We start from the raw sequence: 56,640 nt of genomic DNA, 5'->3' as shown, positions 1-56,640 counted from the left end.
CGATACGCGCACGCCGCTCAAATCGATCCGCGCCGGGTTGTGCATGGTGCCCGAAGACCGCAAGCGCCAAGGCATCATTCCCGACCTGGGCGTCGGCCATAACATCACCCTGGCTGTGCTCGACACCTATGCGCACCTGAGCCGCATCGACGCTGAGGCCGAACTGGGCAGCATCGACCAGCAAATCGCACGTATGCACCTCAAGACCGCCAGCCCGTTGCTGCCGATCACCAGCCTGTCCGGCGGCAATCAGCAAAAGGCCGTGCTCGCGAAAATGCTGATGGCCAAGCCCAAGGTGCTGATCCTCGACGAACCCACACGCGGGGTAGATGTGGGCGCCAAGTATGAGATCTACAAACTGATGGGCGCGCTGGCGGCCGAAGGTGTGTCGATCATCATGGTTTCCTCGGAGCTGGCCGAAGTGCTCGGCGTGTCCAACCGCGTGCTGGTAATCGGCGACGGCCAACTGCGCGGTGACTTCATCAACGAGGGGCTTACCCAGGAACAGGTGCTCGCCGCTGCGCTCAGCCAACACCCTAATAATCGGAAGACCGCGTAGATGAATCAGGTCAAACAGCTTTTCACCCGCTACAAAATGCTCGCCCTGGTGATCGCGGTGGCGTTCATCTGGCTGTTTTTCAGTTGGCAGACCGAGGGCGGCTTCGTCACGCCGCGCAACTTGTCCAACCTGCTGCGGCAGATGTCGATCACCGGCATATTGGCGTGCGGTATGGTGCTGGTGATTATCAGCGGCGAGATTGATTTGTCGGTGGGTTCGTTGCTCGGACTGTTGGGCGGGCTGGCGGCGATTCTGGACGTGGTCTATCACGTACCGCTGCTGGCCAACCTCAGCCTGGTGGCGCTGTGCGGGTTGATGATCGGCCTGGCCAACGGTTACATGACCGCCTATCTGCGCATCCCCTCGTTTATCGTCGGCCTGGGCGGGATGCTGGCGTTTCGCGGGATTTTGCTGGGGATTACCGGCGGCACCACCATTGCACCGGTGTCGCCGTCGCTGGTGTATGTGGGCCAGGGGTATTTGCCCCACACCGTCGGTATCGGGCTCGGGGTGTTGCTGTTTGCCCTGACGGTATTCCTCACCTGGAAACAACGGCGCAACCGCGCGCTGCATGGTTTGGCCGCGCACTCGCCGGTGCGTGATGGATTGCGCGTGGTGCTGATCGGTGCGGTGCTCGCCGGGTTTGTCACCACGCTGAACCGCTACGACGGCATTCCGGTACCGGTGCTGTTGTTACTGGTGCTGCTCGGCGTTTTCAGCTACGTCACTCGCCAGACCGTGTTCGGCCGCCGCGTCTATGCGGTGGGCAGCAATATGGAAGCCACGCGCCTGTCGGGCATCAATGTGCAAGCGGTGAAACTGTGGATCTTCGGCATCATGGGCGTGATGTGCGCCCTCGCCGGTCTGGTCAACACCGCCCGCCTCGCCGCCGGGTCACCGTCGGCGGGCAACATGGGCGAACTCGACGCCATCGCCGCATGTTTTATTGGCGGCACCTCGATGCGCGGTGGCTCGGGCACGGTGTATGGCGCGTTGCTCGGAGCATTGGTGATTACCAGCCTGGATAACGGCATGTCGATGCTCGACGTGGACAGTTACTGGCAGATGATCGTCAAGGGCAGCATTTTGGTAGTGGCGGTGTGGGTGGATGTGAGTACGCGGGCAGGACGGCGCTGATTCGCCAGTCCCTCAAAACGGCGGCGTGGCGCACATAGTCATGCCGCCATCCAGCCGACTGAGGGGCTCAGGCAATCAGTAAATGATCTTCCCATCAAATAGATTGTAAACATGCTTCGGTATTTTGGAGGGCGAAGCGAGGTACACAAACAACTTTTGGCCCTGCTCTTTGAAAGCCAGCACCTGCAAAACCTTTCCAGCACCTATGGCAACATGGTCCTTCAAAAAGTCCGTCGACATATTCATTTTCGGCACTGACTCATCAAATACATACACCACCTGCTGGGTGGCATGGGTTCGCTGCTTCGCCGCGCCTTTGGCCCATCCTTCCCATTCGGCAGAATTACGCACCGTCGCCGAAGCAGATTGTACCCCCGGGTCCTGGAACACTTTCCCAACACCATCTTTAAGCCTTTTCGCGCCTTCATCCGTAACAAAAGCCGAGCGATAAGCTTTGCCTTCATAAGGGTTCAATTGATTGAACTCGCCGAGAAACGCTTCAAGCTCAGGCGTGGTCTTACCCGCTCTCAGTGGTCCGTTGACAAAGTCGGAATCCGCGTGAGTGTAGGTTTCAATCCATTCGAACTCACCCGCATTACTCTCGCCCATAAGTGTAACCAGCGTCTTTGTAAACTGCTCTACCTCGTGTTCCTTGACGGGGAGCGCCATGTCGGCATGTTGTTGAGCAACGGCGTCCAACGTTTCCCGTGCCTGTCTGTATTTACGGGAAAAATATTCTTTCAGCCCCCCACCCGGGACGCCCATTCTTGTCCACACTCCCGCCTCATCCGGCTTGGCGGCAATGCCGCTATATGCCAATTTTGAGGGGTCTTGCGCGTCGGGTACTCGCAACTTGTAATGTTCACCATCTGCCACATCGGGTTTGTCAGCAACAAAATACTTCTTGCCCCTGAACTCCACCTCGCGCATTCCCGCAAAGGTTGGCGCTGGGGTGGACGGCGTAGTGGCCGGAGCATTTGATATTCGCGTCAGTTCAACTTCGTTAGGCTGCGCTGCAGGGTGCCATTGGTAACGATCATTGGCGCTGGCGTTAAACGGTATGAGTGGCGGCTCCTGCGCCTCTGGCCCGACTGGCGACAGCTCGTGCGCCAGCTGCAAAGCTGAAATGGCCGCTGCGGCATTGCCTGCCACGCGATCATTAGCCGTCATGCCATAAATGGAGTCGTGCACTCCGAAAACGATCTGGCCCAGATTGCCAACGACGGGCGCATAACCAAAGGTACTGCCCCATACTTCTTTTATTGCCTTCCATCGTTGCTGCGAGGCGCCAAATACCTGTGTCTGGTCATTCCACACCGCATTATTGGCATTTAACCCTTGGTACGCTGCGGCAATACCGGAGCTGAGGCTACCGTGCTTCAAAAAATAATCACTGCCTCGCGACTTCGTATAATTGAATGTTTCCCACACCGGCACAGCCTTGTCTTTGACTATGTTTTGACGCCCCGGATAGGTAGCAAGATTGCCCGCAATGTAATGATCAAGTACCTCGCCAGCTTTGGGCCAATGCGCGTCTTTACCGCCTTGTCTGTCGCTGGCATTGAATCGAGTGACGATGTGATCGCGATTTTCTTTGGCCCACTCGGAAAACCCTCTATCGCCCGATATTTCACTGGCCTTGCCGCTCTTCAAATCAATCATCAACCCCTTATTGGGTCGATGCTCGACATTCCCATCAAAGGGCAAGTCAGGAATAAAGGCATAGCCTGCCAATGGGTAACCATAGAGATTGGGAATAATGACTTGGCCGTTACAATATAACGTTCGATAGATCGCCTCTTGTGTTTCAACGCTTGACTGTTCGAAGCCAGTCTTATCGTTTAACAGGCTTTGCAAGGTGCCGCGCAGCACATAGACATCCGCTTTGCCCGAGCGCTCGGCCAATGGCCCTGACTCATCGCTCATTGGCTTGGCTACCTCAGCTTCCCAATGGCCCTGGAGTCGCGCTCCCAACGCCTCCAGATCACTGATCCTGCTGCGGTCTTGTGGCTCGATGTGGGTTGTTCGGAAATTGACCAGGCCACCTTCCGATGTCCGGTCGTGCTTTAGCGCGCCAGCTGCTATTTCCCAAGCAAAGTAGGTGCGTGTGTCCGTGTTGGTTTTTACCTCCGGCGTCCATTTCCCTACGTAAGTGTTGAATGTCACGCTGATTTTTTCATGGGGGTCGTACCCAGCGGCCAACAATCCGGCGCTAAAGTAACCTGCAGGTTCCAGGAACTGACGAGTCTGTTGGAACCGGATATTGCGCTCACCTTCGTTCCCCCGTTCTATGCTATCGATCAGCGCGGTAACCCGGAGGGCATACGCATCGATACACTGCAGCTGTTCTTCCAGGGTATTGCGCAAAGAGCCCGTGAAAGGTCCATGGATGATCGTATTGTAAAGCGCCTCTTGGGACAGAGGTCGGGCCAGAATGCTCGATGTTTCGCTGAGAGGGTCAGCTGTATTGTTGCTGGGGAAATCCAGTGCGCCCGTGATCTCTGAATACGAGGGATCACCGGGCAAATAGCAATCGGGGCTCAGTGAAGAAAAATCATCCAAGAACATTGATGAGGTACCTTTTTCAGACAATTGCGATTACCCCACCTGACTGCATCATAGGGGGCAGGCTGCGCTGGTGGAGTTTGCGTACACAGATCGCGCCCCCCTCGTAACTACATCAGCCGTCAGATGAGTCGCACCTCCAAGCGAATAGGTTCCTCCAATAAGCGTGGCACGTGTTACATGCCGTTTTCGCTATTGCTCACTGTCGATATTGCACATTGGTTAGTGGCGCCTTTGGGCGCGCCATGGTTAAAACTGTGGGAGGGGGCTTGCTCCCGATGAGGGAGTGTCAGAAGCACATCTGTGACTGACCCGCCGCCATCGGGGGCAAGTCGAATCGTCGCACCGCCCCTCCCACATTGATCTGATTTTTTCCATGGGTTATTGCGAACGCAAACTAAAAGTCCATAATGGACAAATAAGTTTATTCAGAGGCGTCCATGTCCAATCCCCCCCTCATCATCGACCAGGCCCAGGCCCGTACCTTGCTGGCTCAAATCGACGTGCCCGCTATCCTGCGCAAGCTGTTTCGCGAGCTCGCCGCCGGGCAGGCGGTGCAGCCGGCGCAGCAGTGGGTGGAGTTTCCCCAAGGCGCGGGAGATTTCATCAATTACCTGGGAGTGCTGGCAGAAGATGGCGTGTATGGCGTCAAGACCTCGCCCTACATCGTGCGTGAACAGGGCCCGCTGGTGACGGCGTGGACCCTGCTGATGTCGATGCACAGCGGCCAGCCGCTGCTGTTGTGCGATGCCGCTGAATTGACCACCGCACGCACGGCCGCCACCACCGCATTGGCAGTCGACGCGCTGGCGCCGCTGTCGGCGCAGCGCCTGGCGATTATCGGCAGCGGCAAGGTCGCCCAGGCACACCTGCGCTATGTGCAAAACCTGCGTGACTGGCAGCACATCCGCCTGTATTCCCCAAGCCTTGGCAGTGCCAGCGCCGAAACGCGAGCGCAACTCAACGCGCTGGACCCGCGCCTGAGCCTCGCCGCCAGCTGCGATGCCGCGCTGCAAGATGCCGATGTGATTCTGCTCTGCACCTCATCGGCAGGCCCAGTGATCGACCCGATGCGCCTGAGCAAGCCCGCGTTGATCACCTCCATCAGCACCAACGCACCGCGTGCCCACGAAGTGCCTCCCGTGTGCCTCGAACAGATGCAGGTGTACTGCGATTATCGCCAGACCACCCCGGATGCGGCGGGCGACATGCTGATTGCCAGCGAACAGCACGGCTGGGATAAACGTGCGGTGCTCGGCGACCTGCCCGAACTGCTCAGCGATATGGCGCAGCGCCCGGACCCTCAGCGCCATGTGTTTTTCCGCTCTATCGGCCTGGGCCTGGAAGATATTGCATTGGCCAATGCCCTGTACCAACGCCAGCGCTAATCGGGAGATTCACATGCATCACGCAGACTTCATCATCATCGGCGGCGGCATTGCCGGCGCGTCCACCGGCTTCTGGTTGTCGCAGCACGCCAAGGTGCTGGTGCTGGAGCGCGAAAACCATCCGGCTTATCACTCCACGGGGCGCTCGGCGGCGCTCTACACCGCTGCATACGGCACCCCGCAAGTGCGCGCGCTGACCCTGGCCAGCCGGGCGTTTTTCGACCAGCCGCCAGCAGGTTTCTGCGAACACCCACTGCTCACTCCGCGGGGCGAAATGACCGTCGATTTCACCGGCGACCCGACCGAACTCGACAGTCAATACCTGAGCGCCAAAGCCACCGTGGCACAGGTACAACGCTTGAGCGCCGACGAGGCCTGTAAACGCTTGCCGATCCTGCGCCGGGAAAAAGTCCACGGCGCAATCTATGACCCAACGGCGTGCGACATCGATACCGACGCCCTGCACCAGGGCTACCTGCGCGGCATCCGTCGCAACAATGGCCAAGTGCGCACCGACAGCCATGTGCTGGGCTTGAGCCGCGACATCGACGGCCTGTGGCACGTGCGTACCCAGGATGGGACCTTCACCGCGCCGGTCATCATCAATGCTGCCGGCGCCTGGGCCGACCATATCGGCGGCCTGGCAGGCGCGGCCTCCATCGGTTTGCAACCCAAACGTCGCTCCGCATTTATCTTCGCCGGCCCGGACGGCGTCGATGCCCATGACTGGCCGATGCTGGTGGCCCTTGACGAAGCCTTCTACATGAAGCCCGACGCGGGCATGTTCCTCGGCTCGCCCGCCAATGCCGACCCGGTCCAGGCCCAGGACGTGCAACCCGAAGAGCTGGATATCGCCATGGGCATCTACCAGATCGAGGAAGCCACCACCCTGACCATCCGCCGCCCGACGCGCACCTGGGCCGGCCTGCGCAGTTTTGTGGCCGATGGGGATTTGCTCAGCGGTTTTGACCCACAGGTACCGGGGCTGTTCTGGGTGGCGGCACAGGGCGGTTACGGCATCCAGACCTCACCGGCCATGGGCCAGGCCAGCGCTGCACTGGTGCGCGGCGAGCCGCTGCCCGAGCACCTCGCACAGTTCGGGCTGGACGCTGGTATGCTCTCCCCCGTCCGCCTGGAGCCCCTTTGATGAACACCGCTGAACACGACAACGTCATGCAGAACTTTCGTGCGATTGCCGATGCGATCGCCACGCTGTTCTTTCCCCATGCGGAGGTGGTCCTGCATGACCTGCGCACGCAAACCGTCGACTACATCGCCAACAATCTGTCCAAACGCAGCCTGGGTGACGACTCGTCGCTGGAGGACATGCTCGACGGTGACGTCAGCGAAGTGAATATCGGGCCTTATGAAAAGCTCAACTGGGACGGCCAGAAAATCCGCAGCCTGAGCACCGTGCTGCACGACCACAACGGTCGCCGGCTGGCCGTGCTGTGCATCAACCTGAATATCTCACTGCTGGAAAACGCTAAGGCCGCGCTGGATCTGTTCCTGTCGCCGAGCAAGCTGATCGCCCAGCCGGACGCGCTGTTTCGCGATGATTGGCAGGAGCGCATCAACACCTTTCTGCATGGCTGGCTGCGTGAGCGTCAGTTGAGCCTGAACCTGCTGACCCGCGACCACAAACGTGAACTGGTGTTGGCGTTACACGCCGAAGGCGCGTTCAAGGGCAAGAGCGCGTCCAACTATGTCGCCAACGTACTGGGCATGGGGCGGGCGACGGTCTACAAGCATTTGAAGGAACTCAAGGGTTGAGCCCTTTCTGAAGACAGCGCCGCCCCCCTGTGGGAGCTCGACAGCTCCCACATTGACCGCGCATTTCCCTGTGTCAGTCGCCGTAGATATCAGCCTTGAAGTACTGCTGTGAAATCTTCTGGTATTCACCGCTGGCACGAATGCCGTCGATGGCCGCATTCAATTCGCTGACCAACTCGCCATTGCCCTTGCGCACCGCAATCCCCGCACCCTCGCCCACGTATTTCGGATCCTTGAGTTCCGGCCCCACAAACGCGTAACCCTGGCCGCGTGGCATCGAGAGGAAGTCACTCAAGGGGATGGTGTCGGCAAAAATCGCGTCCAGGCGCCCTGCGGCCAGGTCCATGTAGATTTCTTCGTTATTGCTGTAGCGCTTGACGTTGATGCCCTTGGGTTCGAACACCTCGGTGGCATAACGGTCGGTGGTGGTGGCGCGCTGTACGCCGACGTTCTTGCCCTTGAGGCTGGCGTACTGGTCATCCACCACCGCGCCGTCCTTCATCACCAGGCGTGAGGAGGTGAAGTAGTATTTGTGGGTGAAATCCACCGACTTCTTGCGGTCCTCGTTGATGGTCATGGACGACAGCGCCAGGTCGATTTTCTTGACCTTGAGGGACGGGATCAAACCATCGAACTCACCTTCAACCCACACGCACTTGACCTTCATTTGCGCGCACAGGGCGTTGCCGATGTCGTAGTCGAAGCCGACGATCTTGCCGTCGCCGGTCTTGGACGCAAACGGTGGGTAAGCGGCCTCGATGCCGATGCGAAGGGTTTTCTCGGCGGCCAGCAGGTGGCTGGCAGCGAACAGACTCAGGGCCAGGGCGGGAATAAGGTGGCGTTTCTTCATGAGCGGGTTCTCGCGGGTTGTTGTTAGTTTGGCAAGAGTGAAGAAAAACGGACAGCAGCTGTTTTGTACTTATAATTCCATACTGGACTTTTATGCTCATCGCGTCAATTCAGAACAAACGCGTACGAAATGTGGGAGGGGGCTTGCTCCCGATAGTGGTGTTTCAGTCACATAGAGACTGACTGACACTCTGCTATCGGGAGCAAGCCCCCTCCCACACTTGGACTTACAGTGCTCGTGAGACCTTACTTCGACACCGGCATCGCAAACTCCGCACCCTGTTCAATACTCTCCGACCAACGCTGCATGATCGACTTCTGCTTGGTGTAGAAACGCACCCCCTCGGTGCCGTAGGCATGCATGTCGCCAAACAGGCTCTTCTTCCAGCCGCCAAAACCATGCCAGGCCATCGGCACCGGGATCGGCACGTTGATGCCGACCATGCCCACTTCAATGCGCCGGGCGAATTCGCGGGCGATGTTGCCGTCGCGGGTGAAGCAGCTGACGCCGTTGCCAAACTCGTGGTCGTTGACCAGCTTCACCGCTTCGGCGAAATCGTTGACGCGCACGCAGGCCAGCACCGGGCCGAAGATTTCTTCGCGGTAGATGCTCATGTCTCGGGTCACGTGGTCGAACAGCGTAGCGCCAAGCCAGAAGCCGTTTTCCAGGCCGGGTTCGGTTGGCACGTAGTCACGACCGTCGAGTAGCAATTGCGCGCCGGCCTGTACGCCCTGCTCGATATAGCCGCTGATGCGCTCCAGGGCGGCCCGCGAAACGATCGGGCCCATCTCGGCTTTCAAGTCGCGGCCGTCGGTAATGCGCAGCGTCTTGGCGCGCTCGCTCAAGGCAGCGATGACCTTATCCCCCACATCCCCCACCAGCACCGCCACCGAAATGGCCATGCAGCGCTCGCCGGCGCTACCGTAGGCAGCGCCCATCAGTGCATCGACCGTGCGCTCGATATCGGCGTCGGGCATCACCACCATGTGGTTTTTCGCCCCACCCAGGCCTTGTACGCGCTTGCCGTTGCGGGCGCCGCTCTCGTAGATGTACTGGGCAATCGGCGTAGAACCGACAAAGCTCACGGCCTTGACGTCCGGGTGTTCGATCAGCGCATCCACCGATTCCTTGTCGCCCTGCACCACGTTGAACACGCCTTTGGGCAAGCCCGCTTCACGCAGCAGCTCGGCCATGAACAACGAAGCGCTCGGGTCGGTGGGGCTTGGCTTGAGGATGAAGGTGTTGCCCGCCGCGATGGCGATCGGGTACATCCACATCGGCACCATCACCGGGAAGTTGAATGGCGTCACGCCGGCCACCACGCCCAGCGGCTGGCGCATGGTCCAGTTGTCCATGCCACGGGAGACCTGGTCGGAATGCTCGCCCTTGAGCAGGTTGGGAATGCCGCAGGCAAATTCGAGAATGTCGATGCCACGGTCGACTTCGCCCTGGGCGTCGGTGAAGACCTTGCCGTGCTCGGCGACAATGATGCGCGCCAAGTCATCCTTGCGCTCACGCAGCAGGTGCAGGTATTCAAACAACACGCGGGCGCGGCGGATCGGCGGGGTGTCGGCCCAGCCGGCGAATGCAGCCTGGGCGGCAGCGACGGCTTCGCCTACGGTCTGGCGGCTGGCCAGGGCCACGCGCGCGGTGACGTCACCGGTGGCCGGGTTGTAGACGTCCTGATAGCGATCATCGCGGCTCACGCGCTGGTCGTTGATGTAGTGCTCAATGGTCGTGGTCATGGCAATGGATCCCAGGTGGGTAGCGTTGGGACACACGATAGGCTTTTGATTTGTTCCAAACCAGAGCAGAATCCAGAACTTATTGTCCTTTTATGCGAACAATATAATCATGGAAAAGGCTGAGATCGAAGGGCTGTGGACCCATATCCACTGGCTGTCGGTGCTGGAAGAACAAGGCACCTACACCGCCGCCGCGGCACGGTTGGGGGTGAGCAAATCGGCGGTCAGCCAGCGCATCTCCGATCTGGAGAAAGCCACCGGTACGCGCCTGGTGACCCGCACCACCCGCAGCGTGCGATTGACCGAAGCCGGGCTGTCTTTGACCCGCGAAGTGCGCAGCGCCTATGCGCAGATTGCCCGCAGCTTCTCGTCGGTGCGCGACTCCGTCGGCGAAATTCGCGGCCTGGTGCGCCTGACCGCCCCCGTGGCGTTTGCCCGGCAACAACTGGTGCCGCACCTTTCCGGTTTTTTGCAGCAGTACCCGCAAGTGCGCATCCAGCTAGACGTGTCCGACGCCTTGAGCTCACTGGCGGCCGAAGGCTACGACCTGGCGGTGCGCCACGGTTTCCAGGTGCCGGAGACGCATGTGGCGTGGAAGCTGTGCGATACCACCTCAGTGCTGGTGGCGACCCAGGACTACCTGCAACGCCACGGTGAACCGCGAACCCCGGCAGACCTGGGCGCCCACAACTGCCTTTACTACCCACGGGGCAGCGACCAACCGGCCTGGACCTTCGAGCGCGGCAGCAAAAATATCGAGCGCACCACCGTGCCCATCGCCGGCAGCTTTTCAACCAACAACAGCGAGGCCTTGCGCGACGCGGCGCTCAATCACTTGGGCGTTGCCTTGCTGCCGGACTTCAGCGCCCATGCCGCCCTGGCCAGCGGCAAGCTGGTGCAGGTGTTGAAGGGCTGGACGCTCAAGGGCGCGTTTGCCGATGAAATTTATCTGATTCGGCCCTACTCGCCCCATGTGCCCAGGTCCGTGACGGTGCTGGTGGGGTATTTGAAGGAAAAACTGTCAGGCGGGTTTCAATTCACTGGCAGCTGATGAAGGCTCGCTCCTACAGAGGACAGTGACCCAATCCTGTTGAATTCTTGCCTGATCCTCTGAACTTGAAGTCGATTGCATAGATAGCTGTTGCGCTGTGGTCTAGAGTTCGACGATGGGCGACGTACAGTCGCACCGTTCCTATAAGAATTTTGCAGCACCAACCGATGATCAGCAGGTGAGCCAGCCATGGAATTACGTATTAACCAAAAGGCCTATCAAGTCGAGGCCGAGGCAGACACGCCGTTGTTGTGGGTGATCCGCGACAACCTGGGCCTGACCGGCACCAAGTACGGCTGCGGCCTGGCCCAGTGCGGCGCCTGTTCGGTGCTGGTGGACGGCAATGTGGTGCGCTCGTGCGTGACGCCGGTAGCCGGGGTGGTCGGTCGCGAGATCACCACCATCGAAGCCATCGAGGCCGACGAGGTGGGTAAACGCGTGGTCTCTGCCTGGGTCGAGCACCAGGTGGCGCAGTGCGGCTACTGCCAGTCCGGGCAAGTGATGGCGGCCACCGCGCTGCTCAAGCACACCCCCGCTCCGTCGAAAGCGCAGATCGATGCGGCAATGGTCAACCTGTGCCGCTGCGGCACTTACAACGCCATCCATGCTGCCATGGATGGCTTGGCCGCCGGGAAGGAGACCGCCTGATGAATATGTCCGAGATCCTGCCCGGCGTTAAATTGGACGAGCCGATCAACCTGTCGCGTCGGCGCTTTCTCGCCAGTACCGCCGTAGGTGCGCTGGTCATCGGCTTTGGCTTGCCCCTGGGCTCGTCGCGGGTGCAGGCCGCCACCGGCGCTGCTGAACGCGGCACCCAAGTGCCGGCGTTCCTGGAAATTCGCCCGGACGGTAGCGTGCGCCTGCTCAGCCCCTTCATGGAAGGCGGCCAGGGCACCCACACCGCCATGGCACAGATCATCGGCGAAGAGTTGGATGCCGACCCCGCCACTTTTATCGTCGAAGCGGCCCCGCCGGGTGAAGCCTACGTGGTAATGGAAAACGGCCTGCGCATCACCGGCGGCAGCATGTCGGTGCGCATGAGCTACCCGACCATGCGCCGCCTCGGCGCCCTCGCCCGCGCCATGCTGATGCAGGCCGGCGCCGAGCAACTGCGCGTGCCGCTCAGCGAGCTGACCACCCAGCCTGGCCGCGTGGTACACGCCGCTTCCGGCCGCTCCGTGGGCTACGGTGAACTGGCCGGTCGTGCCCTCGATATGCCGGTGCCCGACCCCGCTACCATCACCCTGCGCGACCCTAGCCAGTTCCGTTGGATCGGCAAGCCGGTCAAACGCCTGGATGCCTATGACAAATCCACCGGCAAGGCGCTTTACACCATCGACCTTAAACTCGACAACATGCTCCACGCCGCCGTCCAGCACGCGCCGCGCCTGGGCATGAGCGTGGGCAGCCTGCGCAACCAGGCCCAGGTCGAGGTCATGCCGGGGGTGCATTCGGTTCATACCTTGCCAGGCGCCGTGGCGGTGGTGGCCGAACGCTGGTGGCACGCCAAGCGTGCGGTGGAGGCCATCCAGGTTGAATGGCAGGAAGCCTCTGCCGACTCGACCGTACGGGCGATGCCGGCGGATTTTTCCAGCGACAAATACCTCGACTTCCTCGCCGCCCAGCAGGGCCCGGCCCGCGATGACGAAAACCAGGGCGATGTCGCCGGCGCCCTGGCTGGCGCCAAGACTCGGGTCGAAGCCACCTACCATAACCAATACCTCAACCATGCCCAGCTGGAGCCGCCTTCAGCCTTGGCGCGCTTCAACCCCGACGGCACGCTTGAGGTGTGGCTGCCCAACCAGGCGCCGGATATGTTCCGCGCCGACATTGCCAAACGCACCGGCCTCGCCACCGAGCAAATCACCCTGCACTCCCCGCTGCTGGGGGGCTTTTTTGGTCGGCATTTCCTGTATGACTCGGCTAATCCGTACCCGCAGGCCATCGCGCTGGCCAAGGCGGTCGGCCGCCCGATCAAGCTGATCTGGAGCCGTGAAGAAGAGTTCCTGCGCGATGTGTTGCGCCCGCTCGCCGTGGTGAAGTTTCGTGCCGCGCTGGACGACAAGGGCCTGCCGGTAGCCATCGAAGCGGTGAGTGCCACCGAAGGCCCTACCGAAGCCCTCAGTGGCAAACAGGGCGAGCAGATCGACCCTACCGCCCTGGAAGGCCTGTCGGGCAAGAGTTATGCGATCCCCAACAAGCGCATCGCGCAGATCTACGTCAAGGGCGCGCCCATGCTCGGCTACTGGCGTTCAGTGGGTAATTCCCTTAACGATTTTTTCTACGAATCATTCCTGGATGAGCTGGCGGACAAGGGCGGTCACGACCCTTATGAGTTGCGCCTGCACCTGCTGCGCGACAACCCGCGGCTGACCACCTTGCTGCAAGCGGTGGGCGAGCTGTCCGGTGGCTGGAAGCGTGGCCCCTACACCGCCGAAGACGGCACGCGCCGTGCACGCGGGGTGGCCATGGCTTCGCCCTTTGGCTCTCACGCGGCGGTAGTCGCCGAAGTGTCGATCGAGAACGGCCAGGTCAAGGTTCACCATATCTGGGAGGCCATCGACCCGGGCAGCATCGTCAACCCGGCGATCATTCAAGCCCAGGTCAGCGGCGCGGTAGCCTTGGGGCTGTCGCAAACGTTGCTGGAGGAAGCGGTGTACGTAGACGGTATGCCACGGGCGCGTAACTACGACCTGTATCCGATCCTGCCGCCCTCACGTATGGCGCAGGTCCACGTGAAGATCGTCGAGAGCGGCGAAAAGATGGGTGGCATCGGTGAACCGCCATTGCCCGCCGTGGCACCGGCGGTGATCAATGCGGTGGCACAGTTGACCGGCCAGCGCATCCGCAGCTTGCCGTTGAGCCGCCACACCTTCAGTTAACCCACAGGGAACGCCCATGAACAACCGCCGATTCGCAAGAACCGCAGGCTGGCTGGCGCTGCCCTGCCTGGTCGCCGCAGGCCTGCTGGCCTGGTACGTCACCCGCGAGCCCGCCTCGCCGTTTGAACAGCAACAGGCCACCAGTTTCGACCCTGCATTGGTCAGTCGCGGCGAATACGTCGCGCGGGTGAGTGACTGTGTGGCTTGCCACAGCCTGGCCGGCAAGCAGCCCTTCGCCGGTGGCCTGGAAATGGCCACGCCCCTGGGGGCGATCCACGCCACCAACATCACCCCCGACCGCGAGCATGGCATCGGCACCTACAGCCTGGCCGACTTTGATCGCGCCGTACGCCAGGGCGTGGCACCGGGCGGCCGTCGGCTGTACCCGGCCATGCCCTACCCGTCTTATGTAAAGCTCAGCGACGACGATGTGAACGCGCTGTATGCGTTTTTCATGAAGGGCGTACAACCGGCCAACCAGCCGAACATCCCCAGCGATATTCCCTGGCCACTCAATATGCGTTGGCCCATCGCCCTGTGGAACGGTGTGTTCGCGCCTACCGCCACCTATGCAGCCAAGCCCGGCCAGGACGCGCTGTGGAACCGTGGCGCCTACATCGTCCAAGGCCCCGGCCACTGCGGCAGTTGCCATACGCCGCGTGGCCTGGCCTTCAACGAGAAAGCCTTGGATGAGTCCGGCGCGCCGTTCCTCGCTGGAGCGCTGCTTGACGGCTGGTACGCACCCAGCCTGCGCCAGGACCCCAACACCGGCCTGGGCCGCTGGAGCGAAGCGCAGATCGTGCAGTTCCTCAAGACTGGGCGCAATGCCCATGCCGTGGTCTACGGCTCGATGACCGAAGCCTTCAACAACTCCACGCAGTTCATGCAGGACGAGGACCTGGCCGCTATCGCCCGCTATCTCAAATCACTGCCCGGTGACCCGCAGCGTGATGGCAGCCCCTGGCAGTATCAGGCGGTGACAGCGGGCCAGGATGTGCCCGGCGCCCACACTTATGCGACCCGCTGCGCCTCCTGCCACGGCCGCGACGGCAAAGGCCAGCCCGAATGGATGCCGCCCCTGGCCGGCGCCACGTCGGCACTGGCCAAGGAAAGCGCCTCGGCGATCAACATCACCCTCAACGGCTCGCAGCGCGTGGTGGCAGCCGGGATGCCGGACGCCTACCGCATGCCGGCGTTTCGTGAGCAGCTGTCCGATCAGGAAATCGCTGATGTGCTGAGCTACGTGCGCGGAACCTGGGGCAACAACGGTGGCGCGGTCGAGGCGAAGGCGGTGAGCAAGTTGCGCGGGCATACTGACCCTGCGAGCAGCAGCCCGATCATCCTGCATATGCGCTGAGGGAAAGCGTGCAACGCCTCGGGCCATTGACGGACCGAGGCGCTGCATTACCGAAGAGAACAGTTACCGCGACGGCTATTTCCGATATTGGGCTTATAGCTAAATAGTTTTCTACTCAGCCTGGCAGGTCATCCGCACCGCGACTAACCTCACCTCAGTATCAGAAAGGACTCAACCCTGCAGACAAGGAGGCTATCCCCGCCCAATATCATCATGATGCCCACCAACCTCGTGTTGGCACTCATAAACAACACTTTTAGTCTTATAAATGATGTAGGTCTGTGGGCGTTAAGCCGCTCACTCACTTGACAGTAATCAGTAAACAGGGCGCGAGGCGACCTGTTTGATTTCTGCGTTCACCATCGCCTCCGAGCAGTGCAATCAAGTTATGCAGTAAAAAACACTCTGTCGCCAAGAGACAGAGGTCAAACGTGCTCATCTCACATCATTGCTATAGCCGGAGATAACTATGAGACAAGTTCAAAAAATCACCGTCAATAACAAAGGCGGCTACGTATTTAACTTTAAAGTCCAATGGCTCCAGAGCGACGGCAAGTGGTATACGTCGCAATGGGGCAGCGGTGACTACCCGGTGGCGCAATCTCGGACTACACCGAATCTGGAAACGATCGGCGTACCCTCCGACGCGCTGGCTGTCACGGTATATGGGCATGCACTGGCTGGGTCATCAGGTCAAGGCACGCCGTTTGTGGGGTTTGCCGCCAACGGCCAGATAGCAACTTATGATGCAGTAGGAACAACCCTCATTGGTTTTGCAATTAACTTGATCGAATAAAACAAGCTCTTTACGACGGAATACCCGGAACCAACTTTTCGTGACTTGCCGTTAGAAGTTGGCGCCGGCTTCCCCGATTGCACATTCAACCCGTCTGACGTTAAAAATCACGTAACAGGAAACCAAAATGAAACAAGTCGAGCGCATTGGTTGCCTTAATAACGGCCTTTTTGTCATGAACTTCTCAATCCAGTGGCTGGATTCGACAGGCCAATGGCATACCTCCGAATGGAACAGTGGCAACTTCGAAAATGGTTTGTACAAGGTCAGCCCTTCACTTGCATTGCTCGGTATTCCCGCGGATGCAATTGGCGTCGCACCTTATGTGTCCGCCGTCGCTGGCATCCAGAATCAAGGAGAACCTTTAGTCCAGCCGGCCAACAACGGCAGGCTGGCCGCCTATGAAGTAACGGGCACGACCCTGAGTTTCAGGGTTCAGCCGCTACCGTGGAAAAACTGGGCTCAGAACATCGTCGACACCCTGGAAATCGATGGTCAATACTACTTCTCCCCAACCCACCTCGCAGAGCTTCAAGACATCGTTCGCCAGGCCGGCGTGGCAGGCGCGACAGTACGCGTATCGGGCCAACGACATGCACAGCCGGCCTTGGTTGCCGAAGACAATCGCATCGCCCCAAACCCCCTCCGCTGGCTCATCGACCTGTCCTGTTATGCAGACTTGGGTGCCCACGGGGATCAGTCGATTGTGCTCAACGCCAGGGAAAATACGATCACCGTGAACACTGGCGTTCGCGAGGATGAGCTGGATGCCTTCCTCACCGCCCATGACATGATGCTACAGACCGCGACCGCCGGCGGCTTCTTCAGCCTTGGCGGGATGACCGCCGTCGATGTCCATGGCGCCACCATCAGTGCACCGATTTTTGCGGAAACCGCCTCGGCGTTCACCCTCATGGGGCCGGACGGTCAAGTGCGTACCATTGATGCTCAGACGCCTGCAGTCGATGGATGGTCGCCTCTACAGTTCACACGCGTCTCTCTGGGTGCACTGGGAATCGTCACAGCCGTCACCCTTGAAGTGTTGCCACGTCCGTGGGCCACGACACTGAACTCAGGCAAAGAAAAGAACATTGTCTGTGACAACGAGCAAGCATTCATCGCCAGGTTCAAAGCGCTGCTCACAGATCATGACCGCGTCGAGTCCTTTCTTAACCCCTACACCGACAACTTCCTGGCCTTGTGGTGGGACGTGGTTGCAGCTCCTGCGACACAGATCCCGAACCTGAAAAAAAACGTGCCCAATGCGTGCGCCCTCGCGGGAGAAAACGTGTTCGGCTCGCCCTATCTGATACCGTTTGAACCTATCGTCGAGCCTCCCCTTATCGCCGCTCAGTATGGCGGTAACACAACAATCGCAAGTGCGATCATTGATGCAGGGTTCCTCACGATCGAAACGCTCTTCGATGAAGCCGCGTCGGTCTACTCTGACTTGTGGCTGACCAAGGCATCGCGCGTCATTTTCATGTCTTACTTTATCGAGCTACCGGCGCTGGATGACAGTGGCCTGAGTAAAGCCTGGCAAGGGCTCGATGCGGTTAAAACACGTATCAAGGGCTCCTCCGACTTCCTGGTCGTTGCCCCGCTGGAGTTCCGCTTTGTCCGTGGCGGCGACACGGCCTTGGCCGGGACGTACACGCAAACCCCCAATGCCACTTTTGTAAACCTTGACCTTATCGGGTACGTGCCTGCCGTCGCAGCATCTGACTACCCGGGTCGCCTGCTGGACTTTTTTGCAGAGATCGAAAGAGCCTGGGTTGACCTGGGAGGGATGCCCCACACCGGCAAAATGTTCGGCTTCTATGATCCCGACCAACCCTCACAGACGTCCTCTGCCCCGTTCAATCCGGCCTTCTTGAAGAACCTCGCACAGCGCCGAAGTGAGAGAACCGACGCCTTCAACGCTTTTCGCAAGGTATGCGACCCGCAGGGAGTCTTTCACAACACTTTCGTTTCGACGCTGCTGGGAGATTAAACAATCTCAGGTGCTCTTTTACTTGCTTTGGTCCGCCTTGCCTTCCTGCATCTGTACGGAAGACTTGCTGCCGCTGGTATTGTCTTTGGTGGTGTTATCGGAACTGTCGAAACAGCCGTGGAGCATGAATGCACTGCAAAGGCCCAGGCACATATAGAGCTTCTTCATGAGGTTTCACCTTTAACGGATGGATAAGGCTAAGCGTCAGCCATATCAAATATGGCTGACGCAGGAGGTATGGGTTCAAAAAATAGAGGGAGGCCCTGACGAGTGGCTTGCCATCAACTCGCTAGCCTTTACGCACGACCAATTTGAGCTACCCTTGATCCGTTAAGGCCTGCTATCCGGTGACCCCATGGACACGTTGACCAAAGCGCAAATCCAGCGCGCGCTTGCGAGGCGGCTGTGCAACTGCCGTGTCTCCTGCACGATCAATCCGGATAACAGCCTGTCGGTGACGGTGCTCGCGCCCGATGCCAACCAGTTCACCATCGCCAACATCAACCGTGCCCAGTATCACGGCGAGCCAGGGATCAATCGGCTCGTTCGGGAAATCCTGGAAGACATGGTGGTTTCGCGACAATCGTCGCGCCTCTCCTGCGTGGAGTAAACGCAAAACACAACGAGGCTTGCCATGCACGCTGGTGCTGCTCCCCCCTTGCAACGCGTCAAAATCGACTACCTTCAAGACACGCTGCTCGGCGTGAATCCCCTGTCTTGCGAGTGCATGGCGAAGGTTATGGAAGCGGGTGCGGGCGTGTCGCTGCAAATCCTGCCGCCGTGGCCGGAACAACTATTGAAGGCCCATACGGTTCAGATCAAAACCGAAGGCCGCACCTATCAAGGCGTTGTCGTTGATGCCGGCAAGAACAACGCCAATGAACTGCTGGTGACCATCAAACTCCAGGGCTAGGGTCTCGCTACAGATGGTCCCGGCCGGAATGCCGTCCTTGCCGTCAGGCACCAGTAAACCGGTGTGGCGACTGCTATTTGCGCCGAACTGCACGCTTGTGAAAAAGGACCCGGTACGCTGAACGCTTGTTCCACAAATCGTCGCAAACCATGCGCCCCCCTATCCGGTTGAACACCCTCCTCGGCAGGCTTTCTAGATGTTCTCGACAACTGCCCATGGAGGGAATCCCCGATGAACATTCACCGCCTGCAACCTGCACTGCCATCGCTGTGCCTGGCAATTTGCGTCGCCTCGTTGACAGCGTGCGCGGGCAACGACTCAGCCTCAAACGTGGTGGCGCCGGGTGATGCCAAATCGCCAGTCACGCGAGCACTCGATACCGGTGCCGCCCTGCTCCAGTCACGTCCGCCCATCGACGCGCTCAATGCCTACCTGGACGGCTTTCACTTCTACAACGGCCACCCCGACGTGCAGATGGAAGCGCACCACTACTGCGCCATCCTCAATGAGGAGGTGATCCAGTGTGTGATTTACGACGGCAACCGCAAGGACGCCAAGTTGATGGGCGTGGAATACATCATCAGCGAGCAGTTGTTCAACAGCCTGCCGGCACCGGAGAAAGCCTTGTGGCACAGCCATGTGCATGAGGTGAAGTCCGGCCAGCTGGTCGCGCCTGGCATTCCCGCGGTGGCCGAGCACGCGCTGATGGAAAAGCTGGTGCACACCTACGGCAAGACCTGGCACACCTGGCATACCGACCTGCACAAGCGCCTGCCATTGGGTGTGCCTCAACTGATGATGGGGTTTACCGCTGACGGCCAGGCTGATCCAAGGATGGTCGCCGAGCGCGATCAACGCCTGGGTATCGACAGCACCGAGAAGAAGCACTCTCGCGCCGATATAGCCCCACCGGCCATTGCACCCGGGGCGGATGCCTGGCGCCACGGCACGATCATCCAGATCGACGACCCTACCGCAACGCCCCACAGGCACTGACAGCGCCGCCGGGTCATCTGGATTGAACAATCATTGACCCGCGCTTGCCACACAAGAACACGGCTGCATCCGCCGCCCTTTGCATGAGGTATTGCAACATGTATTACGATTATCAAGGCTCCGCCAGCATCATCACGGCTTCGCGTCACCTCGGAACCCAAGCAGATGAACGCCTCAACGAACACGTTGACGTAAATCTGACAGGTAGCGGTAAACCTACCCTGATTCGCCTGGTCTTTGACACTCCACTGGAGTGGCCCGGCCATCCCAATTTCGTCATGGTGAACTTGCCAGACGGTACCTCCGTCGGCGGTGTAATCGCCCAGATAGAGCGGCCCGCTGACAAAGCCGGGTGGGTAGAATTTACCGTGGATGACTGACTGCCGCAGCGCTGACAGCCCCCCATCGAATTGCCCGACAAGTTCTTTGAATTTTTTTTGACGTCAATTATCTGTAGTTCATGAGCATAGGGAGGCCTCATGAAAACCAACGAGCTATTTACCATCAAGTATCAACTTCACGGCGAGCCGAGGTCCTTTATCGTGCGTACGGCACGCATGAACAATGCTGAAGCATGGCACTGGGCCAGTTGCGATGCCGGCGTGGCGGTCATCCCCAGGTTCGGTCAAAACAACCTCAAGCGCGTGTCCAAGCCGATGGCGGAAAAATACGGCATTACCGATGTGCGCTGGTGCGGGGCGGAAGAAATTCAGTGGGCGGAGGGTGTCACACAATGAACAGTCAGGTGCTGGATTACACAATCAGTCAAAGGTGGGATGAGGAGATTGCGCAGAACACCCAGATGTTTTTCGAAGCGGATCGACTGGATGCGCAGGCGTATAACATCATCGAACACTACAGCGGCGATGCAACAACCTGGGCGCGCTTCACCGAGGCGAAGAAGCTTGCGGATGCGCAGCGGACTGCGGCTTATCGAGAGTGGATGCGTATACGGCGGGCTATGAGAACGTAGGAGCGAGCTTGCTCGCGAAAAATGTCAACGATAATGCGTAAACCTGAAGGGACGCGGCGCTTGTGAGTCTTTCGCGAGCAAGCTCGCTCCTACAAAAAAGACACGCCCCGTCCGGGGCGTGTCAGTCAACAAAGCGTGGACTGGTTTGTCGCTATCGGGGCATGGGTGTCTACACACCTTTGGTGTGACGCCGGACCTGTGGGAGGGGGGCTTGCCCCGATGGCGGCCTAAGAGCCGACCAGGATGCTGGACTTTGACCGAGTACATATCCGTTATTTGAGTCACGGCTGCTATTGGTTCCGCTTTTACAGCGGGTCACTTTGGAAAAGAGCCCCAAAGTAACCAAAGGGCTCTTGCCCCACCACTCGGCACCTCGCTTAGGCTCGGTGTGCCCGTAATCCGCCATGGATTTGGGGGGCCGCCGCCACGCGCCATCCATGGCGCGGGGCGGCTAAACCGGCATCCCTGCCGGTTTACCCCCCAAATCCCTGTCGAATTCCGGCCAGCGTGGTTTAACGGGGCGCCTCAGATCAAAAGCAGATCAAGAGCAAGATCAAGAGCGACTCGCTTCGCATCGTGGTTAGCGTCGGCAGTGGCTACAAAAGTTGTGTAGATACCCATGGCTATCGGGGGCAAGCCCCCTCCCACATTTTAGAGCTGCTTGAATCAGGGTTATGTGCCTGTTCAAAGAATCGGCTTGCCCCCCGTCACGCCATAGCGCTCGCCAGAGATGTAACTGCCTTCATCCGACGCCAGCAACACATAGATGGGCGCCACTTCCACCGGCTGGCCTGGGCGGCCCAGTGGCGTGTTGCCACCGAAATGCTTCACCGACTCCTCGGGCATGGTCGACACGATCAACGGCGTCCAGATCGGCCCCGGCGCTACGCTGTTCACCCGAATGCCACGCTCGCCCAGCATCTGCGCCAGGCCGGCGGTGAAGTTGGCAATGGCACCCTTGGTGGCCGCATAGGGCAACAGGGTCGGGTTGGGCATATCGGAATTGACCGACGAGGTGTTGATGATCGAACTGCCTTGCGCCATATGCGGCAACGCTGCCTTGCAGATGCGAAACATCGCCGTGATATTGACGTTGAAGGTTTTCACCCAATCCTCGTCGGGAATGTCCTCCAGAGACTTATAGGTCATCTGGAATGCAGCGTTATTGACCAGCACATCGATACGGCCGAATTTCTCGACGGTGTCATTGACGATCGCCGTGCACTGCGCCGCGTCGCCCAGGTCGCCGGGCAGCAACAGGCACTGGCGCCCTGCCGCTTCGACCCAGCGAGCGGTCTCCTTGGCGTCCTCATGCTCGTCCAGATACGACACCGCGACGTCCGCGCCTTCGCGAGCAAAGGCAATTGCCACCGCACGCCCGATACCGCTGTCGGCGCCGGTGATCAACGCAATCTTGTTGGCCAGGCGCCCCGAGCCTTTGTAGCTTTGCTCACCGCAATCCGGCACCGGGTCCATCTTGCGCTGGTCGCCCGGAACGGGCTGCTGCTGGGGATTGAAGGGTGGTGTTGGGTAGTGGTTCATCGGATTCCCTCCTGTGTATGGATACTGTTGCGAGGGCGTGCCGAGCGCGATAGTTCAGAGCAATTTTCATAAAATCGGATAACCGTTGCCGTGGGTTTGCGCCATTCGGGTAGGCGCATGTCCTCACGCACCGGGGACGGCTCATACCAAACACGACTTCTTTTAACCACTCATCTCGGATGCTCAATATCGCACCAGTAGTATGATAGGTTCACACAAAGATTCTTCTGGAGCCCCCATCATGGCCACTGTACGAAAAACCATCACCGTGACGGATCAACAAGATGGCTGGATAAAAGCACAAATCGAAGCAGGCCATTACACCAATGACAGCGAGTACATCCGGGACTTGATTCGTCGCGAACAAGATCGTAGCGCGCAAGTGGAGGCCATTCGCGCTGCGTTGCTTGAAGGTGAAGCCAGCGGCGAACCTCGGCGCTTTGATCCTGCGGCGTTCAAACAGAGGATGCTGGACGCCCATGGCTGAATACCGTCTTTGGCGCAATACCCTAAGACAGCTCCGGCTTGTGACCAAATCCGTAGTGGCTATCGACGGCGCAGTATTGAGCAGCACATGATTTACTTCAGGATCACTACGTATGGGATTTCAATCATTCGTATCCTCCATGACCGGATGGATACAACCCGCAAGCTATGACACCACGAACCGTCCACTCGGTAGAGTCGAATAGAGATCGAAATGGCTGACGCACAACTACCTCCCGCCACGCCCCAGTGGCTGATCCGCCAGGCCCAACCCGACGACGTACACGCCCTGGTTGAACTGGACGCCTACGCGGCTGCCCATGCCCACCGCCGCGTATTTATCCACGACGCCGTGGTTAACCAGCAATGCCTGGTGGCAGTCAGCGACCACGCGTGCGCCGGGTACCTGGTGCTCACCCACGACTTTTTCGATCACGGCTTTATTGCCCTTGTGGTGGTATCACCGACCTGCCAGCGCCAGGGTGTGGCCCTGCGCCTGCTGGCGGCGGCCGAGGCGGCCTGCAAGACGCCGAAGTTGTTCGCCTCCACCAACGCCTCCAATCGCGCGTCCCAGGCATTGATGACAAAGGCCGGATTCATACCCAGCGGGCAGATCGAGAACCTCGACGAAGACGACCCCGAGTGCGTGTACGTCAAATTCCTGCGCTGATCTGCATCAGGCCCAGGCGATCACCCACGCCGCCAGGTAAAGGCCCACACCAAACACGCCATGATTGATCAGGCTGCGCAGTCGGTTCTTGCCTGGCGTCGGCGTCCTGGACGATGCAAACCCGGCCCCCATGGCCGGCTGTATCACAAACAGCGGAACGGCCACTGTCACAACACCCCACGCCAGTGCAGGTACAAAGGTCGGCGCCAGCAACCAGGCATCGCCTTCAATCCACACCAGCACCCACGCGAACACCACTCCGGTGACGTAATGCGCGATCCAACCCAGGGCTACTTCACCTCGAACGGGAAGCGCTTGCCCAATGCTTGAATGCGCAAATCGCCCCCGGCACGCATGGCCGACCCAACGCCCAACGAACGCAAAATTCAGGGTCGGAACGCCAAGCACCTTCATCAGCAGCATCCACATATCCATCACCACGGTAGCCCCTGCCCCCAACAACACCACCTGTGCAACCCCTTCCAGCGCTGTCATACCTACCTCTTAGTCATGGACCCATTCAACCTGCGCAGGCATCATAGAAGTTGAAGTCAACTTCAAGTCAATGGTCTGTCTATGGATATCACCGAGGTCGTCAAACGCACGGGCATTGCTGCCCATACGCTGCGTTTTTATGAAAAGAAGGGGTTGATTACATCGACCAGCCCGCCCGGTGCTCGCCGTCATTTCGCAGCAGCGGTCGTTGAGCAGTTGGCGGTCATCGCCCTCGGGCGGGCGGGTGGCCTGTCGCTGGACGAGATACACGCCATGCTGTCACCCAATGGCCAGGCCAATGTGGATAGAGCGGTGCTGCTGGCCAAGGCCGACGAGATTGATGCCACGGTCAAACACCTGCAGGCGATGAGCCGGGGCTTGCGCCATGCGGCCGCCTGCCCTGCCCCCAACCACGCACAATGCCCGACTTTTCGCCGCCTACTCACCATCGCAGCAGCAGGAACCTTCAAGCGCGGCAGCGCCGGTCTCGCCAGGGTTCGGCCTGCTCACTCAAACACTGAGGCACTATGATTCGCCACTTTCAACCTGCCGACCTGGAACCCGTCCTGGATATTTGGCTGCAAGCGTCCATCCTGGCCCACCACTTTATCGCCCCCCCCTTCTGGCATGACCAACTGGGCGCCATGCGCGAGGTCTACCTGCCCAGCGCCGTGACCCGTGTGTTTGAAGCCGACGGGAAAGTGCTGGGCTTCAGTTGCGTATATGAAGACACCCTGGCGGCGCTGTTTGTCGCGCCTGAGCATCAGGGCAGTGGTATCGGTACACAATTGCTCAAGGACGCGCAGGCAGCCAGAACCTCACTTCAACTGAGCGTGTATTCGCAGAATGTTCCCAGCCTTCACTTCTACAAGAAGCACGGTTTTACCGTATTCAGAGAGCAACGGGACGAACACACAGGTCACCTTGAAACAGTGATGGGCTGGGCGCCTGATGGATTATTTGACCCACTGCCCTGATTACTCCAACCCGTATTGCACTTGACCTTTCCCATAAACGCCGCCAGCGCCTCCGGATCAGGCAACGGCGCCGCACTGATCAGCACGTTGGGCACATGGCACCACGCAAGCGCGGGCGAAGCGCGTTCGCCCTGACCATAGATCAATACATGACGAATCTGTGGGTTGTCCCTGATGAACCAGAGCAAATCGAATTTCACGCTGTGCGCCAGGGCGGCATTGATGATCAGCACATCCAGCGGCGTATCGCCGAACTCCACAGCACTGAGGACTTCATCCAGCCGGTGTATCGGCGCGATACGGTAATAGCCCAACTGGTTCAACGCCCGCTCGATTTTCAAGCGGTAGAAGTGCTGCCCATCGGCAATCAGAATACGTAGCGCTTTATTGGTCATGTCCCCACCACTCACTGATAAATGATCGTGAAGGTTGCCGACGCATTCGCCGGCCCCGGCGTAACCTTGGCCCCGGTTTGCAGGTAGCGCGCGCGCAGCGGGATGGAATAACTGCTTTCGGTACTCCTGAGGGACAGGCCCGCATTTCGGTTGCTCGCCAATGGCAGGGCAACGCCGTTGCTGGTGGCGACCTGAATGCCGACGCCAGTCGCGGCAGGCGCATTGCCGGCCGTGCTCGGGTCGAGGCTCAGAATGCCGTTGCTTGCATTGATGGCCGTCCGAGCCGGGTCGATGCGGTATTGCAGTGTGTTGTTGACGCGGGTCCCGCTGGTGCCGGTGCCGGTGGGTGAGTTACCGCTTTGTGAAATCCAGCCGGGACCGGTAGTGGAAAACATGCCGTTGAACGCCGGGCAGTCATTCAAGGCGATGGCAAAATCCGTCCAGCCCGTGCTGCTGTTAAGGCCAGTGAATTTATTGACCAGGTGTGTGCCCATGGGCACCGAGACATCCGGTGTACTGCAGGTTCGCGAAACAATCTGGATGCTGCCGGAAATGCCCATCCTGAAGCCGTTCATTCTGGCGTCGCCGAAATTGCCGAACAGACTCACAATCGGCAATGTATTGCCCACCAGCACACCCGGCGTCACCTCGCCAATCTTGATCAAGATCAGCTCAAAGTTCGAAGGCCCGTCAAACGGCACGAGGCATCGCCACCCGGGCGTACACGTGGTCCATGCCTTGGCGCTTTGCCTGGGCAGCAGGCCACCGTTGCTATTGAAAGCAACGCCCAATCCGGGAACGCTGGTTCTGTAGACCTTATTGGCATAGGTGCCAGTGGTCATATTGGCAAGGGCATAGCTGGATTCAACCGTGAGTTCGGTCCACTGTTGATACGGCGCGAAAAGGCACTCAAGCTTGACCGCCTGGCCTGTCGCCATATTGAATCTTTGACGATAGACCTCAGTGCCCACCGGCACATCACGCCCGACGGTGATCGCCGAGATCTGCAACGGCATGGAGCCAACGGCAGGCCGGACACCGTCCATGTAGGAACAGGTGACCGCCATGGCCGTGCCGGCCGAGGCCCACAAGGCCATGCCCAGCAACCCCAGTTTGATAAAAGAACCGATGTTCATAACGCTACCTTTTGCTGGGTGTTGGGCTGCACGCTGTCAGCGACCTGTTTGCCGGCCGCACACACGGCGTCCACTTGTTGCAGCTGTTGCCCATCGCCAGGGCCTGGCGGGATCGTCAGGGCGCACTGCTGCTGCGCCCGGCTGCCCCAATTGACCAGCAAGCGGCGCGTCTCGGGTTTGATCCGCGCATACAGTTGCCCGCCCTGCCCGACCACGCCCACGGTGGCCCCCTCGCCGTCGGTCACCCCCGCGCCGAACGGCAGGCTGCTGCCGTCGTCCAGGCGCACATTGAGCAACACCGCCCGGCCCTGGTTGGTGGTGTATTTGAGGTGCACGACTGCACCGGCACGCGGCGCGGTCTGCTGGCTGGTTTCGCTCAACTCAACGTCCAGGGAACTGCCGATCGGGTCGATCGCCACCTCGTTCAACTCATACGGGCGCAGGTACGGCACCACGGCGTTGCCGCTGCCGTCGAGCCTCAGGCCCGGGTAGCCGGAGACCTTCGCCCCCTCGGCGCCTGGCGCGCTGACCACGGCCATGGTTTCGCCGCGGTAAGGCGTCATGGTCACACCATCGCCATGGGCCACTACCGTACCGCTCGCGCCCACCGATGCGCTGGTATAGCCATCGCCTCGGCCCAGGGCGGCACTGAGCATGGCGCGGGCGCCGGTGTACTGGCCGTTGAGGGCGGCACTCTTGGTGTTGCTGGCGCCGTCATGACCGAAGGTGGCGCCATAGCCATATTGGCGATCCTGGCCGGCAGTGCCGCTGATACCCGCCTGCTCGCTGTAATTGCCGCGAGTGTCACGGCCCAGTTGTGCGGTGACTTGCGGCCCATAGCCCGAGCCGCCAAATTCGAGCGGCATGCTCATGGTCAGCAGAAAACTGTTTTCCATATCGCCCAGGCCCATGCGGCTGCGGTTGGCATTCACGCTGAAACTCACCCGGTTGAACTGCTTGCTGTAGCTGAGCTGGTACTGCACGTCGCTGCCCTGCTGGTTCCAGTAGTTCTGGGCATAGCCGCTGATCGACACCTGGCCCCAAGGCCCGAAGCTCTGGTCGGCGGTGAGTGACAAGCGGCTGCGCGGGCGGCCGAACTGGCTGGTGTCCCAACCGTTTTTCTCGGCATCGAGCAGCTGCACGGCATTGCTGAAATCCAGGTAGTCACGGGTGGAAAAACGGTAGGCCGCCACCGAAAAGTTACTGCCGGTGCTAAGAATGTTCTTGCTGTAGGACAGGCGCATGCTCTGCCCCTTCGCCCGACCGGCAGCCAGGTCGGTCTGGGCGTGTGTCACGTCCACCGCCAAGGCGCCGATCGGCGTGCCGAACGCCAAGCCTGTGAGGACAGCCGCGTAGTGATCGCTCGATTGCACACCGCCGAACCCGGTGAAGGTGTTGTTCAGGCCATATTGCAGCGTGCCTTGCAGCAGGCGCGTCTGCTCGTCAACGAAGTTGTTGCGGGTTTCACCGGCGGTAACGCTGAAACGTGACGTGCCAGGACGCAGCAACTGACTGACCGAGGCATAGGGCACGATAAAGTTTTGTTCGGTACCGTCCGCCTCGGCCACGCTCACGTTGAGATCGCCCCCGTAGCCGGTGGAGTACAGGTCGTCAATCACGAAGGCGCCGGGGGCGACCGTGGTTTCCAGCAGCACGTTGCCGGCCTGGCGAATGGTGACGCGCGCATTGGTGCGGGCGATGCCACGAATAACCGGCGCATACCCGCGCATGGAGTCGGGCAACATGCGGTCATCACTGGCCAACTGCACGCCGCGATAAGACAAGGTGTCGAAGATCTCGCCGCTGGTGTTGGACTCACCCACAGTCAGCTGGCTTTTCAGCGCAGTGATATCGCGTTGGGCGTAGCTGTCCAACGCCTGGTACTGGCTACCGTTGCGCGATTGCCAGCCTACCGATGCATTGTGACGCAAGCGCCAATCGCCAAGGTTGAGGCCGGCATTGAGCCCCAGGAAGGCCGAGTCATTGTTGCCACTGCGGGTGCGGTTGCGATTGGCATTGAAGTTGTAACTGAGCAGGCCTGCGGTGACGCCACGGTCCCACAGTTCAGGGCTGACATAACCCCGCGAATTTCGCTTCAAGGCCGCCTGGGGGATGCTGAGGTCGAGCGCCTGGTTCTCCGGGGAAAAGTTCGCACTGGCACCCTGGATCAAACTGCTCAATGCCGTGCAACCTGGACCGTCAAGCGCCTGGCTGGCTTCGGGCGACAGTTTGGCGATGTTCACGCCCTGGCGCTCAAGCAAACCATGGTCCATGCACACCACCGGCTTGCTGCCGTCAGGCTGGGCCTCGATACGTATGTCCTGGCGACTGTTCAACTGGCCGTTGAGCACAACGTCCGCACGGTACTGCCCAGGGGTCACCGGGTTACCGGCCTGGTATTTGCCGAGGTCGAGATTGCGTGAGTCTTCCGGCAGGAATGCATCGTTGAACTGCACCTCTTGCGCCATCGCGGCGTGTACGCCCCAGGCGCCTGGCGTGACGGCCAGTACCTTGAGTATCAAGCGGGTGAGCGGATTCAGGGCGAAGCGAGGCTGCGCCCCCAGAGGCGGCCTGGAGCGGGAAGAGGTCTGCATAAATGACTCGCGGGTAAAGACGTCAGGAATTGATCAGGGCTTGAGTGCTTTCCGAGTCGGGATCAGCGCGCCGTAATCGTTGATTGCGCTGAACTCCACCTGTGCGCCTGCGGCGGGTGGGGTTTTAAGAGTCGGCAGCGGAAATTGCCGGGTTTGACCCGGGCCCAACATGCCGTCCTCACTGCGCGCGCGCTGACCGCCGGCCACCAGGTCCAGCTCGACCAGCGATACGTGAAACGCCGACGGGTTGAACGCTTGCAGGGCAAGGCCCTGGCCATCGCGGGCCGCAACCAGTTGCCATTGCACCTGCTCGATCGCTTCGCTGGCGGTGCCTGCAAGACCGGTCGGGCGATAGAACAATTTGATCCGCGAACGGAAGGCCATTTGCAGAGTGTTCAGGTCTTCCCCAGCCTCGGGTTTAGGCGGAATTTCCAGCACGTTGAGCCAGAAAACCGACTCCTTGTCCTGGGGCAGCGCTGTCCCCGTGAATAGCACTCGCAGGCTTTGGCCCTTGGTCGGGTCGATACGCGCCACCGGAGGCGACAGCAGAAACGGCGCCTTGGAGCTGGTGGGGGTGGACTCCACACTGCCGGTGTCAATCCACGCTTGCATCAACGCGGGTTGAGTACCGTTGTTATTGAGTTTTACCGTGACTTCTTTCTGGTCCGCCGGGTAGATCACGCGGGTACCGGTGATCACTACACCTGCCAGCGCCTGGGAACACCCAAGTGCCACAAGGCTTGCCAGAAGCAATTGTTTAAATGCAAGTATGCAAGGCATGACTTAGTCCCAATGCCGCCCCGAAAACACGCCCTTTAAATAAACAACAGGGCGTGCCTTCATTACCGGCGACTTACTGATAATTGATGGAGTAAGTCACGTTGCTGATAACGGTGCCCGGCGTGGTCGCGGCCTGGGCATAGTACTGAACTGCGTATGGCAGGTCTGCGCTGAGTGAGGTGGCATCGATGTCGATACGGCTGGTGGACGCCACTTGTGCGGTGTCACCGGCTTTGATGGCCTTGCCATTGGATGCGTCGACCAATTGCAGTTGGACCTTGGTGGCACCACCGCCGATGTTCTTCAAGTTGCCGCTGGCCGGGTCAACCGAGCCGCCGGCTTCAAAGAATGCAGCCGCGGTTTTCAGCGCTGCCGAGCATTTGCTCAACTGAATGCTGAAACCGGTCTGGCCCGCCACCTGACCAGCAGAGGCCAGGGAAGCAGTGGAGATAGTCGGCAGCGTGACGGTGGTGCCTGCCGAGCCGGCCGCCCCATTCACTGCAACCTGGCAGGTCTCGGCCTTCAGTTCACCGTTGAAATTGATGGTGCCATCCGAAGCCATGGCAGCGGAGGTGGCGGTTGCGGCGACCAATGCAGCGAGGACGCGGGCTTTGTAATTCATGAGTAACTCCGAGAGAGCGATATACCAGGTAAGTGAAGAAGTTTCCGGTGCTGGATAACTTCTGTGTTGTTGCGCAGTGAAGTGTAGGGAGTCCGCGCAACACCCAATATAGGAGTGCTCCTAAAAACAACTAAGCCACTCAATATTTTCAACAATTAACGTCTGTTTCGCTCGGCAAAAACTTACGCACTTCAACTTATGTTATTTGTTGAGAGGGTCACTACTTCGTCTATAGGAGTGGTCCTAAAAACCAGGCTGTCGAGGCAAGACGCGTTATTCAATAACCGGCCGCAGCCCAGTCTTGCGCCATAAGATTGAGTTGATCCGCAACCGCTACGGTTGGCCAGTTCACTTCATCGTGCAACAACGACTCGATCCCTTCGGCGCCGGCCGCTATCGCAGTCCAGCCTACCGTCTGTGCAGCCCCCTTTAGCCGATGCGCCGCCTGCAGGGCAACCGGGCGATCACGCAGGGCAACAGCGCTGAACAGACGGTTCAGATCCTGGCGCAGCGCTTCTTGCTGCCCTTCCCGCTCCTGCCCTGAGACGCTGTGTACCTGCGCCGCTGGTATCAGGACCTGATCGCACCACAGCTCGATCATTTGCTGCAATTTGTCCTGACGCACCGGCTTGCTCAGCACGCCGTCCAGGCCGGCCTCAAAACAGCGTTCAAGATAGTCATTACCTGTTACCTGCGACATCGCAATGATTGGACAATGCCCGCGCTGTTGTTGGCGCTCCACGTCGCGCATAGGGCCGCTCAGGTTGAACGCCTGATGCTCATCGATCAGCACCAGATCGACCCTGTGCTGATTGAATAGCGCCAGCGCCTCGTCACCCTCGACCGCCAGCCGTACGCCCAGGCCAAAATCTTGAAGCAATGCCTGCACTGCTTGCTGATCGGTATATTCGCCTCCCGACACCAGCACCCATAATGAAACCTCCCTGGACGCCGCATCAGGATCTGCTGCCCGCACAGGCGGCTCAAGCGCTCCAGCCCACTCGACGGGCAACCTCACTTCGACCTGGGTGCCGCTCCCCGGGACGCTGCTCAAGGTCAGCTCACCGTGCATCAACTTCACCAAACGGCGACAGATCACCAGCCCCAAACCGGTGCCGCCACTGCGCTTGAATGATTGCCTGGCGCGGGCATAGGGCCGAAACAGAGTAGCTTGCGCCTGGTCGGACAACCCAATGCCGGTGTCGACCACGCGAATCACCGCCTGCGAAGTTACCCCCGGCGGTGCGTCGGGCAACAGCAGCTGCACCTCCACTCGGCCGTGCTCGGTGAACTTGATGGCGTTGGAGATCAGGTTACGCAGCACCTGGGCCACCCGCTGGTCATCAACCAATGCTGAAGCAACGGGGCGTTGACCGGTCAATGTCAACGTCAGCCCCTTTTCCTCGGCATAGACTCGGTAATCATCCACCTGCTGTTGCAGCAATGACCACAGATCCACCGGCTCAAGATTGAGCTGCAATTGCCCGGCCTCCATCTTGGAGATATCCAGCACATCGTCGACCAAGCGCAGCAAGGTATTGGCGCCGGTATTGGCCAGGTCCGCGAGGTGCCGCTGTTGTTCGTCCAGTGGCGTGTGCTCAAGCAGCTCAACCGCCGCCAGCACCGCGTTCATGGGTGAGCGCACTTCATGGCTCATGACCGCCAGGAACATCGCTTTCTCGCGCTCGCGCTGCACGACGCGCCGCCGCTGGACCCGGCTTTGCCACACCAGCGTAATGAGCAACAGCACAATGGCCAGCAACAGCCACAACTCACCCGCGTAATGTTCGGCGATGGACCTGATGGTCGGGATATCCAGGTTCATGTCGGCAAACCAGGCATCGAAGATCGCCTTGCGCTCATCCCCGGTGATGGAGGCCAATGCCTTCTCCAGGATCGACAGCAGGATCTCATCGCTGTCGCGCACTGCCATGCTGACACCGGTGTGCAGTTGCGGCACCACGCCGGATATCTGCAAGACGCCCTGATACTGGCGGGAAAGATACGGGATCAACAACCACTCCGAAGCGATAGCGGCGTCCGCCTTGCCGTCCTTGACCATCGCCATCATGTCGACCGCGTTCTGGGCGGCTATGAGCGTGACCCCTGGGGCCTCTTCACGCAGGAAGGCGCCATAGACTTCGCGCCCCAACATGGCCAAGCGTTTATGGGCCAACTGCTCCAGATTCGCCAGGGGCTGATCGCCAAAACGACTGACGAGGATCGTCGAGCTGGTGTTGTAAGGCACGGTGTAGAGCATCCCACGATCCTGGGCCGGGTCGTCGGAACGACGTCGAGTGGACAATATGTCCACCTCACCGCCGATCAGCATCTCCTTGCGCGCACTGCGCGTGGTGGTCAGCACCGGCTCGAAATGCAGACCGGTACGCAACCCGATCAGCCTCAGGTACTTGGCCGACAGGCCGCGCAATTGGCCGCCGCTCATGTATTCGAATGGCAGCAGGTCCTCGAACACCCCCACACGCAGTACCGGATGGGCAGCGATCCAGTCCACCTCCTGCTGCGTCAACGTCATCGGTGGCGAACTGGCGTATACGCCTACCGACGCCGGAAGGCACACCAATGCCAGTACCAGCAGCAGGCGCCTCATCAGCGCGCCGTCCGCTGCGCACGCGTCGCCGGCAGTATGTCGAGCACTGTATCGCCGCTCAACGCGGCCCAATGCTGCAACAACGGCCGCAGGGCTTGGGCGTGCACCGGTCCCCACTCTGTTTCGCCATACAGCAGACGCTCCATGTACTCGGCGGCCTGCGCCAGTGCCGACCACTCCATGATCAACGCCGCACCGTGCAATCGATGAGCCACGTGTTGAGCCGATTCGCGGTCGCACAGGGCGATGGCTTTGACCAGGTTTGCCAGGTCACCGGCCATTTCACGGTTGATTGCGGCTTGATCCAGCAAAGGCGCCATCAAGCTGGTACTGGGGGCGGCCAGCTTGACCCCGCACCAGCGTTCAATGACTTCGCACAGCTGCCCAAGGCGTATGGGCTTGCTCAGCGTCGCGTCCATGCCCGCCTCAATACAGCGTTGAAGATGACGGTCGCCGGTCAGGGCAGAGATCGCGATAATCGGGCTGCGTGTGCGCCCCAGTTGTATTTCCAGGGCGCGCAACCTGCGCACCAGGCCATAACCGTCTTCATCGGGCAAATCACAGTCCATCAGCACCAGGTCGTATACGGCTTCCCTGAACAGCCGCCAGGCTTGCGCGGCGTCGGCAGCGATCACTGGCTGGCAGCCGAATGCACTGATCTGCGCACGCAAAACCTCCTGGTTCGCATAGGTATCTTCCACCACCAGAATCTGCAGGCCGCTTACGGTTGGCAGGGCTGAGGGTGCCGCTTGCGGCATCAAGACCGGTGGCTCCTCGCCGATGCTCACCGGTAAGCGGATAGCCACTGTCGTGCCTGAGCCCTGCTCGCTCGTCAGCGTCAACGTCCCCTGCATCAAACCCACCAGTTGCCGGCAAATCATCAGGCCCAACCCGGTGCCCCCTGTGCGCCGGGAAGACTCTCGGGCCTGGGCATAAGGACGAAACAGGGCGGCCTGCGCTGCGTCTGAAATACCGACTCCACTGTCGCGAACCTCAATCTGCAATTGCGCGGTGCCGTCCGCTGACACCGCTAACGCTACGTCGATGTCGATACCGCCCATGTCGGTAAACTTGATGGCGTTGGATAGCAAGTTATGAAAAATCTGCGTGAGCCGGGAGCTGTCTAGCAACAACAAGGGCAACTGCGCCTGAATATGACAGTTCAAGCTCAGGTGTTTTTCCCGCGCGCGCAGTCGATGCAGCCCGACTACACCTTGAACCAATGCCTCAATGTCGATTGCCTCGACAGCCAGCCTTGGCGGTTTGGCAATTGAGCCGGGCCTGTCCAAAACATCATCCAGCAGCCGCCCCAAGGCGTTGGCACCACTGTTAGCCAGATGGGCCAAATGGCGCTGCTGCTGGTTGAGCCGGGTGTGCCCGAGCAATTCCATTGCCGCCAGCACTGCGTTCATCGGTGAACGGATTTCATGCCCCATCACCGCCAGAAACATGGTTTTTTCCTGCTCGTTACGCACCGCCAGGCGCCGTTGACGCTGGCCTCGATACAGCAGTGCGCACAGGCTGACCAGCACGAGCGCGCCAAGGATCAACACATGCAAATAATGGGCGGCGATACTGGGCAGCGATGGAACATTCAGGTACAGATCCTGGTACCAGCGCCCATACAGCCGGTTGCGTTGCTCGACGGTGATGGAGGCGAACACCTTCTCCAGTATTGAATACAGCATGACCTGGTCTGTACGGGTCGCCATGCTCACATCCAGCACCTGGCTGCCGAGCACACCGGATACTTCCAGAATGCCCTGGAACCGTTGATACAGATAAGGCGTTAGAAAGATGGCTGACGCGATTGCCGCATCGGCACTGCCGTCTTCAACGCTGGTCAGTATCTCCAAGGCTGAAGCGCTTTTTTTGAAAGTGGCCTGCACCCCTTTTCGGCGAAAGATCTGCTGGTAATACGTACCATCGGGTATCGCTACGGTCTTACCATGCAATTGGTCAATATCGAAAACATCGGGGCTCTCGACACGCGTCACAATGACCGGTGAGGTCGATTCGTAGGCAAGCGTTCGAAGCCCCTTGGTAGTGGGTTCAGACCTGAAGCGTAAATAAGACGACAGCAGGTCAACCTGGCCTTCCAGCAACATTTTCTCGCGCTCGGCCAGCGTTTTTCCAGGTACGAACGTGAACTGAAGGCCGGTCGCGGCCGTGACGAATTGCAAATACTCTATCGACCGCCCGCGCATGACTGCGTCGCTGATGTATTCGAAGGGCATCAGGTCTTCGACCACGCCGACCCGTAATACTGGATGCGTCTGGACCCAATCCTTTTGCTCTGCACTCAGCTCGACCGGACCGGCCCTTGCAGCAGGCACCATCATTATCAGCAAGCTACATAACGCCACGGTACACAGCGCCCTTTTCATGGAGTACCGATGATCTTGTTGAGCTTGAACAGCTCATTGTTAGACGTCACCCCAAGCTTGCGGAATGCAGAAGTTTTTTGCGTGCTGATGGTTTTGATGCTGCGATTGAATTTCTCGGCAATTTCACTCACGGTCATGCCTGCCAGATAACAGCGAATGACTTCCTGCTCGCGGCTCGTCAATTCCGCCAGGGCCAGCGCATCGCGCTCCACGTTGGTGCTTTCACGCGTCTCACCCGTGACCGTTTCCGCCAAGCGATAGGTCATGTCGGTGTTCAAATACACGGCGCCCGCTGCGACTTTGCGAATCGCTTTCACCAACTGGCTCATGTCTTCGCCCTTCCCCACAAAACCACGTGCGCCCACGCGCATGGCCAGGCCCACTGTCGCCGGATCATGATGGCTGGACAAGATCAGAATATGGCATTCGGGAAATTTGACGCGCAACGCCCGGATCAGTGATACACCGTCCAACTCATTGGGATTAAGAGAGAAATCCAGCAGTAGTAAATCTGCCGGTGCCGTAACAAGGCCGGCAATCAAGTCGCGACTTTTTTCATAAATGCCAACCACTTCAAAGTTCGCCTCGGCTGCCAACGTATTGGCAAGGCCATGTCGAACGACGGCGTGGTCATCCAATAACGCAATGCGTATGGTTTTCATCGTGATCGTACCCTCTCGGCCCGGCGCGCGCCGCACCGTCGAAACACAGGGATAACTCATCGATACAACGTCTAATACGCACATGAGTATATGCAATAACCGCAAAATGACACGCGCACAGCAGATGAATCCGCACCGCTCAAATTCCTTCGATAATATGCCTGATCCTGAATAACTCATTGTTCGACATCACCCCCAACTTGCGAAATGCGGCGGCTTTTTGCGAACTGATGGTTTTGATACTGCGGTTGAATTTCTCGGCGATCTCGGTGATGGTCATGCCGGCCAGGTAACACCGAATCACCTCCTGTTCACGTGCAGAAAGGCTGACAAAGCGCAGGGCTTCATCCCGGCCGTTAGCCTCGCCGTCATAGCTCACGGCGGTGGCCTCCGCCACGCGGTAGGCCATGTCCGGGCTCAAGTACACGGCGCCTGAGGCCACCAGCCGGACCGCGCAGATCAACTGCTCCATGTCTTCGCCCTTGCCCAGAAACCCGCGTGCGCCCACCCGTAACGCCAGGATTGCGGTCGCTGCGTCATGGTGCGTGGAAAAGATCAGGATCCGGCAGGCTGGAAACTTCACGCGCAGCGCGCGAATCAACGAAATACCATCCAGCTCGCAGGGGCCCAGCACAAAATCCAGCAGCAATATCTCGGCCGGTGCTGTCGCCAGCCCGGTTATCAGGTCACGGCTACGGCTGTACACGCCGACCACTTCAAAATCCGGTTCCTGTACCAGTCGATTGACTAAACCATGTCGTACAATTGCATGATCATCCAGCAAAGCAATGTGTAAACGTTTCATAGATCAAGGAACACTCTTTATAACGAGCAAAAAGACGAGAACAGCAACTTTATTGACTGTTAATTGGTTCTCGACTTCTCAAGCGCAAGTTCGCCAGCCGAGCTGGCCACGCCTCAGCAGCAGGACATTCAAAAGTACTGAACAATTGAAAAATCAGACGATGCGAAACTTAATGCAATTGCATTCAGATGAATATCAGACTGCTCTTAAAAGCGTAGGGCTCACTCAGCCAGCGATGTACCGGGACTGCTCTGTTGAATCACAAAGTTGAGGAAAGCATCGATTTCCATTGGCCGCGCCAAGGCATAGCCTTGTCCGATCCGGCAGCCCAAACGGTGCAGCAGCGGGATCGTCGACTCATCCTCGATCCCCTCCGCCACCAGGCTCAGGTTGAGCAGCCGCGCCCAGTTGACGATGCCGGCGATGACATTGCGCGACGAGGAATGCTGTTCGACACCCCGGACAAACGAGCCATCGATTTTCATCTCGTCAAACGACAGGTTTGCCAGTAAGGCAAAGGTTGCCGCCCCGGTACCGAAATCGTCCATCGACACCTGGAAACCCTTGGCCCGAATCGCAGTTAACGAAGCCGACAGGTGCAGCTCATTGGGTTCAGGGACGTCTTCGGTCAGCTCGATCTTGAGCAGGCGATTGGGCAGCTCTGCCTGGCGCATTCTGGCCGCCAGGCGATCGGCGAAGTTGGGCGTACAAATCGTCTTGGCTGAAGCATTCACGGCGATGGGAATCTGGATGTTCGCGCGTTTGAGCGACAGCATGACCTTGATCGTCCACATCTCCACCAGGCTGAACAACAGCAAATCCAGGCCCAGGCGGTTGACCAAAGGCATCAGTACCGAAGGCGGTACTTCACCAAAGCGTGGGTGCTTCCAGCGCACCAACGCTTCGGCCCCCACAATGCGTCGGCTGAGCAATTCGAACTGCGGTTGAAACACAAAGCGCAGCCCGTCGCCGGTCGTCAGCGCATGGATCACCTCATCTTCGGCCAGGGCGTCGAAGGTGTTTTTGCGTAGCGAGGGGTCGGGTTGCACGCGGGTCAGTACCGTGGCGCGCAATGCATCGCCCAGGTCCAGGGTGCCGCCTTCGCGCACGATCTCGACGAAAATGCCCGCCGCCCTCGCCAAACGGGCATGGGACTCCAGGGCGCTGACGGCGACTCCACCCATGTACTTGACCCACAGCGGCTTGGCCGACCTTTCACGTGCAGACGTACGTGCACCGTCAGCGGCCCCACCCGGCGCGCCCAGCGTGGTTTCGCCCATCCAGAAAATGCCTGGAAACTGGGCCAGTTTGCCTGACTCGTGACGGGCCTTGAGCAAGCTCGGCAACATCAAGCCATCGCCGCATTCAGGGCGAATTTCACACACGATGACATCGACCGGATAATCATCCAGCCACGCTTGCAGCGCATCCAGCGAGTCGACGTTGGCCAGAGGCAGAACGCCCAAGCCACTCAAGGCGGATGCAAGCCGATGTGCGCACGCCGCATCGGATGCCAGCGTGATTACACGTAACGCGCTGAACTCGTTGGGCACGGCGACATTTAGGATCATGACAAGGATTTTCCCGAGACTATTTCTTCAGGGAAAAAGCTTATCAGCGCCAAAAAAGAAACAAATAGGACTGGGACTAAAAGCCAGGGTGGCTGCCATCAGCCTTTATTGAGCCGCATCCGCCCCATCACGCATACGCCGGATATCCCGTAAGGGCGGCGCGCCAAACAGTCGCTTGTATTCGCGGCTGAATTGCGAGGCGCTTTCATAGCCCACCAGGCTGCTCGCCTGGCCTGCGTCCAAGGCCTGATTGAGCATCAGTTGCCGCGCTTCCTGCAGACGCATCTGCTTCTGGAACTGCAAAGGACTCATGCCGGTGATATCGCGAAAATGCTGACGGAATGTCGCTGGGCTCATATGCGCGTGTGCCGCCAGAGCGTCCAGGCTCAAGGCTTGCTTGAAGTTTTTCCTGAACCAGGAAAGCGTCTTCGCCATGCGCTGACGCGGCGTACCGTCGCCGATGATATGCCGCAATTGGGCGCCCTGAGGGCCTGCCAGCAAACGCACAATGATTTCCTGTTGCAGCAGCGGTGCGAGCGACGCAACCAGTTGCGGCTCATCCAGCAGCCTCACCAGTCGCAACAAGACATCCAGCAGCGCCGGCTGCAGCACGTTGACGGAGATAGGTTCGTAGCCGGCCTCGGGCGACAGGGTCGACTCCATTTCGAAGGCCACTTGGGCGATCTGCGCAATGTCCAGGGTCAACATCATGCCCAGCAGTGGCTCGCGTCGTGAGGCGCGTGTGACGTGGGCAGTGACCGGTAGGTCGAAGGTCGACAGCATCAGTTGACCAGGGCCGTAATTGAATAACCTGTCACCGACCATGATGTGCTTGTGGCCCTGGGTAATGATGCCCACGCCCAGGCTGTAGATGCACGGCATCGGCTCGCTGACACCGTGCCGGCGGTGCAACGTCAGCGCAGGCAGCGCCGTTGCAAAGTCACCGTCGGTCCTGGCAAAGCGCTCGATAGCGTTAGACAACTCTGCAATCGGGGACATACCTGCGTCTTTCAATCGAATCACCCTGCCTTGGCGAATTACCTGCCTGAATCGACAAAGGGTAGCAGTAAGTATTGCCGGTAAAAATGCTGATTTGCCCAATCCTGCGGTTCAGGCAAGTAATCGTCATTTTTGTGCAAACGCTGGCCGCGCGGCTCACCTAACCTGCCTGTCTTGCACCGTGAGTTCGCCTGAAGGACCATAATTATGAAAACAGGACTGATCGCCTTTCTCCTGGCGTTGCCCATTTCAAGCATGGCGCTGGCCGACAGCACAGGCGCTCCCCTGCCCGCTGCCGGTAGCGTCAGTAAAGCCGAAGGCTTGAAAGCCTGGCAGCGGATCGAGGCGGTGGTGACGCATCCGCGTTGCGCCAACTGCCACGTCGGCCCCGATAACATTCCCATGTGGACGATAGCCGGCGAGAACAAGACCCGCCCGCACGGCATGAACGTCCACGCCGGCGACTCGCGAATCGGCGTGGAGACCCTGTCTTGTTCAAGCTGTCACGCCAGTTCCGCCACGCCGAACGTCGCCGCACATATGCCGCCCCACGTCGGCCTGCCGTGGCAGCTTGCCCCGGTGGCCTTCGAGTGGTTCGCAAAGACCGGCGCCCAAATCTGTACACAACTGCGAGACCCCAAGCGCAACGGCGGTCGGGATGCGGCGGGCCTGGTCGAGCACCTGCACCATGACGCCAAGGTCGACGGCTTCATTCCCTGGGCCTGGGCGCCAGGGCCTGGACGCTCCACCCCACCCGGCAGCTTCGAGACGCACGTGCAGGACATGACCGTGTGGGGCGCCGCAGGCCAGCCCTGCCCTGAATAAGCCGTTGCAATACTAACGAGTCGGAGAACTCCTTGATGATCACGCTTAATATCAATGACCAGGACATGCGTGTCGACGTCGCCCCCGATACGCCATTGCTGTGGGTGCTGCGCGACACCTTGCAACTGACCGGCACCAAATTCGGCTGCGGCATGTCGCTGTGCGGGGCCTGTACGGTACACCTCAATGGCCAGGCCGTACGCGCCTGCGTTACGCCCGTGTCGGCAGCAACCGGGGCCAGGATCGTCACCATCGAAGGTATCGGCCAGACCCCGACTGGCAAAGTGGTCCAGGACACCTGGCAGCGCCTCGACGTGGTGCAGTGCGGTTATTGCCAATCCGGCCAGATCATGAGTGCCGTGGCCTTGCTGCAAACCAATCGCGCACCTTCCGATACCGACATCGACCGGACCATGGGGGGCAACGTCTGTCGTTGCGCCACCTATGTACGTATTCGTGCGGCCATCCATGAAGCGGCCAAGTCGCTGGCCTGAGCAACGAGGTAATCAGCATGATCCGGTCTATCGAAAACCAAAGCCGCCGTCGCTTCCTCAAGGGTACGGCGGGCCTTACCCTGGCCATGTACTTGCCCTGGTCGGTGGCCGATGGCACCAGCGGCAAAGGCCGCCAGGGCACGTTCGAGCCCAACGCCTTCCTGCGCATCGGCGAGGACAACGTCGTCACCGTCATCTCCAAGCACCTGGAAATGGGCCAGGGGGCCTACACCGGCCTGGCGACCCTGGTCGCCGAGGAGTTGGATGCCGACTGGGCACAGGTGCGCGTGGAAAGCGCCCCGGCCGAATCGCGTTACAACAACTCGCTGTTGGGCATGCAAGGCACTGGCGGCAGCAGTTCCATCGCCAATTCTTGGGAGCAACTGCGTACAGCCGGCGCCACCGCACGCGCCATGCTGGTGTCTGCCGCGGCCTGGTTGTGGAAGGTGCCGGCGCAGGAAATCGAGGTCGCTGATGGTGTGGTTCGGCACCCGGCGTCAGGCAAACAGGCGACACTGGGCCAGTTGGCCAAGCTCGCCGGCGAACAACCGGTACCCGCCGAGGTCAAGCTCAAGGAGCCCGGTGCGTTCAAACTGATCGGGCGCCAGCGCCTTGCGCGCAAGGATTCGGCCGACAAGGTCAATGGCAAGGCGATTTACACCCAGGACATTCATTTGCCTGGAATGCTCACCGCAGTGGTCGCCCATGCGCCGCGCTTCGGGGCCAAGGTGAAATCCTTCGATGCCAGGGCGGCCCTGGCCCTCCCCGGCGTCATGCATGTGGTGCAGGTCCCCAGCGGTGTCGCGGTGGTGGCAAAAGACACCTGGAGCGCCAAGAAAGGCCGTGACGCCCTGACGGTTGAGTGGGACGAAAGCGGCGCGTTCAAGCAAAGCTCCGGGCAGATGCTCGAACGTTATCGCGAACTGGCCAAAACCCAGGGCACAATTGCGCGCGACGAAGGTGACGTCATCGCCGGTCTGGCAGGCGCGGCGCGGACGCTGCACGCCGAGTACGATTTTCCGTTTCTCGCCCATTCGGCCATGGAGCCGATGAACTGCGTGGTCAGCTTGACCAAGGACGGCTGCGACACCTGGCATGGCGCGCAGATGCAGTCACATGTGCAGAAGGTGCTGGCGCAGTTGTTCGACTTGCCACCTGCGCAGGTTCGCGTGCACACGCTGTACGCCGGCGGCAGTTTCGGTCGGCGGGCGAGCAAGGACGCGGACTACGTGCTGGAGAACGCACACATCGTCAAGGCCATCGATGGCAAGGCCCCGGTGAAGCTGGTGTGGCTTCGCGAGGACGACATGCAGGCCGGCCACTACCGACCGATGTATCACCACCGCTTGAGCGCCGGCCTGGATGAGCAAGGCCGACTGATCGCCTGGCAGCACCGCCTGGTGGGCCAGTCCGTATTCGCCGGCTCGCCCTTCGCCGCCTTCATCAAGGATGGCATCGACTCCACCTCGGTAGAGGGCGGGTCGACGCTGCCGTATAGAATCCCCAATCTGCGCGTGGACCTGCACACCCCCGACGATATCCCGATACCGATACAGTGGTGGCGGGTAGTGGGCCATTCCCATAACGCGTTTTCCACCGAATGCTTTTTCGACGAGCTCGCCCAAATGGCCGGGCAGGATCCGGTGGCCTGGCGCCTGGCAATGCTTGAGGGGCACTCCCGTCACCTTGAAGCGCTCAAGCTGGTAGCGTCGAAGGCCGGTTGGGACCAGCCGTTGGCACCCGGCAAACAGGACGAGCGTCGGGGCCGGGGCGTGGCGTTGCATGAAGCCTTTGGCTCGGTGGTAGCCCAGGTGGCCGAGGTGACCGTGCAACGCGATGGTACCTTCAAAGTGGACCGTGTGGTCTGCGCGGTGGAATGCGGCATTGCGGTCAACCCCGATGTCATTCGCGCTCAGGTTGAAGGTTCGGTGGGTTTCGCGCTCTCCGCGGCCCTGCGTGAAGCGATCACGTTGACCGACGGCAAGGTCGACCAATCCAACTTCCACAACAACGAGCCCCTGCGCATCTATGAAATGCCTGAGGTGCTGGTGCATATCGTGCCGTCGGCAAGCGTGCCGTCCGGCATTGGCGAACCGCCAGTGGCACCGCTGGCGCCTGCGCTGGTCAATGCCCTGGCGGCGGCCACCGGCACGCGTATTCGGCGTCTGCCTATTGGTGATCAGTTATCGGTTTGAAGCCTTGTTCAGGAACCTTTTCTCGAATACACAATCTGTGCATTTCCCTTGCGACCTAATTTGAGAACTGCGCGCATGATTCTGAGAAAAGCCTTCCTGTGCCTTTTACTGCTAAGCGCCGGCTTCATCGCTGGCTATGCGGCCAAGCCCACTGCGCAATTGGAAGTCACGGCAGGCCAACTCATGGAGTGTGGTGAAGTGATGATTCCGACGCTGGGTATGTGAGGTTAGAGCAGACAATCAAGGCCCCGTGGCTTGCAGGGAAAATCCATTGCGTCCCGCAGCCTTCGCCGAGTAAAGCGCCTGATCAGCCGCCTCGATCAATCCGAGCGGCGGTTCCAGACGCAAACCCGTGCCCGTCGCAATACCGATACTCACACTGACGTAACCGAACGGGCTGCCTGGGTGCGTGATGTTTTCGTGCTGCAGCGAGTCAAGGATCCGTTGCGCGACCACCGCCGCGCCTTCGCTGTCGGTGCCGGGCATGATGATCGCCATTTCCTCACCGCCATAACGCGCCACCAGGTCTGACGGTCGTCGCGCGCATCGTTCCAATAGCCTGCTGACCCTCTGCAAGCAAGTGTCGCCGACCACGTGACCGAAGGCATCGTTGTAGCGTTTGAAATGGTCGATATCGATCATCAACAACGCCAGCGACGTGCCTTCGCGCTGCGCCCGGCGTGCTTCCAGAGCCAGTGTTTCATCGAAACAACGGCGGTTCGCCAAACCGGTCAACGCGTCCTTCATCGCCAGGAACGCCAATTGACGATTGGAATCGAGCAACTGTTGCTGGGCGACGCGCAGCGCCTCTTCCGCCGCGGTTCGCCGGCGAATATCCAGGATCAGGAACCAGCCGATCAGCCCGGTCAACCCCAGCAAGCCCGCCACCACGACTGCCGACAGTGCCGCCTCGATGCGCCACGCCGCGAGGGCTTCATGCTTGCCCAGCGCGACGGTGGTAATCAGCGGCAGCGTTTCGCTTTTGCGAAAGGCATATAGCCGCTCCACACCATCCAGGCTGGAGGTATGCGCGGTGGTGCCGAAAGGCTGATCGAAATACTTTGCATAGATAGGCGACTTGGAAAAATTGCGCCCCATGTCCTGTTCACGGAAGGGATAGCGCACCAGCAACGTGCCGTCGGTGTAGGACAAGCCGATGGCACCCTCCTGGCCAACGTCAAGCTTGCCGAACACGCGCAGAAAGTTTTCCACCCCCAGCGTCACCGCGACCACCCCGGCAAAATTGCCCGATGCATCATTGAATCGGCGGCTGACGGTAACCACCCATTCCTGATTGGCACGGCTCTGAATCGGTGGACCAATGAACGGCTCGGGGCTCGGATCGTCGCGATGATGAATGAAATAGGCGCGATCGCTGCTATTGGCCCCCTCTGGAATCCGCCGGTTGGAGGACATCAACCAGCCGCCCTGACGGTCATACACCGTGATGCCACTGAGCTGCGGCATCAGCGGCTGCTGGCGGTTGATCAGCGCATGGATACGCTCGATTTGCACAGGGCCACTGCCTTCGGTTTCGAGGCGCTCGACCAGGCCCAGCAACAACAGCGCGCTTTGCCGGACGATACCTTCGGTATAGGTATTGAGTGCCTGGGTCAGGTTCAAACCATGCACATCCACTTCCGCCAGCGCGCGCTCACGCGAAGACAGAACCTTCCAGATCGTCAACGAGGTCAGGGAGCAACCAATCACCAACAGCAAAAGCATCACAAGGCGGGTATCGCGCTTCACGTCAGCACCTTAAGGAAGTCCGGTTTCCAGTCCAGCCATCATTCGAACGTCGGCACTTACAGAGGCCACCGGTTTCTGGGCGCAAGCATACAAGCACTCTGCTTGCACTGCAGCAATAGCACCCACAGAAATTTCCTACACCAACAGCCTCGCCTCGGCTTGAACCAGACCATACGGCTCACGCCCCACCCTGCTGAAAACTCAACAGCGCCTGCTCAAGATCATCTATCGCGCCTTCAACCTCTGCCACACTCGCCTCAAGTGAAACAACCGATGCTTCAGGGCCAGTGCAAGCAACCTCCAGGGCCCGGCACCGTTCTACCAGTGCTCACCTTTAACCACATGGGCATCGGGCCGATGGCGTTGACCGCGAAGATGCGCTGCATGCGCTCCAGGCTCAGGTCCTCCAGACGCGACTGAGTCGTCAGCACGCCGGTATTATTGACCAGTACGTCGAGGCGCCCGAACCTGCGGTCGATGGCCGGGCGGTCGCGGCACCCACTCCGCGACTGCCACCGGTGATCAGGATCAGCGGTGCCTGCGAGACGTCAACCATTGAAAATACCTCCTTGGATGATGGCTGTATCAGCCGATGATGAGGGTGCCGCCGGCGATCACCACGCACGCCAGGACCCTGCGCGCGGTAAGGGTTTCGCCAAGAAAAAAGTAGCCAATCAACATCGCGAACAACACGCTGGTTTCGCGCAATGCCGATACCGCGCCCAACGGCGCTTCGTTCATCGCGTAGATCACGATTGCATAGGCCAGCAAAGACACCAGCCCGCCGACCACTGCGGCCAAGGTACCGGGGCGCAGGCTTAATAAACTGCGGGCATCGCGCAGGCCGATGTACACCGCTGGCATCATCACGCCCCACAACGCGCACATCCATACGGTATAGGCCAGCGGCGCGCCGGAGAGCCTGGCGCCGATACCGTCGACAACGCTGTAGGCCGCGATGAAACAGCCCGTTCCCAGCGCATAAGGCAGGCTGGGAACCGACAACCGACGCCCGCTGAAAGCCAGGGAAATAATCGCCCCTGACACCAGTGCAATCCCCAGCAACTCGACGGGCGCAATGCGTTCCCCGGCAAATACCGCAGCCCCCAGGGTGATCAGCGCCGGCGACGAGCCCCGGGAAATCGGATAGATCTGCCCCAGGTCGCCCACCCGGTAGCTGCGCACCAGGAACAGGTTGTAACCGACATGCAGCAACGCCGAAAGCACCCCATAGCCCCAGCTCTCAATCGCCGGCGTCACCATGAACGTAGCGGCGATGAGACTGGTGAAGGCAATGGCCATGCACATGACAGTCATCGACCATAGCCGGTCGGCACCACCACGCAATAGCGCGTTCCAGCTGGCATGAAGCAGGGCGGCGAACAGCACCAGGAAGATGATATGAGTAGACATGCGCCATCTTAGGCAAGCCAAGCCCTTGGCTTACAGCGAAGTCTGCTCATCACAGCATGAACAGATACTCATACCTCATTGATCCACCCGTTGCACTTTCAGCGCCTCGCTCATCAGCCATTGACGAAAGCTGAAGATATGCGGCTGGGTTTCGATGCCCTTGGGGCACACAAAATAGTAGGCAAGCGGTGACGGGAACGGCACATCGAACAGGCGCACCAGGCGACCGTCACTTATTTCCTGCTCCACATGCCCGCTGCGCACCAACGCGATGCCATGGCCGAGCAGGGCCGCCTCGACGGTCATGTTGGTGTCGCCAAACCTGACGCTTTCCCTGAGCGGCGTAAAGGCCAGCCCCACGGCTTGAAACCAGACCTCCCATTTCGGTGCCAGCTCGGCGCCATCGCGGGCCAGCAGCGGGAAGTCCAATAAATGGGCGGGGCTGCCCGGGGTGCCAAGGCGCCGCAACAGTTCGGGGCTGGCCACCGGAAACACCTGCTCGCCGAACAAAAACTCCGAATACAGGCCCGGGTAATTCCCCTTGCCCAGCCGGACCGCGACATCCGCTTGGGCGTCGGAAAAGTGGATGACGTCGTCCGTGGTGTCCAGCGCGACCAGCAGCTCGGGGTGCTGGCGAGCGAGGTTCGGCAAGCGTGGCAGCAGCCATTTCAAGGCAAAGGAATAGGTGGTGCTGACCTTGAGCCGTACCCTGCCCTTTTGCTCGCGCAGGTCGGCCAGGGTCGCCTCCAGGCTCATGAAGAATTCGCGCACGATGGGCGCCAGCGTAGCCCCCGCCGGGGTCAGGCGTAACGACTGGCCACGCTCGAACAACGCCAGGCCCCACAGCGCCTCCAGATGCTTGAGCTGGTGGCTGACTGCGCTCTGGGTCACATGCAACTCCTGGGCGGCCGCGGTAAAGGTCGGGTGGCGAGTGGCGGCTTCGAAGGCGCGCAAGGTCGCGGTGGGCGGCAGATCTCTCATAAATTAGGTATCCGGCGAGTTAGCAGTAAGCGCTGAGCATGAGCATTGACTCATGTTAGCCCTAAAGCACCAGGTTCGCGTATTGCTCCAGCAACCGCGCCAGGTTCTGATAACCGCTCGCCAGATGAGGCGCACCAAGCCTGCTCAACGACCGGGATGTGCGCCGCGCCTGTGCGGCGCCGATCGCGGGATGATGGGCATATCGTGCAACCCGCCGCGCACCGCTTTGCACGCATCGGGCCACGGGAGATGCCGGATCAATACCGCTGGCTTTGCGCTGTAGCCGATTCAATTGCTTGCTCAGTTGCAGCGACAAGTAGCCCGCCGGGTCAGCGTGCGGGTGATCAGCGCCAAGCAAACTCTTCAACGTAACTAACCGGTGTTGTTGCTCCGCTTGCCATTGAGCATGATCGATTGTATTTGCCTGGCGTAGCAGCAGGCGTGTGTGCCGGTGCAGCGCACGTGTCAATGCGCGTACCTGCCTGGCTGGATCTTTGGGCAGGATCTGAAACGCCAGGAGGCACACAATCATCGCTACGATCCAGGCCAGCGCCTGGTTGGCGAAACCGACGAAATCGTAGGTGGCGGTCATGCCGGTGCTGACCAAGGTGTTGAAGCCGATCAGGTAGGCAACCCCTTGCAGGGCATGGCGCGGCTGGCTCGTGGCATGGATGCCGAACGACCAGAAGCCTGCCATGACCAGCAACAACAGAGGGAAGCCGTTGATCTGTGGCATCAACAGGAATTTGCACAGCGCCGCCGCCACAATCGCGTAGAGCGTGCCGCGGATAAAGCCGTTGATACCTTGGGCTGGCGCGGCAGCCGTCGCCACCAGGGTGCAGTACGGCCCCAGCACCGCCAGTAATGTGGGCCCTTGATCCCAGCCGCTGAAATACCAGATCGCACCCGCACTCAGTATGGCGAGCAGTGCCCGGATGCCGTTTCGCGCCGCATCCGCGTAATGGCGGTGATACCCCACGGCGCGTACCGGTGCGCGGCGAGCCTGGTCGAGGCTGGCGAAGTTCAACAGGGCCTCGCCCAGGTCCGCCAGTTGGTCGTCCAAGCGTTCGCTGCGCCACCGCAGGTGTGGGCTTGAATCGGCGCAATCATCCACCCAGCGACGCAGTTGCTCCAGCGTAGCGGCCGCGGCGCGAAAGTCGCAGCGCGCCTGCGCCAGGCATTCACTCAGTTGCTGCAAGCCTGTGCTTATGCGGGCGCGCAACGCGGGGTCGATTGCGGGGTGCGAGTCGTCCGGGTGCACGTCGAGCACAGCCGACTGCAGATGCGCCAGGCCGGCCTGAATCGCCAGCTGCCGCGAGCGGATCAGCGACGATTCGCCACGGCCGAGCCCAAGCTGGTCGTCCACCTTGCTGATATCGATCGCGAGCTGGTGCCGTTGCGTCGCCAGCTGCGCAGGCTCTTCACCCACAAGGCTTGCCGCGAGCAGCCGGGCGCTGCGCGCACAGGCGTCGATCAGCGAGCTTCGAACTTTATGCGCCATGGTCTTGGCGCTGAACAGCGTCGCTACCAGGCTCAAGCTGAGCACGCCGAGCGCTACCGCCGTGCCACGGATGATGATGTGGTCGAAGCCCTGTTCCGGGGCGACGATGGCAGGGCCCAGCGCCAAACACACCGTATAGCCCGCCACCACTGCCGCGGTGGCCTGGTAATGACGCAAAACCGTCATTGCACCGACGCACAGGCCCAGCCATATACCGACGCCCAGTATGAACAACAGCATCTGCTGCGCGAACAGCCCCATCAGCACAAAGGCTGCGACCATGCCGACCAGGGTGCCCAGCATCCGGTACACACCCTTGCCTCGCACTGCCCCTTGGATGGGCTGCACCAGCAACAACACCGTGGACGCACCCGAGAATGGCGAATCCAGATGCAGTTGGAAACCAAGCCAGAGTGCCAGGCTTGCCGCCAGGATACTGCGCAGCACGTAGGCAAGCGTGGCGGACGTCCAGGGCCGAGGGATCGCCGCGAAAAAGCGTGTCGCCAGGCCAGTCATCACATGAACGCCTGCAGCCATTGGGTGAGTCGCCAGCGCGCTGCGGCGCCCGGCTGCGTCACTTCGACACTGGCGGTCATGCCCGCCGCCAACTCTACCCCGTCCGGCACCTTGTCCAACTCGATGCGCACGGGCACTCGCTGGGCCAGACGAATCCAACTGAAGGTCGGGCTCACCTGGGGCAAGCCGCTGTCGTTGCGCAACTCATTGGTGTCGGCAATGCCTCTGCCCAGGCTTGCCACGTGGCCTTCCAGCAGCGGGTCAAAGCCCATCAGCTTGATCGACACCGGTGCGCCGATGAGTACACCCGGCAGCTTGGTCTCTTCAAAATAGCCCGTGATCCAGAAACTATGAGCGTCGACCACGAACAGGTTGGTAGCACCCGCCTGCGCATAGTCACCGGGCTGCAACCGCAGTTGCGTGACGTAGCCGTCCACTGGCGAACGCACAGTCGTGCGGTCAAGGTCGAGCTGGGCCTGGGCCAACTGGCTGCGTGCCGCGTCCAAACGTGCTTGGGCCACGGCCAAGTCACGCGCCGCGTTGTCGATCTCTTCCCGGGCGATGGCGCCGCCCAGTTGCGCGCGCCGCTTGAACTGCGCACTGCGCTGCTCGAACACACTCCGCGCTTCTGCGAATTGCGCGGCGCGCTGCTGCTGGGTCAATCGATAAGCACGCGTATCGATGCGATAGAGCAAAGCACCCTTTGCCACCCATTGGTTGTCACTGACCCATAACTGATCGATTTGGCCGGACACCTCGGGCGCAATGCGGATCACCTGTGCACTCACCCGCCCATCCCGCGTCCAGGGCGCCAGCACGTATGCCCGCCAGAGTTGCAGGAAAAACACCAGGGCCAGCACGCCAAGCCCCACGGTGGCGGCAGTTTTAAGCAGTTTGACGATAGACATGCGCGGCCTCGCTCAGCAATGGACGACCATCGTCGACACGACGATGAGCGAGACGAAAAAACGCGCCAGCGCCGGGTGCCACGCTCGGTCCAGCCAACGACCGGCCAGGCGTTCGATCAGCCGGTAGGCCAGGAGGGACGCACCCAGGTAGATCAACAAGGGCGGAAAGTAGAGGTTGGCAATCGAGATTTCGCTAAGCATGGCAAGCACCGGGATTCGGAAAGTTCTAGCAGTCGCCCGCCCAAGGAAGGAAAGGCTTGTAGGTGATGCTAGGGAATTACTGCCACTGCCGATATTGAGTACACTGCCAAAATATAATCAAATCCGGACAACCTTGGATGACCTTGCATGGCCGAAATCCACGTCGATCAGTTTGAGTACGACACCCTTTCCCAGCCCGCCGTAGCGCTGATGCTGGAACCCCAGCGCAACGACAGCGAGTCTGCCGTACACAAGCACCGCAAGGGGCAACTGGTGGTGGCGTGTTGCGGTGGCATTGTGTGTACGGTGGAAGATGGCGTGTGGATGGTGCCGTCAGGGTTCGGCGTGTGGATCCCGGGGGGCGTCGCCCATAGCAACCGCGTGACAGCCAACGGGCAGGTGTGTTTTCTGTTCGTGGAGCCCGGCGCTGCATCGCTGCCGGATCGCTGCTGTACCTTGGCGCTGTCGCCATTGATCCTTGAGCTGATCCTGCACCTGAGCGGCCAGGCTCAGGATTACCCGGCCGATTCACGCACTGCTCGATTGGCCCACGTACTGCTCGAAGCGCTTGAACTGGCCCCCACCGAACAACTCTACCTGCCTCTACCCGCCTCAAACCCGTTGCGTACCATCGCCCGAGCCCTGGCGCAAGATCCCGCCAACCGCGCCACCATGGCGAACTGGGCACGCCACGTGGCCATGAGTGAACGCTCGCTGGCCCGCCTGGTAAAAGCCGAAACCGGCCTGACCTTCGGACAATGGCGCAAGCAATGGCAGATCATCGTCGCCCTGCAAAGCCTGGCCGAAGGGCAATCAGTGCAGAGAACCGCTGAAGCGCTCGGCTACGAGTCAGTCAGCTCGTTCATCACGATGTTTCGTAAAACCCTGGGCACCTCACCGGCCCGCTACCTGCGCAACACCGTGGGTCTTACCTAAGACTCCAGCGTCAGCGCAATTTTCAACCGAAGATCCTTTTCCGCAAATGGCTTATGCAACACCGGACAGCCCCTGAACTCTTCCGGCAGGCCGCTGCCGCCGTAGCCCGTACTGAACAAAAACGGAATGTGGCGTGCGCGCAGAATCCGCGCCACTGGGAAGACGTATTCTCCAGCCAGGTTCACGTCGAGGATCGCCAAGTCGACATCCACCACCCCTGCCACGTGCATCGCCTTGGCGAGTTGGGCCACGGAGGCGACTACGGTGCACTCCAGCTCTTCGAGCATTTCCTCGATCAACATGGCGATGGTGCCCTCGTCTTCAACCAGGAGCACTCTGGTGCCTGGGAACGTGGTCATGTCTGGTTCTCAGCGAGCATAAACGAGAAGCGGCAGTGAACGCCCTCACGGGCGAAGTCGAGTTCGAACGAACCGCCTAGATCACGCTCGATACAGCGCTTCATCAACCGCGAACCCAAGCCTTCGCGCTCCGGCGTGGATACCGAAGGCCCGCCTTGTTCGCGCCAGTCCACGGTGAGCAGCGCGCCGCTGGGCTGGGGTCGCACGCTCCAGCTCACCGAGAGTGTCCCGGTGTCGGTGGACATCGCTCCGTATTTGAGGGCGTTGATCGCCAGTTCGTTGAGCGTCATGGTCAGGTTCAGGGCGACGCGGGTGTCGACCTCAATGGCATCACCGGCGATCACCACGCGGCCGGGGTCATGGCCAAACACCGGCACCAACACTTCCTGGGCCAGCACTTCCAGCGGCGTAAGGCCCCAATGCCGCTTCGTCAGCAGGTCGTGGGCACGCGACAAGGCGAGCAGCCGGGCTTCGAACCGGGTGTAGCCGTCCCTGGCATCCTGCGCGTTACGCGCGGTCTGGGACGCCAGGGACTGGACCGTGGCCAGGGTGTTCTTGACCCGATGATTGAGTTCATCGATCAAGTTCTTTTGTCGGTCTTCGGCCTGCTTTCGCTCGGTGATATCCACAAGCATGTTGATCGCGCCGATCAGATTGCCATCGGCATCGTGCAGCGGGGTCGGATACGGCGTGAAAGACACGCGGGTGCCATCCGGACGCTCGGCGACGGCCTCGACGCCGCGTATGGCGCGGTTTTCCTTGAGTGCCACGGCCATCGGGCATTGGTCGTGAGGCAGAAAAGAGCCGTCAGTGTTGAATAGTTTCCAGGTGACACACCACAGGTCGCCCAGTTGCGGCGTGCGCCCCGACAACTCGACGGCCGCACGATTATAAAAAGTGATACGCCCTTCGGCGTCGGTGGTGTAGACCGCTGCCGGCAGCGCCTCGAGCAGATCGCGCATGTGCCGTTCGCTTTCACGCACCCGGTTTTCCATTTTTCGGGCCAGCGTGACGTCCTGAATGACTCGCACGCCATAGCGGAACCGGCCATCCGGCGCCCTGACCGACGAGCTATGAACATCCAGATAAAGCGCCTGGCCATCGAGCTTGAACGCGCGTTTGCGCAACACGTAGTTGTCCAGTTCACCCGCCACCTGCCGTGCGTATAACGCCGCGTCCTGCTCGACACTGTCTGGGTGGGTGTAGTCCAGGAAGGTCATCGCCAGCAATTGCTCACGAGGGCGCCCGAGCATGGTGCAAAGGGCATCGTTGACCCGCAGCAGGCGACCGTCCTCGCCAGCCTCGGCAATGCCGATGGTCGCCACCTCGTAGGTCGCCGCCAGCCGGTCATCGCTCTCCTGGCGCCCGGTTTCGGCGTCGTGCACGCGGGTCACGTCAATCGTGAAGCAACGTGTGTTGAAGAACTTGCCGTCTTCGAATCGCCCATTCGAGGTAATCGCTACGTGCCTGATGCTGCCGTCCTTGGCCCGCAGGCGCGCCGGGTAGCTGTTCAGGCAATCACCGCTGCCGAGTTTATGGAGGATGTCGCCGATGACCGGTTCATCCACATGAAATTCAGTGATATGACGGCCGATGTATTCGTCCGCGCAATAGCCCAGCAGCGATAACTCGGCTTTATTAGCGCGCAGGATAATGCCTTCGCCGCTGACAATATGCAGGCCCACGGCGCTGTTTTCGAAAAAGTCTTCGAGGTCGGAACTTTTGCGTCGCAGCTCTTCGGATATTGCGTGGTGCGCCGAGACGTCCTGAAAGCAATTGATCGCGCCCTGGATTCGTCCATGGCGATCGCTAAGCGTGCGGACATTCATGAGCGCTACGAAGCGCGATCCGTCAGGGCGCTCGATCAAGACTTCCTGATTACGCGCACACAGGCCAGCGTTGAGCGTGGAAGCCATCGGACATTCGTCGACCGCCAATGGCGCGCCGTCCGTCGTATAAAGTCGATATGAGCCGCAATAGCGGTCGCCATGCTTACCGAGGGCTGGTGTTCGTCCCCACAAACTAACCGCTTCGCTGTTGAACCTGACGAGCCACCCGTCGCGGTCACAGAGGTAAATTGCCCCCGGAATCACATCGAGCAAGTGAGTCCCCATCGCGACCAGGCTTTCGTATTCACTGGGTTCGCGTGTGGTTGTGGGGGGCTGGTCAACATTCAACATACTTGATCCTCAATGCACCTGTGTTGAAAAACGCGACTGCTATTGCCGCCTTTCGCTCTTCCCTGAGTGTATGTACCGAGAAAGCATTCCACCTTGGATAAATTTCATTCACACGCAAGACTTTGCCTCGGACGCTGGAAGCGCCGAATGGGAACGAAACATGAAGCCTACCGCTCAGTATAGTGTTGCCGCTTCGAGTTTATCAGCCGACGTAGCATGAGGAGAGACTGTGTCCACTTCCAAGCTGACCTCGCGTGTTCTCAATACCCCGCGCCATACGACGCACTATGTAGAGATGGGACCGGCCGATGGGCCATTGATGCTGTTCCTGCACGGTTGGCCGGAGCTCAGTCTGATCTGGCGCGCACAGATCCAAGCATTCGCGGCACAAGGCTGGCACTGCGTTGCACCCGACATGCGCGGTTATGGTCGTTCTTCTGCACCCGCGCCCACGCAGGCGTACACCCTTGAAAACATCGTGGCCGACATGGCAGAGCTTCACGACCATCTCGGTGGCAGGCCCGCCATTTGGGTAGGCCACGATTGGGGCAGCGTCGTGGCGGGTGAACTGGTCGCTCATGAGCCTCAGCGCAGTTGCGGTGTTGTATTGATTTCGGTCCCGTATTTCCCCACCACTAACGCGCTGCCAACGCTCGTCCCTCTGGTTGATCGCTCGATCTACCCAGCGGACACGTATCCGGACGGTCAATGGGATTATTACCGCTACTACAACACGCACTTTGCGTGCGCTATCGCTGACCTTGATGCGGATAAAGCCGCGTCGCTGGCGTCGATTTATCGCCGAGGCGACCCGGCGAATATCGGCAAGATTGCAGCGAATGCCAAAGTGACCCGCAAGGGCGGGCGGTTCGGCCAAGCGCACCGGGCCCCCCTCACCCAGCCAGACCTTGCGCTCTGGCCGCAGGCAGACTTCGCGCAATTGGTGCGCAGTTTCCAGGCGCATGGTTTCCGCGCTCCCTGCGCCTGGTATTTAAACGACGATGCCAACATTGAATATGCGCACCGGGCGTTAAATGGCGGCCTCTTGTCATTGCCCGTACTGTTTGTGAACGGCGACTACGATCAAATGAACACCATCAAAGGTAATCAGCTGGGCGATCCAATGCGGGCGGCCTGCGTAGATCTCACCGTGGCAAGCCTACCCGGCGGTCATTGGTTGCCGGTGGAATGCAAGGTAGAACTCGTTGAAGCCATAAGCACCTGGCTACGCAAGCTCAGGTCCCACTCTTGACCTTGCTCCAGACCCGCGTGCGCACGCGCTCCAGTTTCAACGGCAGCGGCTCCAGCGCAAACAGCGTATCCAGCACTGCCTTGGAAGGATAAACCCCCGGACTATCGCGCACCTTCTCATCAACCAGCGCTTTGGCGTCCTTGTTGGCATTGGCATAGCTGAGGTAGTTGGACGATGCGGCGATCACCGGCGGGCGCAGCATGTAATCGATGAACGCCAAGCCCTGCTGGGGATTCGGTGCATCGTTGAGCAGCACCAGGTTTTCCACCCAGATCGGCGCGCCTTCCTTGGGAATGCTGTACTGAATCCGGCGACCATTACCGGCTGCGTCGGCCGCTTTGCGAGCGTCCATCACGCCACCCGCCCAGCCGACGACGGCGCAGATATCACCGTTGGCCAGATCGGTGATAAAGCGCGAGGAGTCGAAGTAGCGGATGTGTGGGCGCAGTTTCAACAGCAGGGCCTGGGCCTTGAGGTAGTCTTCCGGGTTATGGCTGTTATAGGGCAACCCCAGATAGTGCAAGGCGATCGGGATGATTTCAGCGGGCGCATCCAGCATCGCCACGCCGCACTCGCCCAGCCTGGCGAGGTTTTCTTCTTTGAAAATCAGGTCCCAGGAATCTACCGGTGCGTTGTCACCCAGGAGCGCGTGGACTTTGGCGACGTCGTAGCCGATGCCGGTGGTGCCCCACAGATAAGGCACGGCAAAACGATTACCGGGGTCATTGCTGCTGACCTTTGCCAGGATATCCGGATCCAGATGTGACAGGTTGGTCAGTTCCGAGCGATCCAGTTCCTTGAGTACACCGGCCTTGATCAGGTTCGGCAACAGGTCGCCGGTAGCGACTACCACGTCATAGCCGCTACGCCCGGCCATGAGTTTGCTTTGCATGACCTCGCTGTTGTCGAACACATCGTAGGCCGACTGAATGCCGGTCTGCGCCTGGAAATCCTTCAGCGTGGTGGGCGCGATGAAGTCATACCAGTTATAGATATTGACCTTCGGCTCCGCCGCCTGGGCGCAAGCCATTGCGCCGCTGACAATGGCAGCCAGCCCCCATTGCATGCATCGAATAGCGATCATCACGAACTCCTGGGCCGGCACCTGCGCGCCAGCTGATTATTGTTATGGAGGGTACAAACGCAGTCAGCGAATCAGCAGTTCACGGCGGCCATCGGGGTGCTCCACAGCCTGGCCTTGCAGCAGCAACCGACGATCATTGAGGTAGTGATAGTCCCTGCGAGCCGCCTTGATTTGAGCAAGGTCCAGACTGATCACATGGCGTGATTCTTCGCGCCCGGCTTCGTACAGCACGCGACCAAACGGGTCAACCACCGTACTGCCGCCAGCAAACACCAGGCCTTCATCACCCTGCCCCGCGCGGTTGACCATCACGCTGAACAGCTGATTTTCCTGGGC

The 56,640-nt window shown here is 60.0% G+C and carries 54 protein-coding genes and 2 pseudogenes (2 of these 56 running past the window's edge); 28 read left to right on the top strand and 28 right to left on the bottom strand.

What is annotated here, in order from left to right; all coding sequences use genetic code 11:
* Positions 1-559, top strand: the end of a protein-coding gene (gene xylG, locus FW800_RS18595) for a D-xylose ABC transporter ATP-binding protein (RefSeq protein WP_248131584.1). Its footprint begins 998 nt before the window's first position; the window shows 559 of its 1,557 coding nt (coding positions 999-1,557); its start codon lies beyond the left edge, outside the window; it ends in the stop codon at positions 557-559.
* Positions 560-1,696, top strand: coding sequence for a sugar ABC transporter permease (locus FW800_RS18590; RefSeq protein ID WP_032876554.1), 1,137 nt, complete (start codon positions 560-562; stop codon positions 1,694-1,696). It begins immediately after the preceding gene.
* A 75-nt stretch (positions 1,697-1,771) separates the two neighbouring features.
* On the opposite strand, the gene FW800_RS18585 is transcribed toward FW800_RS18590, so the two are convergent.
* Positions 1,772-4,264 (bottom strand): hypothetical protein, encoded by a 2,493-nt coding sequence (locus FW800_RS18585; protein ID WP_446438196.1) that lies wholly within the window; start codon positions 4,262-4,264, stop codon positions 1,772-1,774.
* Between the two features lie 437 nt (positions 4,265-4,701).
* Here FW800_RS18585 and FW800_RS18580 point away from each other — a divergent pair, with 437 nt between their 5' ends.
* Genes FW800_RS18580 through FW800_RS18570 form a run of 3 tightly spaced genes read left to right on the top strand, consistent with a single transcriptional unit; the run spans position 4,702 to position 7,422 of the window.
* A complete protein-coding gene (locus FW800_RS18580; protein ID WP_228309713.1) occupies positions 4,702-5,649 on the top strand; it encodes an ornithine cyclodeaminase family protein in 948 nt (315 codons plus the stop codon).
* A 13-nt stretch (positions 5,650-5,662) separates the two neighbouring features.
* Positions 5,663-6,796, top strand: a complete 1,134-nt coding sequence (locus FW800_RS18575; RefSeq protein WP_446438195.1) for an NAD(P)/FAD-dependent oxidoreductase — start codon at positions 5,663-5,665, stop codon at positions 6,794-6,796.
* Positions 6,796-7,422 carry a helix-turn-helix transcriptional regulator gene (locus FW800_RS18570; protein ID WP_005787407.1) on the top strand — a complete coding sequence of 209 codons (627 nt, stop codon included), beginning with the start codon at positions 6,796-6,798 and terminating at the stop codon, positions 7,420-7,422. Before FW800_RS18575 ends, FW800_RS18570 begins: the two co-directional genes overlap by 1 nt.
* Positions 7,423-7,495: 73 nt before the next feature.
* Here FW800_RS18570 and FW800_RS18565 read toward each other — a convergent pair whose 3' ends face one another.
* Together FW800_RS18565 and FW800_RS18560 are read right to left on the bottom strand one after the other, a co-directional pair.
* Positions 7,496-8,272: an ABC transporter substrate-binding protein gene (locus FW800_RS18565; protein ID WP_032876562.1), complete on the bottom strand. Its 777-nt coding sequence runs from the start codon at positions 8,270-8,272 to the stop codon at positions 7,496-7,498.
* Positions 8,273-8,517: 245 nt separating this feature from the next.
* Positions 8,518-10,017 (bottom strand): CoA-acylating methylmalonate-semialdehyde dehydrogenase, encoded by a 1,500-nt coding sequence (locus FW800_RS18560; RefSeq protein WP_446438194.1) that lies wholly within the window; start codon positions 10,015-10,017, stop codon positions 8,518-8,520.
* 109 nt (positions 10,018-10,126) lie between these two features.
* Between FW800_RS18560 and FW800_RS18555 the strand changes: the two genes are divergently transcribed.
* From FW800_RS18555 to FW800_RS18530, 6 genes are all read left to right on the top strand, one after another.
* Positions 10,127-11,068, top strand: coding sequence for a LysR family transcriptional regulator (locus FW800_RS18555; protein ID WP_032876567.1), 942 nt, complete (start codon positions 10,127-10,129; stop codon positions 11,066-11,068).
* Positions 11,069-11,257: 189 nt separating this feature from the next.
* Positions 11,258-11,716, top strand: a complete 459-nt coding sequence (locus FW800_RS18550; RefSeq protein WP_032876571.1) for a (2Fe-2S)-binding protein — start codon at positions 11,258-11,260, stop codon at positions 11,714-11,716.
* A complete protein-coding gene (locus FW800_RS18545) occupies positions 11,716-13,950 on the top strand; it encodes a xanthine dehydrogenase family protein molybdopterin-binding subunit (RefSeq protein WP_248131575.1) in 2,235 nt (744 codons plus the stop codon). The genes FW800_RS18550 and FW800_RS18545 overlap by 1 nt, the downstream gene beginning before the upstream one ends.
* Positions 13,951-13,966: 16 nt before the next feature.
* Positions 13,967-15,307 carry a c-type cytochrome gene (locus FW800_RS18540; RefSeq protein ID WP_446438193.1) on the top strand — a complete coding sequence of 447 codons (1,341 nt, stop codon included), beginning with the start codon at positions 13,967-13,969 and terminating at the stop codon, positions 15,305-15,307.
* Between the two features lie 469 nt (positions 15,308-15,776).
* A complete protein-coding gene (locus FW800_RS18535) occupies positions 15,777-16,103 on the top strand; it encodes a hypothetical protein (RefSeq protein WP_078821015.1) in 327 nt (108 codons plus the stop codon).
* A gap of 127 nt (positions 16,104-16,230) precedes the next feature.
* A complete protein-coding gene (locus tag FW800_RS18530; RefSeq protein ID WP_078821014.1) occupies positions 16,231-18,096 on the top strand; it encodes a D-arabinono-1,4-lactone oxidase in 1,866 nt (621 codons plus the stop codon).
* Between the two features lie 18 nt (positions 18,097-18,114).
* Here the strand turns inward: FW800_RS18530 and FW800_RS18525 are convergent, their stop codons facing one another.
* Positions 18,115-18,264, bottom strand: a complete 150-nt coding sequence (locus tag FW800_RS18525) for a hypothetical protein (protein ID WP_179119819.1) — start codon at positions 18,262-18,264, stop codon at positions 18,115-18,117.
* A 187-nt stretch (positions 18,265-18,451) separates the two neighbouring features.
* Between FW800_RS18525 and FW800_RS18520 the strand changes: the two genes are divergently transcribed.
* The 6 genes from FW800_RS18520 (at position 18,452) to FW800_RS18495 (ending at position 20,978) form a co-directional block, all read left to right on the top strand.
* Entirely contained in the window at positions 18,452-18,706 is a 255-nt protein-coding gene (locus tag FW800_RS18520; protein WP_446438192.1) for a hypothetical protein, read from the top strand.
* Between the two features lie 24 nt (positions 18,707-18,730).
* Positions 18,731-19,009: a hypothetical protein gene (locus FW800_RS18515; RefSeq protein ID WP_446438191.1), complete on the top strand. Its 279-nt coding sequence runs from the start codon at positions 18,731-18,733 to the stop codon at positions 19,007-19,009.
* A 231-nt stretch (positions 19,010-19,240) separates the two neighbouring features.
* Positions 19,241-20,005 carry an OBAP family protein gene (locus FW800_RS18510; RefSeq protein WP_446438190.1) on the top strand — a complete coding sequence of 255 codons (765 nt, stop codon included), beginning with the start codon at positions 19,241-19,243 and terminating at the stop codon, positions 20,003-20,005.
* Positions 20,006-20,103: 98 nt separating this feature from the next.
* Positions 20,104-20,385, top strand: a complete 282-nt coding sequence (locus FW800_RS18505) for a hypothetical protein (protein ID WP_446438189.1) — start codon at positions 20,104-20,106, stop codon at positions 20,383-20,385.
* A 99-nt stretch (positions 20,386-20,484) separates the two neighbouring features.
* Positions 20,485-20,742 (top strand): DUF6555 family protein, encoded by a 258-nt coding sequence (locus tag FW800_RS18500; RefSeq protein ID WP_005787382.1) that lies wholly within the window; start codon positions 20,485-20,487, stop codon positions 20,740-20,742.
* Positions 20,739-20,978, top strand: a complete 240-nt coding sequence (locus tag FW800_RS18495; RefSeq protein ID WP_005787380.1) for a hypothetical protein — start codon at positions 20,739-20,741, stop codon at positions 20,976-20,978. Before FW800_RS18500 ends, FW800_RS18495 begins: the two co-directional genes overlap by 4 nt.
* Before the next feature lie 684 nt (positions 20,979-21,662).
* On the opposite strand, the gene FW800_RS18490 is transcribed toward FW800_RS18495, so the two are convergent.
* Complete coding sequence (locus FW800_RS18490) at positions 21,663-22,520, bottom strand: SDR family oxidoreductase (protein WP_032876588.1); 858 nt, start codon at positions 22,518-22,520, stop codon at positions 21,663-21,665.
* A gap of 241 nt (positions 22,521-22,761) precedes the next feature.
* Here FW800_RS18490 and FW800_RS18485 point away from each other — a divergent pair, with 241 nt between their 5' ends.
* From FW800_RS18485 to FW800_RS18475, 3 genes and pseudogenes are all read left to right on the top strand, one after another.
* Positions 22,762-23,007 carry a type II toxin-antitoxin system ParD family antitoxin gene (locus FW800_RS18485; protein ID WP_078821010.1) on the top strand — a complete coding sequence of 82 codons (246 nt, stop codon included), beginning with the start codon at positions 22,762-22,764 and terminating at the stop codon, positions 23,005-23,007.
* Positions 23,008-23,016: 9 nt separating this feature from the next.
* Positions 23,017-23,178: pseudogene (locus FW800_RS18480) on the top strand (type II toxin-antitoxin system RelE/ParE family toxin); the annotation flags it as partial.
* Between the two features lie 42 nt (positions 23,179-23,220).
* Positions 23,221-23,676: a GNAT family N-acetyltransferase gene (locus tag FW800_RS18475; protein WP_078821009.1), complete on the top strand. Its 456-nt coding sequence runs from the start codon at positions 23,221-23,223 to the stop codon at positions 23,674-23,676.
* Positions 23,677-23,682: 6 nt separating this feature from the next.
* Here the strand turns inward: FW800_RS18475 and FW800_RS18470 are convergent, their stop codons facing one another.
* Positions 23,683-24,171, bottom strand: coding sequence for a DUF2938 domain-containing protein (locus FW800_RS18470; protein WP_078821008.1), 489 nt, complete (start codon positions 24,169-24,171; stop codon positions 23,683-23,685).
* Between the two features lie 81 nt (positions 24,172-24,252).
* On the opposite strand from FW800_RS18470, the gene FW800_RS18465 reads away from it, so the two are divergent.
* Both FW800_RS18465 and FW800_RS18460 read left to right on the top strand, forming a co-directional pair.
* Positions 24,253-24,702, top strand: coding sequence for a helix-turn-helix domain-containing protein (locus FW800_RS18465; protein ID WP_078821007.1), 450 nt, complete (start codon positions 24,253-24,255; stop codon positions 24,700-24,702).
* Positions 24,699-25,148, top strand: a complete 450-nt coding sequence (locus tag FW800_RS18460; RefSeq protein WP_078821006.1) for an N-acetyltransferase — start codon at positions 24,699-24,701, stop codon at positions 25,146-25,148. The genes FW800_RS18465 and FW800_RS18460 overlap by 4 nt, the downstream gene beginning before the upstream one ends.
* Here the strand turns inward: FW800_RS18460 and FW800_RS18455 are convergent.
* The 11 genes from FW800_RS18455 to FW800_RS18405 all read right to left on the bottom strand — a co-directional run bounded on the left by FW800_RS18455 (position 25,091) and on the right by FW800_RS18405 (position 39,710).
* Positions 25,091-25,543 (bottom strand): response regulator, encoded by a 453-nt coding sequence (locus FW800_RS18455; protein ID WP_446438188.1) that lies wholly within the window; start codon positions 25,541-25,543, stop codon positions 25,091-25,093. The two genes, FW800_RS18460 and FW800_RS18455, sit on opposite strands and share 58 nt — an antisense overlap.
* Before the next feature lie 11 nt (positions 25,544-25,554).
* Positions 25,555-26,679, bottom strand: a complete 1,125-nt coding sequence (locus tag FW800_RS18450) for a fimbrial protein (RefSeq protein ID WP_194440462.1) — start codon at positions 26,677-26,679, stop codon at positions 25,555-25,557.
* Positions 26,676-29,273 (bottom strand): fimbria/pilus outer membrane usher protein, encoded by a 2,598-nt coding sequence (locus FW800_RS18445; protein ID WP_194440461.1) that lies wholly within the window; start codon positions 29,271-29,273, stop codon positions 26,676-26,678. Before FW800_RS18445 ends, FW800_RS18450 begins: the two co-directional genes overlap by 4 nt.
* Before the next feature lie 33 nt (positions 29,274-29,306).
* Positions 29,307-30,053, bottom strand: coding sequence for a fimbrial biogenesis chaperone (locus tag FW800_RS18440; protein WP_446438187.1), 747 nt, complete (start codon positions 30,051-30,053; stop codon positions 29,307-29,309).
* Positions 30,054-30,126: 73 nt separating this feature from the next.
* Positions 30,127-30,675: a fimbrial protein gene (locus FW800_RS18435; RefSeq protein WP_078821002.1), complete on the bottom strand. Its 549-nt coding sequence runs from the start codon at positions 30,673-30,675 to the stop codon at positions 30,127-30,129.
* Between the two features lie 277 nt (positions 30,676-30,952).
* Positions 30,953-33,286 (bottom strand): ATP-binding protein, encoded by a 2,334-nt coding sequence (locus FW800_RS18430; protein ID WP_078821001.1) that lies wholly within the window; start codon positions 33,284-33,286, stop codon positions 30,953-30,955.
* Positions 33,286-35,628 carry an ATP-binding protein gene (locus FW800_RS18425; protein WP_242462657.1) on the bottom strand — a complete coding sequence of 781 codons (2,343 nt, stop codon included), beginning with the start codon at positions 35,626-35,628 and terminating at the stop codon, positions 33,286-33,288. The genes FW800_RS18430 and FW800_RS18425 overlap by 1 nt, the downstream gene beginning before the upstream one ends.
* 41 nt (positions 35,629-35,669) lie before the next feature.
* On the bottom strand, positions 35,670-36,335 hold the full coding sequence (locus tag FW800_RS18420) for a response regulator transcription factor (protein ID WP_078820999.1): 666 nt from the start codon (positions 36,333-36,335) through the stop codon (positions 35,670-35,672).
* Positions 36,336-36,474: 139 nt separating this feature from the next.
* Complete coding sequence (locus FW800_RS18415) at positions 36,475-37,140, bottom strand: response regulator transcription factor (protein ID WP_078820998.1); 666 nt, start codon at positions 37,138-37,140, stop codon at positions 36,475-36,477.
* A 221-nt stretch (positions 37,141-37,361) separates the two neighbouring features.
* Entirely contained in the window at positions 37,362-38,711 is a 1,350-nt protein-coding gene (locus tag FW800_RS18410) for an EAL domain-containing protein (RefSeq protein WP_078820997.1), read from the bottom strand.
* A gap of 105 nt (positions 38,712-38,816) precedes the next feature.
* The gene (locus FW800_RS18405) at positions 38,817-39,710 is read right to left on the bottom strand and encodes an AraC family transcriptional regulator (protein WP_122735686.1); all 894 of its coding nucleotides are present in this window, start codon (positions 39,708-39,710) and stop codon (positions 38,817-38,819) included.
* A gap of 207 nt (positions 39,711-39,917) precedes the next feature.
* Here FW800_RS18405 and FW800_RS18400 point away from each other — a divergent pair, with 207 nt between their 5' ends.
* The 4 genes from FW800_RS18400 (at position 39,918) to FW800_RS18385 (ending at position 43,449) form a co-directional block, all read left to right on the top strand.
* Complete coding sequence (locus tag FW800_RS18400) at positions 39,918-40,535, top strand: hypothetical protein (RefSeq protein WP_078820995.1); 618 nt, start codon at positions 39,918-39,920, stop codon at positions 40,533-40,535.
* A 35-nt stretch (positions 40,536-40,570) separates the two neighbouring features.
* Positions 40,571-41,029, top strand: coding sequence for a (2Fe-2S)-binding protein (locus tag FW800_RS18395; protein WP_078820994.1), 459 nt, complete (start codon positions 40,571-40,573; stop codon positions 41,027-41,029).
* A gap of 17 nt (positions 41,030-41,046) precedes the next feature.
* Entirely contained in the window at positions 41,047-43,224 is a 2,178-nt protein-coding gene (locus FW800_RS18390; protein WP_194440459.1) for a xanthine dehydrogenase family protein molybdopterin-binding subunit, read from the top strand.
* 75 nt (positions 43,225-43,299) lie between these two features.
* A complete protein-coding gene (locus FW800_RS18385) occupies positions 43,300-43,449 on the top strand; it encodes a hypothetical protein (RefSeq protein WP_164699489.1) in 150 nt (49 codons plus the stop codon).
* A gap of 15 nt (positions 43,450-43,464) precedes the next feature.
* Here the strand turns inward: FW800_RS18385 and FW800_RS18380 are convergent, their stop codons facing one another.
* The 7 genes and pseudogenes from FW800_RS18380 to FW800_RS18350 form a co-directional block, all read right to left on the bottom strand.
* Complete coding sequence (locus tag FW800_RS18380; RefSeq protein WP_078820992.1) at positions 43,465-44,973, bottom strand: sensor domain-containing diguanylate cyclase; 1,509 nt, start codon at positions 44,971-44,973, stop codon at positions 43,465-43,467.
* 347 nt (positions 44,974-45,320) lie between these two features.
* Positions 45,321-45,529: pseudogene (locus FW800_RS18375) on the bottom strand (SDR family NAD(P)-dependent oxidoreductase); the annotation flags it as partial.
* A 29-nt stretch (positions 45,530-45,558) separates the two neighbouring features.
* The gene (locus FW800_RS18370) at positions 45,559-46,386 is read right to left on the bottom strand and encodes a DMT family transporter (protein WP_078820991.1); all 828 of its coding nucleotides are present in this window, start codon (positions 46,384-46,386) and stop codon (positions 45,559-45,561) included.
* A gap of 75 nt (positions 46,387-46,461) precedes the next feature.
* Entirely contained in the window at positions 46,462-47,367 is a 906-nt protein-coding gene (gene gcvA, locus FW800_RS18365) for a transcriptional regulator GcvA (RefSeq protein ID WP_078820990.1), read from the bottom strand.
* 61 nt (positions 47,368-47,428) lie between these two features.
* On the bottom strand, positions 47,429-49,384 hold the full coding sequence (locus tag FW800_RS18360) for an FUSC family protein (protein WP_446438217.1): 1,956 nt from the start codon (positions 49,382-49,384) through the stop codon (positions 47,429-47,431).
* Positions 49,384-50,292, bottom strand: coding sequence for an efflux RND transporter periplasmic adaptor subunit (locus tag FW800_RS18355; RefSeq protein ID WP_446438186.1), 909 nt, complete (start codon positions 50,290-50,292; stop codon positions 49,384-49,386). Before FW800_RS18355 ends, FW800_RS18360 begins: the two co-directional genes overlap by 1 nt.
* Before the next feature lie 12 nt (positions 50,293-50,304).
* The gene (locus tag FW800_RS18350; RefSeq protein ID WP_032876622.1) at positions 50,305-50,493 is read right to left on the bottom strand and encodes a DUF1656 domain-containing protein; all 189 of its coding nucleotides are present in this window, start codon (positions 50,491-50,493) and stop codon (positions 50,305-50,307) included.
* 147 nt (positions 50,494-50,640) lie between these two features.
* Between FW800_RS18350 and FW800_RS18345 the strand changes: the two genes are divergently transcribed.
* Positions 50,641-51,429, top strand: a complete 789-nt coding sequence (locus FW800_RS18345) for an AraC family transcriptional regulator (RefSeq protein ID WP_446438185.1) — start codon at positions 50,641-50,643, stop codon at positions 51,427-51,429.
* On the opposite strand, the gene FW800_RS18340 is transcribed toward FW800_RS18345, so the two are convergent.
* Together FW800_RS18340 and FW800_RS18335 are read right to left on the bottom strand one after the other, a co-directional pair.
* The gene (locus FW800_RS18340) at positions 51,426-51,788 is read right to left on the bottom strand and encodes a response regulator (RefSeq protein WP_148854128.1); all 363 of its coding nucleotides are present in this window, start codon (positions 51,786-51,788) and stop codon (positions 51,426-51,428) included. The genes FW800_RS18345 and FW800_RS18340 overlap by 4 nt on opposite strands.
* Entirely contained in the window at positions 51,785-53,968 is a 2,184-nt protein-coding gene (locus tag FW800_RS18335) for a PAS domain-containing sensor histidine kinase (protein WP_446438184.1), read from the bottom strand. Before FW800_RS18335 ends, FW800_RS18340 begins: the two co-directional genes overlap by 4 nt.
* Before the next feature lie 229 nt (positions 53,969-54,197).
* On the opposite strand from FW800_RS18335, the gene FW800_RS18330 reads away from it, so the two are divergent.
* Positions 54,198-55,220, top strand: a complete 1,023-nt coding sequence (locus tag FW800_RS18330; protein ID WP_446438183.1) for an alpha/beta hydrolase — start codon at positions 54,198-54,200, stop codon at positions 55,218-55,220.
* On the opposite strand, the gene FW800_RS18325 is transcribed toward FW800_RS18330, so the two are convergent.
* Both FW800_RS18325 and FW800_RS18320 read right to left on the bottom strand, forming a co-directional pair.
* The gene (locus FW800_RS18325; RefSeq protein WP_446438182.1) at positions 55,204-56,304 is read right to left on the bottom strand and encodes a polyamine ABC transporter substrate-binding protein; all 1,101 of its coding nucleotides are present in this window, start codon (positions 56,302-56,304) and stop codon (positions 55,204-55,206) included. The genes FW800_RS18330 and FW800_RS18325 overlap by 17 nt on opposite strands.
* A 63-nt stretch (positions 56,305-56,367) precedes the next feature.
* On the bottom strand, positions 56,368-56,640 hold the 3' end of the coding sequence (locus FW800_RS18320) for a carbon-nitrogen hydrolase family protein (protein ID WP_446438181.1). 543 nt of this gene lie beyond the right edge of the window; 273 of the gene's 816 nt are visible here — the last part of the coding sequence; its start codon lies beyond the right edge, outside the window; it ends in the stop codon at positions 56,368-56,370.

It is taken from the genome of Pseudomonas sp. 910_23 (assembly GCF_052850795.1).
The sequence above is the reverse complement of the archived record's forward strand: the minus strand, read 5'-3'. Positions and strand labels throughout refer to the sequence as shown.

Bases quoted from the DNA above. Each gene is read 5' to 3' on its own strand.
- FW800_RS18590 (WP_032876554.1), top strand. From the start codon at position 560: ATGAATCAGGTCAAACAGCTTTTCACCCGCTACAAAATGCTCGCCCTG.
- FW800_RS18585 (WP_446438196.1), bottom strand. From the start codon at position 4,264: ATGTTCTTGGATGATTTTTCTTCACTGAGCCCCGATTGCTATTTGCCC.
- FW800_RS18580 (WP_228309713.1), top strand. From the start codon at position 4,702: ATGTCCAATCCCCCCCTCATCATCGACCAGGCCCAGGCCCGTACCTTG.
- FW800_RS18575 (WP_446438195.1), top strand. From the start codon at position 5,663: ATGCATCACGCAGACTTCATCATCATCGGCGGCGGCATTGCCGGCGCG.
- FW800_RS18570 (WP_005787407.1), top strand. From the start codon at position 6,796: ATGAACACCGCTGAACACGACAACGTCATGCAGAACTTTCGTGCGATT.
- FW800_RS18565 (WP_032876562.1), bottom strand. From the start codon at position 8,272: ATGAAGAAACGCCACCTTATTCCCGCCCTGGCCCTGAGTCTGTTCGCT.
- FW800_RS18560 (WP_446438194.1), bottom strand. From the start codon at position 10,017: ATGACCACGACCATTGAGCACTACATCAACGACCAGCGCGTGAGCCGC.
- FW800_RS18555 (WP_032876567.1), top strand. From the start codon at position 10,127: ATGGAAAAGGCTGAGATCGAAGGGCTGTGGACCCATATCCACTGGCTG.
- FW800_RS18550 (WP_032876571.1), top strand. From the start codon at position 11,258: ATGGAATTACGTATTAACCAAAAGGCCTATCAAGTCGAGGCCGAGGCA.
- FW800_RS18545 (WP_248131575.1), top strand. From the start codon at position 11,716: ATGAATATGTCCGAGATCCTGCCCGGCGTTAAATTGGACGAGCCGATC.
- FW800_RS18540 (WP_446438193.1), top strand. From the start codon at position 13,967: ATGAACAACCGCCGATTCGCAAGAACCGCAGGCTGGCTGGCGCTGCCC.
- FW800_RS18535 (WP_078821015.1), top strand. From the start codon at position 15,777: ATGAGACAAGTTCAAAAAATCACCGTCAATAACAAAGGCGGCTACGTA.
- FW800_RS18530 (WP_078821014.1), top strand. From the start codon at position 16,231: ATGAAACAAGTCGAGCGCATTGGTTGCCTTAATAACGGCCTTTTTGTC.
- FW800_RS18525 (WP_179119819.1), bottom strand. From the start codon at position 18,264: ATGAAGAAGCTCTATATGTGCCTGGGCCTTTGCAGTGCATTCATGCTC.
- FW800_RS18520 (WP_446438192.1), top strand. From the start codon at position 18,452: ATGGACACGTTGACCAAAGCGCAAATCCAGCGCGCGCTTGCGAGGCGG.
- FW800_RS18515 (WP_446438191.1), top strand. From the start codon at position 18,731: ATGCACGCTGGTGCTGCTCCCCCCTTGCAACGCGTCAAAATCGACTAC.
- FW800_RS18510 (WP_446438190.1), top strand. From the start codon at position 19,241: ATGAACATTCACCGCCTGCAACCTGCACTGCCATCGCTGTGCCTGGCA.
- FW800_RS18505 (WP_446438189.1), top strand. From the start codon at position 20,104: ATGTATTACGATTATCAAGGCTCCGCCAGCATCATCACGGCTTCGCGT.
- FW800_RS18500 (WP_005787382.1), top strand. From the start codon at position 20,485: ATGAAAACCAACGAGCTATTTACCATCAAGTATCAACTTCACGGCGAG.
- FW800_RS18495 (WP_005787380.1), top strand. From the start codon at position 20,739: ATGAACAGTCAGGTGCTGGATTACACAATCAGTCAAAGGTGGGATGAG.
- FW800_RS18490 (WP_032876588.1), bottom strand. From the start codon at position 22,520: ATGAACCACTACCCAACACCACCCTTCAATCCCCAGCAGCAGCCCGTT.
- FW800_RS18485 (WP_078821010.1), top strand. From the start codon at position 22,762: ATGGCCACTGTACGAAAAACCATCACCGTGACGGATCAACAAGATGGC.
- FW800_RS18475 (WP_078821009.1), top strand. From the start codon at position 23,221: ATGGCTGACGCACAACTACCTCCCGCCACGCCCCAGTGGCTGATCCGC.
- FW800_RS18470 (WP_078821008.1), bottom strand. From the start codon at position 24,171: ATGACAGCGCTGGAAGGGGTTGCACAGGTGGTGTTGTTGGGGGCAGGG.
- FW800_RS18465 (WP_078821007.1), top strand. From the start codon at position 24,253: ATGGATATCACCGAGGTCGTCAAACGCACGGGCATTGCTGCCCATACG.
- FW800_RS18460 (WP_078821006.1), top strand. From the start codon at position 24,699: ATGATTCGCCACTTTCAACCTGCCGACCTGGAACCCGTCCTGGATATT.
- FW800_RS18455 (WP_446438188.1), bottom strand. From the start codon at position 25,543: ATGACCAATAAAGCGCTACGTATTCTGATTGCCGATGGGCAGCACTTC.
- FW800_RS18450 (WP_194440462.1), bottom strand. From the start codon at position 26,679: ATGAACATCGGTTCTTTTATCAAACTGGGGTTGCTGGGCATGGCCTTG.
- FW800_RS18445 (WP_194440461.1), bottom strand. From the start codon at position 29,273: ATGCAGACCTCTTCCCGCTCCAGGCCGCCTCTGGGGGCGCAGCCTCGC.
- FW800_RS18440 (WP_446438187.1), bottom strand. From the start codon at position 30,053: ATGCCTTGCATACTTGCATTTAAACAATTGCTTCTGGCAAGCCTTGTG.
- FW800_RS18435 (WP_078821002.1), bottom strand. From the start codon at position 30,675: ATGAATTACAAAGCCCGCGTCCTCGCTGCATTGGTCGCCGCAACCGCC.
- FW800_RS18430 (WP_078821001.1), bottom strand. From the start codon at position 33,286: ATGAGGCGCCTGCTGCTGGTACTGGCATTGGTGTGCCTTCCGGCGTCG.
- FW800_RS18425 (WP_242462657.1), bottom strand. From the start codon at position 35,628: ATGATGGTGCCTGCTGCAAGGGCCGGTCCGGTCGAGCTGAGTGCAGAG.
- FW800_RS18420 (WP_078820999.1), bottom strand. From the start codon at position 36,335: ATGAAAACCATACGCATTGCGTTATTGGATGACCACGCCGTCGTTCGA.
- FW800_RS18415 (WP_078820998.1), bottom strand. From the start codon at position 37,140: ATGAAACGTTTACACATTGCTTTGCTGGATGATCATGCAATTGTACGA.
- FW800_RS18410 (WP_078820997.1), bottom strand. From the start codon at position 38,711: ATGATCCTAAATGTCGCCGTGCCCAACGAGTTCAGCGCGTTACGTGTA.
- FW800_RS18405 (WP_122735686.1), bottom strand. From the start codon at position 39,710: ATGTCCCCGATTGCAGAGTTGTCTAACGCTATCGAGCGCTTTGCCAGG.
- FW800_RS18400 (WP_078820995.1), top strand. From the start codon at position 39,918: ATGAAAACAGGACTGATCGCCTTTCTCCTGGCGTTGCCCATTTCAAGC.
- FW800_RS18395 (WP_078820994.1), top strand. From the start codon at position 40,571: ATGATCACGCTTAATATCAATGACCAGGACATGCGTGTCGACGTCGCC.
- FW800_RS18390 (WP_194440459.1), top strand. From the start codon at position 41,047: ATGATCCGGTCTATCGAAAACCAAAGCCGCCGTCGCTTCCTCAAGGGT.
- FW800_RS18385 (WP_164699489.1), top strand. From the start codon at position 43,300: ATGATTCTGAGAAAAGCCTTCCTGTGCCTTTTACTGCTAAGCGCCGGC.
- FW800_RS18370 (WP_078820991.1), bottom strand. From the start codon at position 46,386: ATGTCTACTCATATCATCTTCCTGGTGCTGTTCGCCGCCCTGCTTCAT.
- gcvA (WP_078820990.1), bottom strand. From the start codon at position 47,367: ATGAGAGATCTGCCGCCCACCGCGACCTTGCGCGCCTTCGAAGCCGCC.
- FW800_RS18360 (WP_446438217.1), bottom strand. From the start codon at position 49,384: ATGACTGGCCTGGCGACACGCTTTTTCGCGGCGATCCCTCGGCCCTGG.
- FW800_RS18355 (WP_446438186.1), bottom strand. From the start codon at position 50,292: ATGTCTATCGTCAAACTGCTTAAAACTGCCGCCACCGTGGGGCTTGGC.
- FW800_RS18350 (WP_032876622.1), bottom strand. From the start codon at position 50,493: ATGCTTAGCGAAATCTCGATTGCCAACCTCTACTTTCCGCCCTTGTTG.
- FW800_RS18345 (WP_446438185.1), top strand. From the start codon at position 50,641: ATGGCCGAAATCCACGTCGATCAGTTTGAGTACGACACCCTTTCCCAG.
- FW800_RS18340 (WP_148854128.1), bottom strand. From the start codon at position 51,788: ATGACCACGTTCCCAGGCACCAGAGTGCTCCTGGTTGAAGACGAGGGC.
- FW800_RS18335 (WP_446438184.1), bottom strand. From the start codon at position 53,968: ATGTTGAATGTTGACCAGCCCCCCACAACCACACGCGAACCCAGTGAA.
- FW800_RS18325 (WP_446438182.1), bottom strand. From the start codon at position 56,304: ATGATCGCTATTCGATGCATGCAATGGGGGCTGGCTGCCATTGTCAGC.